The organism is Faecalimonas umbilicata, assembly GCF_004346095.1.
Taxonomy (GTDB): Bacteria; Bacillota; Clostridia; order Lachnospirales; family Lachnospiraceae; genus Faecalimonas; species Faecalimonas umbilicata.
Map to the genome: position 1 here is coordinate 1 of NZ_SLZV01000027.1, position 43,379 is coordinate 43,379.

The 43,379-nt window shown below is 41.5% G+C and carries 37 protein-coding genes; 4 read left to right on the forward strand and 33 right to left on the reverse strand.

Translation table 11 applies throughout. The features are described 5' to 3' along the window. Positions 1 to 32: 32 nt before the first annotated feature. The 10 genes from EDD74_RS11805 to EDD74_RS11850 form a co-directional block, all read right to left on the reverse strand. Entirely contained in the window at positions 33 to 554 is a 522-nt protein-coding gene (locus tag EDD74_RS11805; protein ID WP_116442167.1) for a hypothetical protein, read from the reverse strand. A gap of 17 nt (positions 555 to 571) precedes the next feature. Then, positions 572 to 1,108 carry a hypothetical protein gene (locus tag EDD74_RS11810; RefSeq protein ID WP_242990184.1) on the reverse strand — a complete coding sequence of 179 codons (537 nt, stop codon included), beginning with the start codon at positions 1,106 to 1,108 and terminating at the stop codon, positions 572 to 574. Beyond that, positions 1,086 to 1,436 (reverse strand): DUF5592 family protein, encoded by a 351-nt coding sequence (locus EDD74_RS11815; RefSeq protein WP_116442166.1) that lies wholly within the window; start codon positions 1,434 to 1,436, stop codon positions 1,086 to 1,088. The genes EDD74_RS11810 and EDD74_RS11815 overlap by 23 nt, the downstream gene beginning before the upstream one ends. Before the next feature lie 27 nt (positions 1,437 to 1,463). Further along, on the reverse strand, positions 1,464 to 3,404 hold the full coding sequence (locus EDD74_RS11820) for a pLS20_p028 family conjugation system transmembrane protein (protein ID WP_116442165.1): 1,941 nt from the start codon (positions 3,402 to 3,404) through the stop codon (positions 1,464 to 1,466). Further along, positions 3,367 to 5,679: a VirD4-like conjugal transfer protein, CD1115 family gene (locus EDD74_RS11825; RefSeq protein WP_116442164.1), complete on the reverse strand. Its 2,313-nt coding sequence runs from the start codon at positions 5,677 to 5,679 to the stop codon at positions 3,367 to 3,369. The genes EDD74_RS11820 and EDD74_RS11825 overlap by 38 nt, the downstream gene beginning before the upstream one ends. Positions 5,680 to 5,707: 28 nt before the next feature. Then, positions 5,708 to 5,938 carry a hypothetical protein gene (locus EDD74_RS11830; protein ID WP_116442163.1) on the reverse strand — a complete coding sequence of 77 codons (231 nt, stop codon included), beginning with the start codon at positions 5,936 to 5,938 and terminating at the stop codon, positions 5,708 to 5,710. A 1-nt stretch (position 5,939) separates the two neighbouring features. Beyond that, complete coding sequence (locus tag EDD74_RS11835) at positions 5,940 to 6,947, reverse strand: hypothetical protein (RefSeq protein WP_132038456.1); 1,008 nt, start codon at positions 6,945 to 6,947, stop codon at positions 5,940 to 5,942. Continuing rightward, positions 6,937 to 11,907, reverse strand: a complete 4,971-nt coding sequence (locus EDD74_RS11840) for a VaFE repeat-containing surface-anchored protein (RefSeq protein WP_116442161.1) — start codon at positions 11,905 to 11,907, stop codon at positions 6,937 to 6,939. Before EDD74_RS11840 ends, EDD74_RS11835 begins: the two co-directional genes overlap by 11 nt. Continuing rightward, positions 11,904 to 12,299: a helix-turn-helix domain-containing protein gene (locus tag EDD74_RS11845; protein ID WP_132038457.1), complete on the reverse strand. Its 396-nt coding sequence runs from the start codon at positions 12,297 to 12,299 to the stop codon at positions 11,904 to 11,906. The genes EDD74_RS11840 and EDD74_RS11845 overlap by 4 nt, the downstream gene beginning before the upstream one ends. A 140-nt stretch (positions 12,300 to 12,439) precedes the next feature. Further along, positions 12,440 to 14,722 (reverse strand): glycoside hydrolase family 3 protein, encoded by a 2,283-nt coding sequence (locus tag EDD74_RS11850; RefSeq protein ID WP_116442159.1) that lies wholly within the window; start codon positions 14,720 to 14,722, stop codon positions 12,440 to 12,442. Positions 14,723 to 15,046: 324 nt separating this feature from the next. On the opposite strand from EDD74_RS11850, the gene EDD74_RS11855 reads away from it, so the two are divergent. Next, positions 15,047 to 16,540 carry an MFS transporter gene (locus EDD74_RS11855; protein WP_008975748.1) on the forward strand — a complete coding sequence of 498 codons (1,494 nt, stop codon included), beginning with the start codon at positions 15,047 to 15,049 and terminating at the stop codon, positions 16,538 to 16,540. 48 nt (positions 16,541 to 16,588) lie between these two features. On the opposite strand, the gene EDD74_RS11860 is transcribed toward EDD74_RS11855, so the two are convergent. Continuing rightward, positions 16,589 to 17,125: a GNAT family N-acetyltransferase gene (locus EDD74_RS11860; RefSeq protein ID WP_016440489.1), complete on the reverse strand. Its 537-nt coding sequence runs from the start codon at positions 17,123 to 17,125 to the stop codon at positions 16,589 to 16,591. 85 nt (positions 17,126 to 17,210) lie between these two features. On the opposite strand from EDD74_RS11860, the gene EDD74_RS11865 reads away from it, so the two are divergent. Next, positions 17,211 to 18,020, forward strand: a complete 810-nt coding sequence (locus EDD74_RS11865; protein WP_116442158.1) for a MerR family transcriptional regulator — start codon at positions 17,211 to 17,213, stop codon at positions 18,018 to 18,020. Between the two features lie 34 nt (positions 18,021 to 18,054). Here the strand turns inward: EDD74_RS11865 and EDD74_RS11870 are convergent, their stop codons facing one another. Then, complete coding sequence (locus tag EDD74_RS11870) at positions 18,055 to 19,428, reverse strand: MATE family efflux transporter (protein ID WP_165851634.1); 1,374 nt, start codon at positions 19,426 to 19,428, stop codon at positions 18,055 to 18,057. Between the two features lie 213 nt (positions 19,429 to 19,641). Continuing rightward, positions 19,642 to 20,328 (reverse strand): GTP pyrophosphokinase, encoded by a 687-nt coding sequence (locus tag EDD74_RS11875; RefSeq protein WP_016440486.1) that lies wholly within the window; start codon positions 20,326 to 20,328, stop codon positions 19,642 to 19,644. Between the two features lie 177 nt (positions 20,329 to 20,505). On the opposite strand from EDD74_RS11875, the gene EDD74_RS11880 reads away from it, so the two are divergent. Next, positions 20,506 to 21,822, forward strand: coding sequence for a hypothetical protein (locus tag EDD74_RS11880; protein WP_116442156.1), 1,317 nt, complete (start codon positions 20,506 to 20,508; stop codon positions 21,820 to 21,822). Here EDD74_RS11880 and EDD74_RS11885 read toward each other — a convergent pair. The 19 genes from EDD74_RS11885 to EDD74_RS11975 form a co-directional block, all read right to left on the reverse strand. Next, the gene (locus EDD74_RS11885; protein ID WP_116442155.1) at positions 21,819 to 22,367 is read right to left on the reverse strand and encodes a GNAT family N-acetyltransferase; all 549 of its coding nucleotides are present in this window, start codon (positions 22,365 to 22,367) and stop codon (positions 21,819 to 21,821) included. The two genes, EDD74_RS11880 and EDD74_RS11885, sit on opposite strands and share 4 nt — an antisense overlap. Positions 22,368 to 22,420: 53 nt before the next feature. Next, positions 22,421 to 22,603, reverse strand: a complete 183-nt coding sequence (locus EDD74_RS11890; RefSeq protein WP_116442154.1) for a DUF4250 domain-containing protein — start codon at positions 22,601 to 22,603, stop codon at positions 22,421 to 22,423. A 15-nt stretch (positions 22,604 to 22,618) separates the two neighbouring features. Next, the gene (locus EDD74_RS11895) at positions 22,619 to 23,194 is read right to left on the reverse strand and encodes a 5-formyltetrahydrofolate cyclo-ligase (RefSeq protein ID WP_009261791.1); all 576 of its coding nucleotides are present in this window, start codon (positions 23,192 to 23,194) and stop codon (positions 22,619 to 22,621) included. Beyond that, positions 23,160 to 23,393 carry a DUF896 domain-containing protein gene (locus EDD74_RS11900; protein WP_008975758.1) on the reverse strand — a complete coding sequence of 78 codons (234 nt, stop codon included), beginning with the start codon at positions 23,391 to 23,393 and terminating at the stop codon, positions 23,160 to 23,162. Before EDD74_RS11900 ends, EDD74_RS11895 begins: the two co-directional genes overlap by 35 nt. 168 nt (positions 23,394 to 23,561) lie before the next feature. After that, complete coding sequence (locus tag EDD74_RS11905; RefSeq protein WP_009261790.1) at positions 23,562 to 23,936, reverse strand: hypothetical protein; 375 nt, start codon at positions 23,934 to 23,936, stop codon at positions 23,562 to 23,564. A 46-nt stretch (positions 23,937 to 23,982) separates the two neighbouring features. Beyond that, complete coding sequence (locus EDD74_RS11910; protein ID WP_116442153.1) at positions 23,983 to 24,804, reverse strand: pyridoxamine kinase; 822 nt, start codon at positions 24,802 to 24,804, stop codon at positions 23,983 to 23,985. Between the two features lie 6 nt (positions 24,805 to 24,810). Next, complete coding sequence (locus tag EDD74_RS11915) at positions 24,811 to 26,469, reverse strand: putative polysaccharide biosynthesis protein (RefSeq protein WP_008975761.1); 1,659 nt, start codon at positions 26,467 to 26,469, stop codon at positions 24,811 to 24,813. Between the two features lie 15 nt (positions 26,470 to 26,484). Next, on the reverse strand, positions 26,485 to 26,979 hold the full coding sequence (gene ybeY / locus EDD74_RS11920) for an rRNA maturation RNase YbeY (RefSeq protein ID WP_008975762.1): 495 nt from the start codon (positions 26,977 to 26,979) through the stop codon (positions 26,485 to 26,487). Next, a complete protein-coding gene (locus tag EDD74_RS11925) occupies positions 26,980 to 27,978 on the reverse strand; it encodes a PhoH family protein (protein ID WP_008975763.1) in 999 nt (332 codons plus the stop codon). After that, the gene (locus EDD74_RS11930) at positions 27,979 to 29,211 is read right to left on the reverse strand and encodes a sporulation protein YqfD (RefSeq protein WP_116442152.1); all 1,233 of its coding nucleotides are present in this window, start codon (positions 29,209 to 29,211) and stop codon (positions 27,979 to 27,981) included. A gap of 57 nt (positions 29,212 to 29,268) precedes the next feature. After that, positions 29,269 to 29,562, reverse strand: coding sequence for a YabP/YqfC family sporulation protein (locus EDD74_RS11935; protein WP_008975765.1), 294 nt, complete (start codon positions 29,560 to 29,562; stop codon positions 29,269 to 29,271). Between the two features lie 48 nt (positions 29,563 to 29,610). Continuing rightward, the gene (locus EDD74_RS11940; RefSeq protein WP_116442151.1) at positions 29,611 to 30,852 is read right to left on the reverse strand and encodes a serine hydroxymethyltransferase; all 1,242 of its coding nucleotides are present in this window, start codon (positions 30,850 to 30,852) and stop codon (positions 29,611 to 29,613) included. A 158-nt stretch (positions 30,853 to 31,010) separates the two neighbouring features. Next, positions 31,011 to 31,727, reverse strand: a complete 717-nt coding sequence (locus EDD74_RS11945; protein ID WP_008975767.1) for a 3'-5' exonuclease — start codon at positions 31,725 to 31,727, stop codon at positions 31,011 to 31,013. Beyond that, positions 31,720 to 32,226, reverse strand: a complete 507-nt coding sequence (locus tag EDD74_RS11950) for a GNAT family N-acetyltransferase (protein WP_116442150.1) — start codon at positions 32,224 to 32,226, stop codon at positions 31,720 to 31,722. The genes EDD74_RS11945 and EDD74_RS11950 overlap by 8 nt, the downstream gene beginning before the upstream one ends. A 56-nt stretch (positions 32,227 to 32,282) precedes the next feature. Further along, on the reverse strand, positions 32,283 to 32,945 hold the full coding sequence (locus EDD74_RS11955) for a YkgJ family cysteine cluster protein (protein WP_116442149.1): 663 nt from the start codon (positions 32,943 to 32,945) through the stop codon (positions 32,283 to 32,285). Positions 32,946 to 33,007: 62 nt separating this feature from the next. After that, on the reverse strand, positions 33,008 to 35,116 hold the full coding sequence (locus EDD74_RS11960; protein WP_116442148.1) for a HelD family protein: 2,109 nt from the start codon (positions 35,114 to 35,116) through the stop codon (positions 33,008 to 33,010). Continuing rightward, positions 35,117 to 35,914, reverse strand: coding sequence for a class I SAM-dependent methyltransferase (locus EDD74_RS11965; RefSeq protein ID WP_116442147.1), 798 nt, complete (start codon positions 35,912 to 35,914; stop codon positions 35,117 to 35,119). Positions 35,915 to 36,215: 301 nt separating this feature from the next. Beyond that, complete coding sequence (locus EDD74_RS11970; RefSeq protein ID WP_116442146.1) at positions 36,216 to 38,921, reverse strand: hypothetical protein; 2,706 nt, start codon at positions 38,919 to 38,921, stop codon at positions 36,216 to 36,218. Between the two features lie 2 nt (positions 38,922 to 38,923). Beyond that, positions 38,924 to 41,011, reverse strand: coding sequence for an efflux RND transporter permease subunit (locus EDD74_RS11975; protein WP_039861328.1), 2,088 nt, complete (start codon positions 41,009 to 41,011; stop codon positions 38,924 to 38,926). Between the two features lie 160 nt (positions 41,012 to 41,171). Here EDD74_RS11975 and EDD74_RS11980 point away from each other — a divergent pair, with 160 nt between their 5' ends. Next, positions 41,172 to 41,801 carry a TetR/AcrR family transcriptional regulator gene (locus EDD74_RS11980; protein WP_116442145.1) on the forward strand — a complete coding sequence of 210 codons (630 nt, stop codon included), beginning with the start codon at positions 41,172 to 41,174 and terminating at the stop codon, positions 41,799 to 41,801. Positions 41,802 to 41,879: 78 nt separating this feature from the next. Here the strand turns inward: EDD74_RS11980 and EDD74_RS11985 are convergent, their stop codons facing one another. Next, positions 41,880 to 43,208 (reverse strand): MATE family efflux transporter, encoded by a 1,329-nt coding sequence (locus EDD74_RS11985; RefSeq protein ID WP_116442518.1) that lies wholly within the window; start codon positions 43,206 to 43,208, stop codon positions 41,880 to 41,882. Between the last annotated feature and the right edge of the window lie 171 nt (positions 43,209 to 43,379).

The window sequence follows — 43,379 nt, forward strand, 5'->3', positions numbered from 1 at the left end:
CACTGTGTAAGACATTGAAATACCGCATGGTATTATCTCCAATGCAGTAGTGGTTGAAGCAAGAATCCCCCTGCTTTAGCTGTGGGGAGTGTCAAAATTCCTGCCACAGAGTTTTCCAGTTCCATCCTTGTTTTTGCAACTGCGAAGATCCGAATTTCAATGGATTTTATAACTTCTCCAAGCGAATTGATTTCATCATAGAGTTTTTTCATCTCTTCTTCTCGGACAGCCGCATCATAGAAATCCTTATATTCTTTTGCAAATCGTTTCCTAGAATCCTGTTCCTGGATAGATTTATTCAGATTTTTCTTTACGACTGTCTGATCTTTTGTTAAAATACTAATAGTTGTAATGGTATTTGGCTGGTTACATGCTTTCGTCAGCCAGTAATCATTTAATCCGGCTGGAAAATCCCATATATGGATACACGCCTCATACCCGGTTCCTGTCCGGGTATAAGTTTCATGGTGGGAAATCCTCCCTACCGGAGAGATCTTTTTCAGGAGTTCCTGATCCTGTATAATCTCTCTGGTCTTTTTTGTCTTTTTTCTCATTTGTTTTCCCCATTTTCTTAAAAAATCTTAGAGTTTTTATTTGCTAGTTTGAATAAAATCTGTAGTTTTTTCTCTTCTGGTATTTCTTTTACTAATCCCATTTTTGCCTGTCTGATTTTTGCAAGTCCAAGTGTACTGTTTATAAGATGTTCCATTTCCGCCAGTTCTGCTTTCGATTCCGCAAAAAGAAATAAATAAAATTCTTTCCGGTTTGTATGTTTTTCTCGAAAAATCAATTCTTCGATATTCCGGTTTAACATATCTATAAAGAGCGGATTCTGATTCTGTCGTAACCGTTCTTTCCAATACTCCTGTTGTTTTGATGTGTTACATGGAAACATCATAGAAACAATCTCCATATCCCTCCAATACGTTTTATAAAATTTTGCCCACTGAAAACAGTCCATCTCAATTTCATCTGCATCTGAATTGATCAGATCTTTTGAAATAATCTGATACATCTGAAGATAATCGCCATCTGCAAGTTGAAAACTACTTGTTTCTCTGTCATAGCCGGAGATGGGAAACTCTTTATTCCACTCCACTTTCTTCATTTTCTTTTCCCTCCATATTTTTTTGTAGTTGCCCATATCCATGCACTGTCCGTATTTCTGCATAACTATATATGTTTTTCGGTCGCATAAAATATAAAACAATACTTTGGTAATTACGCCGTTTTGGATTTCTGCCACAGGGGAGGACTAAAATCACTCCCATCACAACAGAATAAACCCAAAAGAAAAATGTCAGGGAAGTGTGTACCTGTTTTTGCAGGATCATCGTCATGACAACCCATGCTGTCAGAAACACCATATCTTGAAAATATAAAAACCATACTACCTGCGTTTCACTTTCTATCTCTTTTGTGACCATATAGCGCATAATCATATCCCTCCTTTCGTCCAATATTTATTTTTTATTTTTCGGATGCAGGTCTTTCTCACTCCAATTTCCTGTATGGATTCCCTGATGGCCTGGATATTTCTGCTGTCTGTATGGTGCTCTCTCCTGAACTCTTCCCATCTCTGTTGTTCTTTCTTTTTTCTGATCTTCCATTTGGCTTCGAAGTAAAGCTGAGTGTCCCTGATTTCCCTGCAGAACATTTTTATCCAAAGTTCCTCTTAGACGGTCAGTAGAAATATCTCCCTGAACTTTTTGTTCCCAACGATCAAACATATTTTTCCCATTTTCATCCCAGCCCCTATTCTCATATCTTCCTATTCCATCTGTCTGCTGTTCCATTCTATCCAGCTCCTGATTCATTGCATCCTGTTGTCCCTCTAACACATTCTCTGCACCTATATCTGCTCTGTTGCCTTCCAAAGTCTCTGCTGTTTGGAAAGGTAATGTTTGTTGCATCTCTGCACCTTTTTCCATACCTTCCATCTTCATTTCTGCATGATCTTCTCCCATTTCTGATACAGTGCTTTCTTCCTGCAAGGTTGTCTGCTGTTCCATATTATCCTGTGATTCACTTGTATGATTCTGATAGCTTTCCATTTCATTTTCAGAAGGCATTTGCTGCTCGCTTCCATCTTTTTCTCCTTGCGACAACATCTGATCCATATCGTTCATTCCGTATTCTGATATCCCATTTCCAGCACCATAAATATTTCCAGATCCGGCATGTTCTTTCATCGCTTTCGTCTGTTCTTTCATCATTTGAAATTGTTTCATTTGCATAGCTGTGTTCATTCCGCTTCGCACCATGTTTGCTCCTCCACGTGCCATATGGTAAGCTGCCAACATCTTCCCCATGCCTCCGGAGATTCCCGCATCCACTCCAGTAATTTTTTCCATGACATCTGCTCCATCGATGACACACCATGCAACAAACAGTAAAATCACAGCTCTTAAAATGGCATTGATACTGGTCTGTGCATTTAGATAGGAAGTAAACATAAAATAAGATTTCAAGGTAATCGCAGTAAAGCACAACGCATAATAGCCATCCCGGATACATTCCAGCACCCGGACTGTTTTTTTGCTACTTGACATATCAATCGACTTTAGTGTAACAAGGATTCGGCTGATAAACAGTTCATAGATAATCCTCGTATTTTTATATGACAGTCCAATCAACACCAGCAGAAGTGCGATTGCACTCAGATAATATGTTCCAAACCGGAAATGGTACCGGTAATAAAAGTCATTTCCATAGTCTGTCCATGCTACACCATTGCTAACCTCTTCCAGTTCACACTGCCCGGAACGGAAATCTAGTTTTTTCTTCAGGATCTTTTTCGCATCCTTGCTCAGACCTTTTTTGTCATAGGGAAGTGTTTCCCCTAGGTCGATAAAATCCATTTCTTTTTCCGTCAATGCTGCATACTGTGGGGGATTCTTGTCTGACTTCATGTTCTGCAGTCCGCCCAATTCTTTGTCGATATAAATTAAATCATACAAATACGTCCTTACCAGCTCTGTTCCGTTCGTCTGACCATTGCCAGATAATATGGCATCCTTAAATGTGATTGTCCACATATTAACCTGTGAAAATAAATAGGTGGACGAGGTAGTAACCACTGCAAAAACTAACATACTAGTCAAAAGATGATTCTGCTTTTGCTTTCCGAGAATAATCATAAAGGCAAGTAATACGATAGAACCAAATAAGAATGCCTCCATGAGCGGTTTGAAATCTTCCAAAAAGGTTTCTAATCCCGTCCACTTGGTAATGTCTACCAGACCAAATGTTGTATCATATAAGGTCTGACAAATATCTATTGCCGTGGTAAACAGTTTTACTAGCATCCATCCGATTGACCGTAGAATCCCAGCGACCATACTATTGGATGTGAAAAATTCCGAGTTATCCTGCAGAAACTCGATAATCTGTGTATCGGTCATTTTCTCCTCCTTCCCTTTTCTGAATCAGTTCGATGCAAACTTCTTTTTCTACTGTTTCCAGTTCCTCAATCCTATTAATTGCATCCACTAATTCTGGAACTGTCATCGACTCAGAGAAATGATACCTCTGTGCTGCGTTTTTCCCTAGCTGTCGTTCCAAAATCTGTATCAGTTCCTCATACGCTCTATGTCCCAGAATCCTCCATGATTCCTTTTTTCGATCAAAAAGTTTCCAGCTTTTTTGCAGATCCCAGATCCGCTCTTCCGGGTGTATGTGTTCCCTGCTTTCGGTACATATAGTAAGAAAATCTACTTCATTTGGGTGTGGATACTTTTCTTTCGGCATATATTCATAGGCATACCAGAGTTCTCTTCCTTCTTCGATAGAATTAAAGATTGGTCTTGGTTTTACTTTATTGCCATGCAGATCACGGCGTTTTGATCGGCGGAAGATCACCACTTCTCCTTCCCTAAGTTCCATCAATTTATTTTTGTCTAGCAATGGCTCCTGCCCGATGGATTCCGTATAATACTTCTGCAGGGAAAGTTTAGCTCCTGCCCGCTGTACATCGACCACAGAACGGTTTCCTAACATACCGGAAAAGCTCTCTGCAGTATCTTGGGAATTGGTCTGCAAGTAAAAGTGATTTGCACAGTTTCCACGGATCGTCTGTGCAATTTCCTTTCCATACTGCTCCTCAAGCTGCTCATAATTCTGAAGATAAATATCAAAACTGATATTCTGGCCAAGTCCCATTGTCGTCATGACTTTCATAAGTTCAATAGACGGCATATTTCCTGCCTCATCCAGGATCACTTTGACCTGCCTGTCACATTTTCCTTTCCCATCATCACATCTTTTTCCCAACACATAATACATCTGCCGGATGAAAATAGTTGGCAGTTTATAAAGCGATGCATCATAAGACGGAGTGGACAGAAACACCGCAATCGGCTTTTCGCCAAAACCAATCTCTGTAAAATCAAGGGTGCTTTCTGCTGTCATTTTAGCCACGTTATTTAATGTGAAAATATCAATTTCCCGAAGCATTTCTGAAAAAACACCCGATTTTGTTTTTCCCGGTGCTACTTGTACACCTAGATACTTTAAGCGTGCACGGTCTGTCGCTGGACGAGATTCAAAGTAAACATCTAATAACGTCCTATTTCCATTCTTATCCACCGGAGTGGTCACCATTTGTCCAAAGTTGATCACCATACTGTACAGATTGATCGTCTTTTCATTGTCATCCCGGTTTCGGAATGGATGTGCATTCTGCTCTTCCTGTGGTAAGTTGCACCATTTTCGATAACGCTCTGCATTTTCTATTTGATCGGCAAGAATCGCATCTTCCATACTAGCAAGGATCATCGCCGCAAACAGGGCTGCAGCGGCACTTACAAAGTAGACCATATCCCCTTTTGCTTTTTCCACATCAAAGTAAGAGTATGCGAGAGAATTGACCACCTGTTCTGCCGTATCATAATCTCGCTGTTTATAAAATTTTAATGCCACTGATACCGGGTTAAATCCCATCGACAACTTGGGATTAGATGCATTTAAAAGATGTACTTCATACTCTCTTTGTTCCAAAATCTTGGCAAACACTTTGTAAAGCTCCAGCTTTGGATCATTGATGATCAGACTTGGCTGTTTTTCTGCTCTGGAATAAATTTCCAGGGAAGTTTTTACAAACACCTCACCTTTTCCAGAACGGGTAATTCCAAGGATCAAGTTACTCACAACGCTGTCATCAATATAAAAGTTCTGTCCATGCCTTGCGATCAAAATGCCTGGGTTCCCCGGATATCCCGTTTCTAACGGCTCTATCGCTTTATACTGTTCTTTAATTTCTTCTGTCGTGGTAAAACGTGCTGTTCCCTTCTGTCCCAGATTAAAATGTTCTTCTGACCATGACACTTTCACTTTGTAAAGGAAAATCCCATCTACAAGAAGCATAACAATCAACAAGATAGGAATATACACCAGCCTTGGCAACAGATAAACCAAAGAAAACAACGGTTTCTCTCTCAGCAAAATCAGCGGAAGATTCCAGACCAGATGTAATACATATGCCCCTCCAAAAAAGATCAAAAGATTCATAACAAGTAGGAGCTTCTTTAGAACCCTGTCACTGGACAAGATCCTTTCTGTACTCATTGTCTTTTTCTGGTACTCTGCGAATGTTTCCGGCTGTTTCAGATCCACATCTTTTTCTTCTTTTTTACCAGGTGTCCATTTGGACACCCAGTTATTTTCTATAATGTTCTTCATGATCTTCTATCTTCTTTTACAACTACTTTTAAAACTTGAAAGCAGCCGCAAAATCCTTCGCCCACTGGGTTGCCGTATATAAAAGAGCTCCCCCGATGATAATTTCAAAAATGTGCCCTTTTGCCCATTCTTTCATTCGTTGTGTTCCTAAAATCAATGCAAAGGCAACCATAATCAGTGCGATACCAATCACCGTCACACCAAGCGGCATGATATTATTATTTATAAAATCTGTAATATATGTTTTTAGTAATGTCATATTATTCCTCCTTTCGTTTCTTGGCCAAAATTCTAAGTGTGATTACAACTGCCAAAATTACAAGCAGTAACCCAATTCCAGTCGCAATCATAATTTCCGGCATACGGCTTTTTCCCTGTATTTTTTCATAAGTTCCTTTTGCTTCCATCTGATACAGAATTTTCCCATCTGGATCTGGCGCCTCATAAATCCCATGATACATCGTTTTCTTAACCGCCTCTTTGCGATACGTTCCTTTATAGTCTGCACGGTAAGTTTTTGTCAACTGTTCCACAGTGGCAGTTGCTTCTCGGTATAAAATTCCGTCCTTTTCATAAGGTTCTCCAGCCCAGTGTATTTCTGTGATCCGGCTTCCTTCTGAAGCACCTGCCTGTGCAAGCAGTTCTGCTTCACACCCTGCAATCGGTGGCTGTTCCTCATTCTTTGGAATTAGGTGTCCCTGATATTCATAATAGGCAGCGTCATAGTCTTCATAAGTCACAGTCATCTGTGTCTGATTCACTGCAGTCCCCGTTTCTGTCAGTCCGGTCAATTCAGCTACAACTTCCATTTTTTCTCCGGTTTCCGAATCCGTAACCGTCACATTTTTTATCTTCGGAACCATCTCTGCCGTCACTGCTGATGGATAATCTTCAAAAGCGGTGACCGTTTCTACCTGTGCCGGACTGATGATTTCTTCTTTCGTTTCTGTCCGTACCAGTTCATATTTCACACCGTTTTCTTCTACTGTTTTTTTCAGTTCTTTTTCGCTGTCGATCACTTTTTCTTTTTTATCGAGGCATTCTTTTCCAATCACTTGATACTCAGTGCGAATTAATCGATATTTGTGACCTTTTTCTATGATTTCTTCTGCGAAATCATTTCGTTCCTCTTTCGCAGACTCTGAAACATAAGTCTGTGTTTTTATCAGAGTCCCCTCCGCAGCCAAAACTGGCTGCGGAAAGAAAAGTGTCCATAAAAAAGAAAAAAGGGCTGTTTTCTGAATCACTTTTTCCCATCTATTTTCCAATCTCTTCTCCATTTTTCTTTTCTCGATTACCTTTCCTTATATTTTTTCTGAAAACGAACACAACAACAATCGTAATACTTGCAACAGTTAGCAGAAGCACTGTAAGCAGTATTGATGTCTGATCTCCTGTTTTTACTCCACCGCTTGGTCTCTTTCCCGGCATACTCGGTTTTAGAGTTCCCAGCTTATATTTCACGGTCTGTCCTTTGTCATTCAAATCTGTATGAGTCGCTACTTCTGTTTCCTGCACATATAAATGTTCAAAAACAACGACCTCCTGATTTTTTAAGGCAGATGAGTCAAAGGTAAAGGAAACTTCCACACTGCCATCCGGTTTTTCTGGACGGAATTTTTTCTCTGCAAGAATCTCTTTTCCATTTACAAGAAGCGGTTTCCCGGTCTGCTTAGACATCAGTACACCTTTCACGGTATACTCCTGTCCCACAATCAGGTTTTTGTAGGATACGGTGTCAATAATCGTGGATTTCTTTTGTACGATTCCTTCCTGCTTTCCACTGTCTTGATCCGTTGCTTTGGTTCCAATTTCATGTTTTGGAAATGTAACCGTCTGTCCTTCATCGTTCAAATCCGTGTGAACTGCTATTTCTATTCCCTGCACATACAAATGTTCATAAACCACAACACTCTCACCAGATAAAGAAGAAGCATCAAACGTAAATGCAATTTCCTCATTTCCATCCGGTTTTTCTGGACGGAATTTTTTCTCTACACGAATCTCTTTTCCATTTACAAGAAGCGGTTTCCCGGTCTGCTTAGACATCAATACACCTTTAACTGTATACTCCTGTCCCACAATCAAGTTCTGATAAGAAACTTTGTCCAAAATTGTGGCTTCTTTCTTCGGTACGGCTTCCTGCGTTCCGGTATCCTGATCCGTTGCTTTGGTTCCAATTTCATGTTTTGGAAATGTAACCGTCTGTTTTTTATCATTCAGATCTGTGTGTACGGAAATCTCTTTCTCGCCCAAGAACAGCCGTTCATAAACAACGATTGTTTTTCCTGCACATGCGGACGCATCAAAATGAATTTCCATGGAAACTTCCATGCTGTCTTTTTCTGCCGTAAATGTTTTCTCTAATGTTATCTCTTTTCCAGAAATCTGCAGTGGAAGCTGTGTTTCTGCATCCATCAGAACGCCTTTTAAAAGATACGTTTCCCCTTTCTGCAGGTTCTTCACACATACTTTGTCTTGAATAACTGCTTCTTTTTTTGGCAGTCCCTGTTGAGTATTCGTATCTACAGAAATCGCATTTGTTTCTGTAATCTCTGTCTTCGCATTCTCCACTGTAAGTGTAATGCTGTCTTTTCCTTCAATCTTTCCGTCCGGATCCACCTTTACTTCAAAAATCTGGTCGTCAATCGCATAGCCGTCAATTCCTTCCATTTCCTGGATACAGTAGGTCATATCCGGCTTCAGTCCTTCGATGACTGCCTGACCATTTTTATTAGTTTTTACAGTTTCTTTTGCCGCGATCCCATCATCCAGTCCGTCTGTCATCTGCTTGTTCCAGAATGCAAACTGTACCCCGCTGAGTTTTTCATCAGAATCCTTTACTGTTTTTTCAATCACAACTTTTGTAAGAACGTTGGTAATGTCCAGTGTCTCGTATACCAGTTCCGTTGATTCATCTTTATATTTCAGTTCTACGTCCCACGTCTTGTCCGTCAGTACATAACCCTCCGGCTGGCATACCTCTTTGACCTGGTAGCTTCCAAGATATAATTTTTTGGATGTTGCAGTTCCATCCTTTTCAGTTGTAATGGTATCTACCACTTCTCCTTTTTTTACCCGGATGGTTCCGTCTGGTGTCACGATATCCTTCTTTGCTTTAATTTCAAAGGAAGCGCCTTCAAGCACCTCTCCATTTGTTTCATCACTCTTTCGGATACGAATCTGTCCTTTTGCCGGCAGATCTTTTACTTGTACTAAAATAGGCTCTGCCCAGTCATGTCCTTCCTTGATCTCAAAGCGGATTTCTTGTCCATTTAACAGGTATCCCTCTGGTGCATGGATTTCTTTAAAATAATATGTTCCTGCCGGAAGTTTTTCTGGAAGTGTAAAGGTTCCACTCTCGTCTGTTTTAAATGTTTTATGTACCTCTTCTGTCGGATAATGTGTTGTCATTTCAATTGGTTTTTTATTTTTATCGAGAAGCTGGAACTCGGCATTTGCCAAAGGAATAATCTTTCCGGTTTCTGCATCCAGTTTGGCCAACCGCACTGGACTGACAATCAGCTTGTCCTCCAGAATGTAATACAAGGTTTCCCCTTCATTTTGGATTGTGACTTGAAAATCTTTTACCGGCTTTGTCCCCTCTGGAGGATTCTTTTCATGTACGATGTAAGTATCATACGCAAGGTTTCCTCTTTTGCTGACATTTAACTGTGTTGTGGAAGCATAACCATGTTTGTCTGTTACAATCTCAACAGTCTTTTTTGTTGTTTTAGAAGTAATTTCAAAGATAATTCCTTCCAGTGGTGTCTTTTGGTCTTCGTCTTCATCAGAAGATTCCTTAAATTTCACCAACTGCAGGTCTCCACGGATCACATCATTTTTAATAGCGGTGTCTGTGGTATTCAACTTTACAATCTTTCCGTGTTCCTGAATGGAAAAAGTACGCTTGATTTCTCCGGTTGGATTATATCCCTCTGGCGCTTTTACCTCTTTTGCCTGGTATTTTCCATATGGAAGTAAATCCTTTGTCGTAGAAACTTTTCCGGACTTGTCTGTCGTAAGTGTTTTTACAACCTCACCTTTTTTATAAAGTTTTCCTTCTACTTTTACCGGGTGATCATTCAGGCTACTGATCTCAAAAACTGCACCCTCCAGTGTTGCTCCGCCCTGTGCCTCTTTCTTGTTCAGTTCATTGTCCCACTTTTCAATCTCCACACCACCACGAATTACCTCATTTTTAATGGCAGTATCCGCAGTATTCAATTTTACAAGGGTTTGATCTTTTTCAACTTTGAACGTCCGCTCAATCGTCCCTGCATTCTGATATCCAGTCGGCGGAGTTTTCTCTTTGATCTTATAAGTTCCAAAAGGAAGCAGATCTTTTTCTGTCTGTGCTTTTCCATCCTGATCGGTTGTCAGCGTTGTGATAATTTCACCCTTCTGATAAGTCTTTCCTTTGACAACTACTGCATTAGCATTTTCAGAGATCAGATCAAGCTCTGTGCCTTTCAAACTTGCTCCTCCTTGCGGCTCCTTTTTATTCAGTTCACTATCCCACTTTTCAATTAAAACACCTCCATGAATAATCGTTTCTGGAATTGTAGGTACATTATAGGTTTCTACTATTTCAGCATTTCCTTGTGATTCAATTTTTCTTACAAAAATCTCCGGATTGATAATATATCCTTTCGGTGCCTTTGTTTCTTGAATAGTTATTGTTCCTAATGGTATTGTAGGATTTCCATTGGTTTGATAGTAAAGAGTATCTCCTGCAACCTTAAAATCATCACTTAAGTAACATCTTCCTTTTTCATTCGTTTTTAAAACCCATGTTCTCTCTGCCTTTACTCCTTTAATTGCCGGATCAGTACCATAGAATCCTTTATAATATTTCACTGTAAATTCTGCTCCTGCTAAAGTAGCACTTCCCTGAGGTTTATCTTTATTTGTTTCTCTGTCTATTTTCCCTAATACAACTGCAACTGGATCAGACTGTGGATAATCGGTCACCTCTAAAGTTGTAACATTCGATGTAATCTTGACATTGTAACTCTGCATGTCTAATGCAAACCCTTTAGGTGGTGTTAATTCTTTAATCGTATAATCCCCACTCGGAAGTTTTTCAGATTTTGCATATCCATTTGCATCTGTCCGCAAGGTGGTTACTTGTTTTTCCTCTTGAAATACTCCATACTCAGCACCTTCCAAAGAATAGCAGGAGTTATTTAATGTAAGTTCTGGATTTGCTGATTTTTTCTGTAGTTCCAGATATCCTCCAAAATCCACTCGCATACGGGCTTTTGCTCCAATATGTTGATATCCGATCAGTCCATTTTCATTACTACTTCCATCAGTGACTCCATCAGGTGTAACCAGCAAATTTAACTCTACTATTCCCGAATTAAAATCTACCGATGTAACAGTTCCGTCCACCTGTATAACCGGATACCCTGCTGGTGGCTCTGCCGCTGTATGATCTGCACACCATCCATAACCAATCATCTCAGCTCCTGAAAGTTCTCCAGAAAAATTTCCTAACTCAAAGTAGGACTGTCCTTCCTCTGGCACAAACCATGCATTTGTAATTTCACAATGTCCAGTATGTACGCTTCCCACTGCCCATTGTTCTTCCAGGCTTCTGTTCTGATAAAGTTTTATTTCTTCAGAAAATCTTTTTTCCAGTTTTGCTCCATAGTTTTCATCAAAAACATTAATCCCTTTTTCTTCTAATACTTTCTTGGTAGATGGGTCTGTGATACCACCTCCACCATACATAGACCAGTCGATTTCTCCATACGGTTTCCGCTGGATCTGGGAATAATCTGTATCTTCTGCGAAAAAAATCTTCTCTTTTTCATTTTCTTCTAGTTCTATTTCCTCTGTAACTTCTTCTTTCTGCTTTTCTTCCTCTGAAAATTCAACATGAATTATAACGTCCTGATCTGGCATTATATATTCTGCTTTTTCCTCGTTTACCTCCAATTCTTCTCCATTGATTACAAGATTTTTCAGTTGATATCCTTTATCTGGTCTGGCAATAATTGAAAGTTTCTCCCCTTCCACAACTTTTATTATGCTATCCGCTTCTACAAGTTGTTTGCCTGTTCCATCATAAATCTCAAGTGTTCCATGCTCGCCTTCAACAGTCAAACGATAAAGCTCCTGAGATTCTGATTCTTCTACTGCCATTGCCGGAAGTGTGCTTCCTATCAATAGCAAAAGTATTGTGAATAACGCCACTACTTTCTTTAAAATTCTTCTCACGCTTTCTCCTCCTCTTCTTTCAAACGAATTTGTTTCATGTAATTGGCTACGGTACTTCTACTGCAACCTATTATTTCTGCAATTTCCTTTTGCTTTATCGTAGGAGATAACACTAATAACTCTTCTACTCTTTGTACATTTTTGTTCCTCTTTTCTTTTTTAATCTGTACTCGCTTGTTTTGTTCTTCCAAAAACCTCTTCTGAGCCTTTCTTGCATCATAAAGTTCCATACCATTATTCGTATTCTTCATAATTTCCCGGTAGACAGTGACTCTATTTCGGTTTAATATACCTGCAAGAGCATTCATCTCTGAAAGGTTCATATTATTTTTGTATAATTTTTCAATTACCAGCCGTTCTTGAAAGGACATTCTCTTATAGCCTCCTCCCACCTTGTTCCTTTTCCTCCTCTCTTCCCTTTGTCTTAGGATAGTTTTTTCAATCAAAAAAAGCACTCAGACTAAAAAATTTTAGTCCTCGTGCTTTGAATTATAGACTTTTCAAAAAGCTGCCAGTCTTCAACGTCTCCTCGCTAGTTTTCTTTCGGCAAATGATGTCCATACGTTCTGACACGCTCATCTGCAATGACACCCTGCCAGTTCATTCCATAACCAAAATCATAGATATGCCCCTCGGTATCTCTGTGGCATTCCATATCAAACGGAACATCTTCCTGCTGTTCTTCCACGGTGCGCATATCTGCCGGAAGTTGCATTGGAAGGAGTCCTTCCGGTTCAAAGTTACCACTGAGCACCTCCAGCAGTGCATTTGACAGATCACCAAACATCGCAACGATCGCATCTGCCGCCGCTTCAAACTCCTTTACTACCATTGGACCAAGCATATTCACACAAACGATCACCGGTTTTTCGCCCATGAGCTCTCTTGTATGTAAAACAAGATCCAAATCATCTTCGTTATTGACTGTTACGGTCTTTCCACGGTAAGTTCTATCCGGGAACTCATCATTTGGATCTTGGGCAATGCTATGTTCCCGCGCGTAAACGGCAGTGTATGGACGATATTGCAGACTGATTGGAAGATACCCATTTCCGCCGGCTTCTTTATCACTGACATCATATCCACCTGCAAGTCCAAATGCAGCGCCATCAGGCTGACGGATGATACAAATTGCTGCATCCGCCTCTTCCGGATGATCCGTCACTGTGAAATATTTCTCCAGCAGTTCTTTGGAAATTGGACTATCCCAGTGCTCCTCCATTTTCTGGCACATCCAGTCTACACTTTCCGGCCAGTGGATTTTCGGGATATAGACTTTCATTTTCTTTTGCAACGGAAGTACATTTTCTTTGTTTTTCAACATGACAATCGATTTTTTCTGTGCGGCAAATCCTTCTTTCATATACTCTGCACAACCAACTGTTCTTGCGGATACTTCCGGGTCTAAATATGGATTCTCAAACAGTCCCACACGGAATATATTTTTCAGAAGCCGGACAGCAGACTGTTCCAAACGTTTTCTCATAAAGGTTTCTCCATGTTCTTTTACACCGATACGGTATGCATCAAGAACTGGCTCTTTTTCATTTAATCCGCCAAACTGATCGACACCCGCCATCAAAATACGATAGCACCTCTCTCCTCTCGTCAGTTTTTCTGCTCCCCAGCATTTTCCTCCGTACAGATTTTCCAACGTAGATGCATCTTCTGTGATAGACCAGTCTGTACATACCACTTCATCATACTGATAGGTGTTTCTTAGCAGATCTGTAATTAGATATTTGCTGTAACCAGATCCTGCATTCTCATAATTACCTGCTTTTCCATATACCGCTGTATAATATGGCATGACCGAACTTGCCTTTCCTGTTTTGCCATGGAGTTTAAAAGCGCCTTCTGTAAATGGAAGCAGATGCTCTTCAAAATTATCACCTGGATATACGGAATATTTCCCGGAACCAAAATGAGCATCCCTTCCGCCTTCTACCGCGCCTCCGCCTGGCCAGTGTTTTACCATGGTATTCACACTTTCATATCCCCATCCATCCGTGATCTCGCTGTCTCCTTCTGATGTCTGGAAGCCATCACAGTACGCCCGCGCGAGATCTGCTCCAAGCTTGGAACTCTCTCCGATGCTTCCGGCAAACCGTTTCCAGCGAGGTTCCGTGCAGAGATCGATCTGAGGAGATAATGCCGTCGTAATTCCAAGTCCCCGGTACTCTTTGGATGCTATCTTTCCAAATTTCTCCATCAAAGCCGGATCAAAAGTCGCAGCAAGTCCCAATGGTTCCGGCCAATGTGAAATATCTCCCCCGGCTCCGGCATCAAACTCAAATGTGACCGTTGTTCCATGCCTTGGATCTGAGCTGATTGCAACTGGAATTCCCCAAGGCAGTTCTTCTGCCAACGACTGGATATTATTATTCCACTTTGCAGCATCTGCCGCAGACTGAACCGAAATGATCAGAAGATGACGGATAAAGTCTTCTCTGAGAAAAATCTTCTGCTGGTCTGAAATTGCCGACACCGGAAGCCCGCTTTCCTGAATAGATTTCCCATTATAAGTCACTTCTCCGAAATACGGCATAGAAACTCCAGGGATAAATTGATGTCTGCTATAAAGCATCAGACCTGCAATCTGTTCTACGGACATGCGAGATGCCAGATCACTTGCTCTTTGCTCTGCCGGAAGTCTCCAATCCTCATAGGGATATAACTCTCCTGCCCCTGCAAGATCCTTAAAATACAGCCCATCTTTCTCGATCACTTTCATACCGGACTGTTCAGACCAGCAAAGTTTTGGACCTCCTGGATTCTGAATGCTCTTTACTGTTGTTTCGTAATTCTGTTTCATAGCAAATTCCTTTCATTCTCTCAAAAATTAGCAGTACTTACCAATAAGTTTACCTTTTTTATACGGATTTGCAATGCCTTTTACAAATTTTTATTTGAAATATGGTGATTTTTATTGTATTCAACGATAAACTTATACTATATTTGTGTATTTTTTCGTTGAATTTTTTTCGTCAAAATGTTTTATTGTATATTTTACATATATTTTGTTCTTTTTAAATTATTTTTATATATATTTTACTATAAATCCTATATTTTTTTCTATTGTCATTTGGTTTTCAATGATACAATAAGGAAAAATCGTCGTTCGCAAAGGAGGAACATTATGACAAAAGCAAATTCAAAGTATTACGGAGAAAATGGAATCCACCGGGTTCCGCTATGGCGTATTGCCGGATTCGCCGCAAATAATCTGGCAACAAATATGTATCTATTCTTAATGGGCTATGTCGCCTACTATCTGACAGGATTTGTAGGTGTTGCCGTCGTAACAGCATCTAGTTTTTCTATGGCAATGAGAGTCTGGGATGGTGTCACAGATCCGTTTATTGGATATTTTGTAGACAAGACCAATGGTAAATTTGGGAAGAACCGCCCATTTATGATTATCGGACAGATAATCCTCTGTGCGATGAGCTTCATTCTCTTCCACGTTACACATCGGCTTCCGGAAAACACAACAATTCGATTTGGGTTTTTCATTGTAATTTCCGCAATTTACTATATCGGATACACCTTCCAGTGTGTCGTGACAAAATCAGCACAGACTTGTCTTACAAACGATCCGAAACAGAGACCTCTGTTTTCCATTTTTGATGGTGTTTACAACTCTTTGTTATGGACACTCATGGCGGTTGTAGCGGCAAAGCTCAGTACAAAATATGGTTCTTTCTACAGCATCGATCTCTTTCACGATCTGTGGCTGATCACAGCGATCGGAAGTGCAATTGCAACCGTGATCGCAGTCATTTCCATCGCTCCAAAAGATCGCACAGAATTTTTCGGAACTGGAAAAGCTGAGCGAATCCGTGCAAAGGATTACTGGGATATCTTAAAACACAACAGAGCGATCCAAATGCTTGTCGTGGCAGCTTCCACAGACAAACTTGCAGGAAATGCCCGCACAACAACTGTTCAGATTGTCATGTTCGGAATTGTTGCCGGCAATTTTGCAATCAGCGGAACGGTCATGGGCTATATCACAATTCCTGCTATGATTCTGATGATGTTCGGTATCGGTACACTCGCCACCCGCTTAGGACAGCGCAAAGGAATGCTGATCGGAAGTATCGGTGGAATTGTCATGAACGTACTGCTTGCACTCCTCTGGCTCTTTGGAGATGCTACAACAATGGTAAACGCAAAAGGCGGTCTTGCATTTGGAGTCTTCACGATTTTACATATCGTTCTTTCCATTGCTGCAACGGGATTTACCGGACTTTCTGGAAATATCGTAATTCCAATGACAGCAGATTGTGCCGATTACGAAGTATACCGCTCCGGCCGTTACGTTCCGGGACTGATGGGAACTCTGTTCAGCTTTGTTGACAAATTGATTTCCTCCCTTGCTCCATTGATCGCAGGATTGTTATTTGCAATGATAGGATTTAAAGATACCCTTCCAGACGTAAATACACCGTATACACCTTCTTTGCATTATGTAGGAGTATTCTTATGCTATGGAATCGTAATTCTCGGATTGATTTGTAATCTGATTGCAATGAAATACTATCCTTTAACAAAAGAGAAAATGGAAGAAATCCAAACAGAGATCGCACGGATCAAAGCACAAAATCTTCAAAATACTGAAACTGCTTAAAAAAGAAACAGGGTTGCTGCACTACTGTCGCAACCCTGTTTGTATCTTCTATTTTACAATCTTGATTTTAGATAATTTAAAAAGCAATTTTCCAAGCGCATATTTTTGCAGACAAATATAATCTTCCTGTGAAACTTTGCCTCTATAATTTAATACTTCCAACTCTCCACTCACTCCTTCAATAAAAATATCAGAAGAAGTGAATCCATTTTTGAGATAAAATCTTCTTCGTGCAACTCTTTGCTCTCTGTTTTGTGCCTGGTCATCTAACCGCTCGATCAAAAGAATGATTTTCTTTCCGGCATAATGCCTACATACATTTTGCATAATATAACTTCCAGTACCTTTGCTCCGTATTTTTGAAGATACTGCCAGATAATCAACCATAACCATATCTTTGTACGGAATCAGTACGGTAAATCCTAAAAGTTCTCCTCCCTCTGTCGCTGTCATCACAACTGCTTTTCCCTTTTTCACAGACCTTCTCAGTATAAAATACGGTTTTCTCTCCTGCTTTGGAAATGCTTCCAAGTAAATCTCCTTTATATTTGCCCATTGCTGTTCATTTGCAAGTGTAAATTCCATCATATCCTCCTTCTTGTGATTGCTTTCTCTTTTCCTCTCGTGTATTATAGAATGTACAGTAACTGTACAGTCAAGAGGTGTTTTTATGAATCATAAAAAATATTTATATTCTTCCGGAGAATTCGCAAAATTCACTGGTATCAACAAGCGAACTTTGCATTATTATAATGAAATTGGATTATTTTGTCCGGAAGTCATTGGAGAAAATGGATACCATTACTACACTTGTTTCCAATTTGCACAATTGGAACTCATTCTTACTTTGCGAAAAATAGGACTTTCCCTGGATGAAATCCGGGAATATGTGACAACACCATCGGATGAATCGTTCTCCCAGATGATGATCAAAAAGAAAAAGCTGATCGATGAATCCATCAATCAGCTCTTATCCGTACAATCTTTTTTAGAACAAAAAGCAGAACGGTTAAAAATCGGCATGCAATCCAAACACGGTAAGATTGAGCGATGCACGCTTCCCGAACGGAAGCTTGTGCTCTCTGCACCAATCTCCGGAGATTATGATGAAGAAGATTTCTCTGTTGCGGCAGAGTTTTCTCTCCGCCTCAAAACTCTTTTTCATCTTTATGACAATTTTGGAAGTCGAATCTCGATGGAACAGATTGAAAAAAATTGTTTTCACCGTTACGATTCTTTTTTCGCTTACTGCCCACATGGTTCAAAGACATATGACGTAGTCCTTCCGGCTGGAAGCTATCTGAGAGCATATTGTATCGGCAGGTGGGAGCAGCTTCCGGCTATTTACCAATCCATTCTTTCATATGCACGCGCGCATCAACTCACACTCACCGGTTATGCTTACGAAGAAGGATTAAATGAAATGTCCATCAAAGATAAAAACGATTACATTACTATGATCACAGTGAAATGTGATTAGATTTTATGGTGTCCTTCCATAGGTATTCTGACTCCTATGAGACTGCGACACCATTTTTTTCGATTTTCTTAAACAGCCTTGTAAGGACGAATATCGCCGCACCTGCAAGTACAAATTCTGCAATGAACTGTGCGTAAGCAAGTCCATAAAGCGGAAATACTTTGTTTAAGATATACAATGCCGGAATTTCCAGCACGATTTTTCTCATAATGCAGAAAATCAATGATTCTTTTCCCATTCCTACAGACTGGAAAACTCCAACTGCGAGGAAATCGATACACATAAATGGGAGACTCAGACAGAATCCTCTTAAAAAGCTTGCTCCATACGCAATGATCGCCTCATTTCCGATGAACAGACTTGTCAGTGGTCCAGAGAACAAATAATAAAGGGTCGCAACCGGAATCATAAATCCAACCGAAAGCGCCGCGCTAAAAAGGACCGTATGTTTCATTCTCTTATGATTTCCACTGGCATAATTGTAACTGATCAGCGGCATAATTCCCTGTGAAAGTCCCATCGCAATATACATCGGAACCATGTTGACTTTCTGTGTAATTCCCATCGCCGCAACAGCCTCAGATCCGAAAGCAGAAGTAAAATTGTTTAGAATCGTCATTCCGGTTACATTTAAGAGATTCTGTATCGCAGCAGGAATTCCGACTCCGCATACACCAAATACGATTGCTTTCTGGAATCCAAACTGTGACGGATGGATGCAGACAAGTGTCTTTCCGCGTCTTTTATACATCAGCACAAAGAAGTAGAGACATGCCACACAGTTTGAGATAAATGTCGCAAGTCCGGCACCTTCCGCCCCCATATCCAGTCCCCATGGAAGGATAAAGATCGGATCTAACACAATGTTTAAAAGACATCCGCTCATTGTTCCGATACTGGCATGAAGAGAAGCACCCTCCGCACGGAACAAATATGCCATCACAACATTTAAAATTGCAGGAACTGCACCGAATGTAACCGTCCATCGCATATAAGCCCCCGTTGCTGCCGCTGTTTTCGCATCTGCTCCAAGCATTACAAGCAGCGGATCTTTGAACACGGTACATAACAGTGCAAAAATTGCACCACAGATCAATGCACAGTAAAATCCAAATGCAGAACTTTTTTTCAATGTGTTATAATCCTTTTTCCCAAGCGAGCGGCTCATCATACTGGAACTTCCAACGCCAAATAAGTTATTTGCCGCATTAAATGCCAAAAGCACCGGTCCTGCCAGTGTAACTGCTGCATTCTGTGTTGAATTGTTCAACATCCCGACAAAATAAGTATCTGCAAGGTTATAGATCACCATGACAAGCGAACTTAAGATCGTCGGAACCGCCAGCTGTGCCACCGCCTTCGGGATCGCTGTTTCTTCAAATAATTTTGTTTTCTGGGTATCTTGCATAATTTTTCCTTTCTCTTTTGTTTTCTTTTTATGCTGCTTCCTCTGCAGTTTTATCATTCTCTTGCATTCCTTTAAGCAGACACCCGACTATTATAACTCTTTTTTTTTCATACATACAAGAACAATTTTTTCTTTTCACCGGAACAATTTTTCAAAGTTTTCACAAAATCGCAAGCAAAATTGTTCCAACTATCATGCAGACATAGATTCTTCCTATATCTTGTTTCGAATTTTTTGCATTTTCATATCCAATTCTGCACTTTGATTTGCACAATACAATAATTCCTCTGCCAACTCCTTCTGCAAGTCCTCGGAAAGATTTTTCTTATATCTGATCTTGTGTTCAAGACTCGCCCAAAAATCCATGGCAATTGTCCGCAATTGTACTTCTACTTTCATATCTCTTTTCTCATCTTTTAAGAAAATAGGTACAGAGATGATCAGGTGCAGGGAGCGATATCCATTCGGCTTAGGTTTTTTAATATAGTCTTTGATTTCAATCAATGTAATATCATCCTGCTTCAGCAGACAATTTGCCAGCATATAAATATCTTCACAAAACGAACAGATCACTCTGACTCCTGCAATATCATTGATATTTTCCTCAATGGCTTCCAAAGAGCTCGGAATGTTCCGATCCCTTATTTTTTTTGCAAGACTTTCCATCGATTTTGTTCTAGACTTTATCGATTCAATTGGATTTCGGTCATATTCCAGTGAAAATTGTTCATTTAGCACTTTGAATTTTGTTTCTACTTCCATAATCGCGCAGCGATAATAGGCCATGATGGTATCTCTCGGTTTCATATTTTCATGGATCAAATTCATAATTTCATCTGACATCAGCTGTTTCATAGCAGCCTGAGATTCTTGATTTTGTAGTATTTCTTTAATCTCCATTACAATTCTCCGTTCTTCTAGTGTATAGTTTTCTTTCATGCACATAGTATAACATACTTCTCATATGAGATTAAATGTTCTTTTTGCTTTTTGCCGTCTTTTCGCCGCTTGTAAAGATTTTTCGCTCATGATACAATCAATCTAAAATAACTACTATACATATGGAGGAGATCTCTCATGACAAAACCGATCAAAACCCGAAAAAAATTACTTCTGTTTCTCGCAATTTTATATCTGTTGCTCGGACTTTTTTTCACACTGGCAGGATGTGTTTCGGGGAATCTCATCTGTTTTCTTCTTTCATGTATTATCTTCTTTCCCGCCAGTATCCTTCTTTTTGTACAGCTGTTCCTATTGGGCAAAAAAATTTTGTATACCGAAGAAGGGATCTGTATCCATGCTCCATTTCAGCGAATATATACAATTTTCTGGACAGAAATCGAATGTCTGATGCGTGTCGATCTGCGGGATCTTTCAAATTCTGATTCTGGCAAGACCTCTTTGGCACGCACACAAAAAACAGAACCGTCACACTACATTCTGATTTCCAAAAGTAGAAAACGGATTTGTGAAATCAAGGAAGATGATAAAGACTTTGAAAAAGTGCGAATGCTGTTGGAGACCTATGCAATTCCTATTCTGGATATCACTGCTCTGCTTACAGATGGTGATGATGTTTTCCGGTATCTTCCAGCACTTCCATTTTTGACGAAGTGCAGTTGTCTTTTCGAGCTCCATGCACAGACAACTTTGGAACAATTCCGGGAAAGTGTCTCTCTGGATACGATTAAAAAAGTAAGAAAACGGCTGCGGATCCTTGGGTGGCTTTTCATTCCCGCCGGGATCTTCAGCTCATTTTTAGAGGGAAAATTATATTTTCTCGCACCAGTTTTGATCCTTGTCACTTTATGGTTTGTGTATATCCATTTTTATCCGTATATTTATCTTCTTCAGGGACACTTGTTGCCTTACGAGAAACCGGACAGTGAATTAGATTACTACATCCTCCCTCTCCCTGTCATGGGCGGATTTTTCACACTGTTTTTCTCTATCAACTATATATATTACCTTTTTATGTGCAGTGACTGGCAACTGTATCTGTATGCATGTTTCTTTGCAGTCCTCCTCTTGCTTCCATTTGCTGTTCATCAGTATAAGAAAAAATTGAAGCAGCACTGGATGCGTACAGTTTCTGTCGTGCTCTCTGCGCTTATTCTTGGGATCGTACTTGTGCTTCCGGTCAACCGAATCCTGACATTTACACCTGCGAACACGGAACATTTGATTGTTTTGGAAAAAGAATCTGGGAAATCTGGTTATAGAGTTGTATATGATTATTATTACGTCTATGCCGAACGGCAAGGGAAAACAGAGCGGCTTCAAGTAAGCAAATCTACCTATCAGAACATAAAAATCGGCGGAACTGTTGAAGTCCGCCGATGGGAAAGTATCCTTGGATTTGACTACTGGGCAGCAGTCGCAGGAGATTCTTAAAGAATTTTACTCATTAGAATTTCATCTCGGTATGTACCATCTTTTAATTTGAACGCATTCTTCCAGATTCCGCACTGCTCAAATCCATACTTCTGGTACAGATGGATCGCCCGTTCATTATCTGCATAAACACCAAGTTCCATTTGCTCAAGCCCATTCTCTTTTGCCTGATGCAGCGCAAGTTTCATCAGGCTGCTTCCAATTCCCATCCCCCAGTGATCTCTGTCAATAGAAATTCCTATATTCGCCCGATGCTTATATTTCAAATGGTTCTTGACTACACGCACTTCTGCCTGACCAACAATCTTCCCATCGTTAATTGCAACAATCTGAAAATGGACTGGATGGCTCTGAATTTCCTTGATTCTTTCCACTTTCCTTTCGATATTGTAGAGAAGCTCCTCAGGATAGAGGGATGTAAAATACGTTTCCTGCGCAATCGTACACTGATGCTGATAAAGTGCTTCTGCATCTTCTTTTTTCACTCCTCGATATATTACCTGATCTCCGGATTTACAAGAAATCACACACTCGCATACATTCATATTTCTACCTCCTAAGGTTCTTTTCTCGTAAAATTGCCAACATCGTTTTGTTTCTATATAAACTGATTCTGCGCGGCATCGTATAGATAATCGATTGCCTTTAAGGTTTCTGTCAATTTTTCCTTCTCCACAGAAAGATCTTCACAGAGTGCATCTAGATTCTTGTATTCATCTCGTAATTTTGTATTGACCACACTCAATAATAATATCGGGTCTTTTGGAAGTCCTGTAAGCATACCTCCACCTCTTTTCTATCTTTGATAAATCTCTCTTTCTGTGACCAGTACCTCTGGACACAGATCATGACTTTCAAATGGTAACTCTCCTAAGATACACTGACATTCATATGCAACTGCCATTGTATGAAATGGTGCGTCACCGGCAAGATACCGGTCATAAAACCCACCGCCATATCCAATCCGGTGCAGCCTGCGGTCAAATACTATTCCCGGAATGATCATCAAAGCCTTTTCGCTGTGCTCCTTTCGCACGGGATTTTCAGGCAATGGCTCCTCAATCCCATAGGCACCTTCCTCCAGACGATCCGGCTCTCTTACTTCATAAAATGTCATCTCTCTTCCTTCCACACGCGGAAGCGCAAGCCGTTTTCCATCTGCAAGAATCTGATCCATCAGTTCTCTTGTCCGGACTTCTCCGTCATGACTTGCATAGCAGAAAACAGTATCTGCCTCTATGTACCATGGATGTGCAGTTACTTTCTGAAAGATTTCTCTGCTCTTTTCTTTTGCCTCCTCCACAGGGAGTGTCCGCCTCACTGCAAGGATCTGTCTTCTAATGTCCTTTTTTGTTCGCGGCTTTTTTTCCATATTTCTCTCCAAGATTCGTAATGCTTCCATCTGGTTCTTTGATGGAAATGTTATCAAGCTGTCCCCGTAAGTTTCGCTTGAAAGCCTCAATATATTCTGCGCGAAGGATCTTCTGCTCTTTTAGTTCAGCTTCTGTCAATCCTTCTGCCTTAGATTTTCGATATAATTCATTGATTCTCTGAATCTTCTCTTCTAACATCTCTTTACCTCACTGTTCTTTCTCATTTGCCTGAAACGGCATGCCACAAAACTGAGAGGTTCGCCAAGAGTTTGCCGCATGCCATTCTATATCATACACCATATCTGATACAAAGTCCAGCCGGAAGGGGCTGTTTTTGCTGTTTTCCTACTGTTTTTCTACTGGAATCTAACTGGAATAATTTTCCAAAAAACCATAAAGTTCTTTTGTAGTTTCGATATATTTTCCCTGTCGAATCTCCTCTAGAAGTTTTTCGGGAAGACTCTCTGTTCGGATCCCAGTACTCTCATAGAATGTCTCTCCGTCCGCGAGATAAACTACAAGGTATCCATTCTTTTCTTTCAGGAAATATCCATTCTCTTTTTTTGCCGTTCCATCTGCACTGATGCTTTTTTCTTTCTGTCTCTGCGCTTCTGCCAACTGTGCCTCCAGCCGTTCCACTTCCTCATAAGCCTTTCGGTAACGAATTTGATAGACGGCAGTCAGCAAAAGGAGCGCACAACAGGCAAAACAAAAAAAGCCGATACTGTATCTCTTCTTCATTTCCATGCCACTCCTTTTTTATACAGTATCCGCTCTTTCTTTTATTTTATACAAGCATGTACAGATTCTTCTCGATCATCAGCCCTTCTCTTTCTTCATATTCCATTTTCAGGCTCTCCTCCATGCAGGCATAGACGAAGCGGTGTGCTTCGATCATACTCTCTTTAAGAGAATAGCCTTTTAAAATACTGGCGATCAGGACTCCATCAAATGCATCTCCGGTTCCGTGAAATTCTGCCGAAAGCTGTGTGGTCTCCAACATTGTCATCATTCCTTGCTCAAAAAGTAGGATGGACTTCTCACTTCTGCCATCCGGGACACTGGTGATGATTAGTTGCTTCGCCCCCAGCTCGTGCAGTGTTTCACAGATTTTTTTCAAATCCTTTCGGGACAGTTCTGTCGTATATGGATATCCCGCAAGCAGACAACTCTCTGTCAGATTAGGGAGCAACAGGTCTGCACAGGGGATTAATTTCTTTAATGCTTCCCCATAGCTGGCATCAAAATTGCTGTAATATTTTCCATGATCTCCCATGATCGGATCAAAAACGACCATCGCCTCTGGAAAACAAGAAACGAAATATAATACCGACTCTGCCAGTTCCTCATTTCCGAGATAACCGATGAAGATCATATCGAACTTCACATTCTGTTCGCAGTAATGATCAGCGCAACCTTTGATATATTCCGGAGAGATGCGGGCAACCGCAGGTTGTCCATATCCTCCTGTGTGGGTGGATAATAACATCGTCGGAATCGGACATGCCTCAATTCCCATCACACTTAATACTGGAAGCATATTTGTCATCGCAGCTTTTCCTACTCCGCACAGATCATGGAGCAGTGCAACTTTTTTTACTGGTTTCACTCTTCTCTACCCTTTCATCAAATGTAATTTTCGAAAAATCTTGACAAGCATATCTCCTTTTGGCATCGCATACAATTCTTCTTCTGTAAGTCCTCCGATCAGAATGAGTGCCACTGCGTAAACACCGACTGCCGCCACAAGCGCAAACAAGATTGGGAAAACTCTTCCACCGATCAAAACATCAAACAATTTGAATACCAGATAAGATACCACTCCCATCAAAAATGCTGCCATTGTAGGAAGCAGAAATGTTCGCTTCACTTCTTGATGGTATCCGACTGCCGTCTGGATCGAATGTGCATTCAAAATACACATGCAGAGTGAAAACACAATATTTCCGACAACAATCGAATAGATATTCCATTTCAACATCACAAGCATCACAAAGACTGCCACTAGATGGATTCCAAGAGAAATCAGAGCATTTCGAATCGGCACTGTCATCTTATCAAGACCCTGCAAGATGGAATTCTGTACCGTGGACAGACAGTAAAGCACAACGGTAATCGATCCGAGGCTTAACATCGCCGCAGGAGTTTTTCTTTGATCTCCATAGAGCAGATTCATAAGCGGAGATGACAACATCAGAAATCCGACAAAGCTTGGAATTGCGATCAACATCGTGAAGCGGATGGAATGATGGATCTTCCCATAAATCTGTTTTCGATCACCGACTGCGATCGCTCCAGCGAGACTTGGGATTGCAGACACACCGAGTGCACTTGCCATAGCAAGCGGAACATTGATCAGCGTATTATATTTTCCGGTATAAATTCCGAGCAGTGCCATGTAATCCTTCACAGCATGTCCCTGCGCCGCCATAATCTTACTAAACATTACCTGATCTAAAATCTGGTTGATGTTATAAACCGATGTACTGATAATAACCGGAGCAATCGTAAATAATAATACCTTATAGATATTTCCATAGCTTTCCACAGAGGTACCGTGATCTCTTTTTAACTGCCGTTTCATCACTCCCTTGTAAGCATACAACACAAACAGAACAAACAGGAGGCTTACAAATGCCCCGGCGACTGCACCGAGCGTTCCTCCTGCCGCACCATAGGCAGGTTCTAACAGTGGACTGTTCTTGCTTTTTGCTGCTTCTGCCCCTACCTTCAGCAGATAGCTTGCTCCTAAAATACTCACGATCGCATTGACGATCTGCTCGATCACCTGAGAAATCGCTGTCGGAATCATCGAACCGAGTCCCTGGAAATATCCTCGTACGACTCCCATAACTGCCACGATAAACAGTCCTGGCGCCAATACTCTAAGTGCATAGGCACTTGGCGCTGATGCCATTACCTTATCTGCAAAGAAATCTGCTCCAAAAAAAACGACCAGTGCAGCAAGGAGCCCTACACCGATTGCAAATAGAATAGATCCTTTAAAAATCGCCATCGCATTTTTATATTCCTTTTTTGCCACACGGGCAGACACAAGCTTTGAGACTGCAAGCGGCAGACTAAAGGAGGAAAGGATCAGCGCAATTGCATAGACCTCAAACGCATAGCCATAAAACCCCATTCCTTCATCCCCGAGAATATTTGTCAGAGGAATCTTGTAGGCTGCTCCAATAATCTTTGCAATGACGGCTGCTGCTGCAAGGATCGCACCCTGCAGTAGAAAACCGCTGTTTTTATTAATTTGTTTCGTCATATTATCCCTCTTTTGTTATCTTAATATATTGAGCCGCTCAAGGATCTCCCTCTGCTTTTGCTCCATCACAGCACGTTCATCCTCTTCCATGTGGTCATAACCAAACAGATGCAGCATACTGTGTGCCACAAGAAAGGCAAATTCCCTCTCTTCCGTATGTCCATACTCTTCAGCCTGTGCAGTTACCTTCTCCTTGGAAATCACAATATCCCCAAGCATCAGTTCTCCTGATTCTGGATGAAAATAAGAGTCATCTTCCTCAAGGAACTCAAAATCTCCTGGAGTTCCATAGTCAACCATCGGGAAGGATAACACATCCGTCGCACGGTCGATTTCCCGAAATTGCCGATTCATTTCACGAATTTCTTCATTCATCGTCAAAAGCAAGTTCACTTCTGTTTCATAGGGACACTGCTCGTAGTCCACTGCCTCGGCGATAACTTTTTCAGCCAGTTTTCTGCAGTCAAACGGGAGCTGATACGCTCCCTCTTCCTCAAAATAAACGGTCATTTATTTCTTTCTCCTTCGTTCTTTTCCTATATTTTTCGCGCTGCTTTTCTTCTCATATTCTTCGTATGCCTTGACGATTTTTTGAACAAGCGGGTGTCTGACAACATCTTTACTCGTCAATCTGCAGATACTGATATCCTCCAGATTTTTTACAACATTGACTGCCACATCAAGCCCGGAGGTTGTTCCCGCCGGGAGATCCTTCTGTGTAGAATCTCCGGTGATCACTACTTTTGATCCAAACCCAATCCTTGTCAGAAACATCTTCATCTGCGCTGGAGTTGTATTCTGCGCCTCATCAAGAATAATAAATGCATTATCTAATGTACGTCCTCGCATGTAGGCGAGGGGAGCCACTTCAATCAACCCTTTTTCCGAATTTTTCAAAAAGCTCTCCGCCCCCATGATCTGATACAGTGCATCGTAGAGCGGTCTTAAATAGGGATCGATCTTGCTCTGCAGATCTCCCGGCAAAAATCCAAGTTTTTCTCCTGCCTCGATGGCAGGTCTCGTCAAGATGATCCTGCCCACCTCATTGTTCTTAAATGCAGTGATCGCCATTGCCATCGCAAGGTATGTCTTTCCAGTTCCTGCAGGTCCAAGTCCGAATACGATCATCTGATCACGAATTGCATCTACATATTTTTTCTGTCCGAGTGTCTTTGGTTTGATTGGTTTTCCCTGAAGTGTATGACAGATGATATCCTTATCAATCTCCACAATCCCCGCTTCCTGATCTTCCAATACGAGCGACAGCGCATAATCTACATTCTGCTCTGTGATTGTATTCCCTCTCTCTGAGAGAGCTGTCAGCTGCGTCAATGTCCTCTTTGCCTGACTTACACGCGCTGCATCTCCAAGAATCTTTACCTTTCCATCTCTTGCGATCAATGTCACATGAAGTGTCCGCTCGATCTTCTTTGCAAATGCATCAAACTGTCCGAAGACATTCTGCTCATGTTCCACTGGTATTTCTATGATTTCTTCCAGAATACTCATTTACTGTTCCCCTTCTGTTTTTTGTTCTACTTCTATAATTTCGGTTTCTCTCTGTTCCCCCGCCGGTTCGATCAGGGTCAATGTTCCCTTTGCGGTGGCGAGATTTTGACCTATGTGTATTTTAACATTATTTTCAAGAATTTGAACCCCCTTTTTCTCTAATTCCCCACAGAATCTGTGAAAATTTTCACTGAGCATCGTCTGGACCTCTTCTTTTCCATATAGTTTCTTATTCAGACGATACTCTCGTTCCCTCTCCATTCCATGAGAAACCGGAAGTACAAAATGTTCTCCTAATGTCCACCGATACTCCTCTGTCAGCCGCTCTGCGTGTTGATACTGATTTTTTGTCGTCCCAACAGAAACCTTTATATCGTTCCATTTGAGATAGTATTTCCGACGCTCCTTCTCTGTATAGATCTTTTTCTCGTAAGCGCGCTCCATCTTCTCTTCATATGGACAGACCGTCTGTACAAAAATATCTGCATCCGCAGTCTGATATTGATAACCAATCACTTCTTTACTGTCATTTAATACTTCCACCCTCCCCGAAACAAGGAGATCTCCCTTTTTCACCGCATCCCCGGCGTGGACAAGCGGTACCCCTTTGCGCGTGATCATCTCAGTTACAACCCCGTCTTTGTCCGCAACAATATCAGAAGGCTTCTCCATCTCTGTGGCAGGCATTGTAATCGTATCACTGTTTTCCTTCACCTGAATCATCAGTCTTGTTCCTTTCACGTACGCAGATACCCAGATAATATCGTCAAACTGCTGCCGGATATCCTTTACGATCTGCTCACAGTCCACATCTTTTCGAAGCATCCCGTGTACCGTATTTTTTTCTTCCAGAAAAGCAAGAATCGTCTCATCTGTTCTCGTCTGATTGCCATCTATATGGATATTCCAGATAAAAAGAGAAAGAAGATAAACAATCATCACACACCCGACCGCCCCGCAGAAAAACATTTTTCGTTTTCGATATTTATGGAAAAAGAACGGCAGTCCAAACCGTTCCTCAATGGTAACCTTTGTCTTTGTCTTTTTTAAAACTGGCTTTAACTTCCGAAATCCACGAATGCTGATATACATTTCATAATCTCTCCCGTGCGGGGACAGCCCCCACAGAAGAATCCCCCGGTTTCGGCATAAGTTTAAAAACCGTTCAGGGGAAGTGCTGGTTACACAAATCCGAAGGTAACCTTTCAAATAACGCATGAGTAAAACAAACATAGGATCCTCCTGGAACTATTTTCCGATTGCTTCAGAAACCAATGTGAAACATCCCGATCACACGTATTCCATAGCCGTAATTCTCCCGGTGATCTTCATCTCATCGTTCATATAATATTCAATTTGCAGATGTTTCCCGGTAAAGCGGATCTGCCCACACTTTGTCTGCACCCGCACAAGCGAATCGGTATATTCTAAAATCCCTCTGTAATTTTCCACGCACGCTTCGGATCTCCCAGTTACATGCACAACCGGAAGTCCCAGTGCCAGATCTTTCGGAAGATTTGCCGCTTCCGCCATTTTATGTTTAAATGTCCCTTTTTCATACTCTCGACTCATAGGAAATGCCATACACATACTTTTTATCTTAAGTATATGTATGGCACAGCAAATTATTCATTATTCATAGATTGGATAACGGCTGCAGATCTCATTGACAGCTGCACGGATCTCATCCGCCTTCGTATCAAAATCTGTCACTGTCAGTTTGATCAGATGGCTAATGGTCTTCATATCCTCTTCCTTAAGTCCCCTTGTGGTAACTGCAGGTGTACCAATTCGGATACCGCTTGTCACAAATGGACTGGCCGGATCATTTGGAACTGCATTTTTATTGACAGTAATATATACATTGTCCAGTCGATTCTGAAGTTCTTTTCCTGTAATGTTCATATTTTGCAGATCTACAAGCATCAGATGATTGTCTGTTCCGTTGCTCACAAGATGAAATCCCTCTTCCATCAATGCAGAGGACAATGCTTTTGCATTTTTTACCACCTGTTCCTGATACGTCCGAAACTCCGGCTTTAATGCCTCCCCGAAGCAGACAGCCTTCGCTGCGATCACATGCATCAGAGGACCTCCCTGTGTTCCCGGGAAAATTGCTTTATCAATCTGTTTTGCATACTCCTTTTTACAGAGGATCATACCGCCACGCGGTCCTCGCAATGTTTTATGCGTCGTCGTCGATACCACATCTGCGTAGAGTACCGGATTCTGATGAAGTCCTGCCGCAACAAGCCCTGCGATATGTGCCATATCCACGAAAAGATAAGCTCCGACTTCCTTTGCAATCTCTGCAAACAGATCAAACCGGATTTCCCTCGGATATGCTGAAGCGCCCGCGACGATCATCTTCGGTTGATGTTTCAGGGCAAGGCGCCTGATCTCTTCGTAATCCAGCACTCCATCGGCATTGACATTATACGGAATAAAATGATACAGACGTCCCGAAATGTTGACCGGAGATCCATGGGTCAGGTGCCCACCGTGTGCAAGGTTCATTCCCATTACCGTATCTCCCGGCTCCAAAAACGCCTGATATACAGCAAGATTTGCGCTTGCACCGGAATGCGGCTGCACACATGCATGTTCTGCACCAAACAGCTCCTTTGCCCGCTCAATTGCCAGATCTTCCAATACGTCAACTTCCTCGCAGCCGCCATAATATCGTTTCTCCGGATACCCTTCTGCATACTTGTTTGTCGGAACCGTTCCCATTGCCAGCATCACTGCCGGGGATACAATATTTTCAGACGCGATCAGTTCCAGATTCCGCTGCTGTCTGTGATACTCTGCATACAAAGCTTTTCCCACTGCTTCATCACAAGATGAAATGTAATCCATGATTTCACGAACCATATGTTTTCCTCCTTTTCTACACGTACTTCCCATCTAAAGGGAATATTGTAGGTTTTTGTCAGAAAAATAACAGTTTTTTTGATTATTTTTCTGCAATGATCATCTGCCTTCATTGTATAAAATCATGTCCGAAAAATCAATATCCAATACAGGTTTTCTTATTCGAGATCCATCCGCCCGCTTTTTGCGATCACTCGGTCAATAAATCTGGATGCCTCACTTCTTGTCATAGCTTCCAGATCCTCCGGGACCGCAATCCGATGCCAGCCGCACAACTTTTCCAAATACCGTTTTTGCTTCTCTGTCGCCGGCTGTTCTTTTCTCGGTTGATAGAAAAGTGGTTCCGGCACAAATAGATTTGGTTCCTTTTCCTCAAAATAATGCCCCAGGCAGTGATATAGTTTTGCCGTTGCAAGGGCGTCGTGATATGCCCGGTGTGCCGCATCATTTTTGATCTGATAGTGTACACACAATGCTTCGAGACTCCTTGATTCCAGATCCTTATGCACTTTTCTGGCAATCTTTAACGTATCTATCCCTCTTCGCTCAAAAGAATGCTGATACTTACAAGCATATCGTTTCATAAACTTATAATCAAACAGAATATTGTGTCCGAGCAGCACTTCTTCCCCACAAAAACCCATAAAATCATCAATGACCTCTTTTGTATTTCTCGCATGTGCCACCATTTCATTTGTGATCCCGGTAATTTGTGTGATCATCGGAGAAATCTCTTCTGCCGGCTTCAAAAACTCCATGAAACGATCCGTCACTTTTCCATCTGTCACTTTCACAGCGCCAATCTCAATAATACTGTCTCTCTCTTCGCTGAGTCCGGTCGTCTCAAGGTCAAACGCTACATAGGTTTTAATCAATCGCTTCACCTCTTTCTAGGAGCATATCATACCAGATAGCTCCCCCGTGGACAGACTGTGACTTTCCAAGATTTCGGTATCCAAACCGTTCGTAATACGGAATCAGCCGTTCCTTGCAAGTAAGGATCATTCCTTTCTTTCCCCGCTTCCATGCATCTGCAATCAGATGTTCCATAAGATCTGCTGCAATCCCTCTTCGCTGGTACTGTGGGAGTACATCCAGTCCAAACACAGACTGATACGCCCCTTCTGGACTGTGATATGTCACATCTGCAAACATTTCATCACAGATGGTAGTCCGGTCTGTTACACAACCATTGATGAAACCAATCACCTCCCCATGCGGCATCTCTGCCACAAAGAAACAGTCTCCAAATGTCTCCAGGCGCTTCTGGATCGCCTCCTTGGAAGCTGCCTCACTCACCGGAAAACAGCATGCCTCCACGTCGGCAAGTGCAGCAAGATCTGACTGCTTTGCCTTTCTAATCTGATATTCCATTTCCTTCGTATCTCCTTCCTATCATCGTTCCGTAAAGTTCTCTGTCAAAAAACCTGCTATCGGAAAACCTTCTTTGCTCTTGCAAGCCTTTCTGCAAACTGCTCATAAAATGTACGCTCTTTCTCATACGGTGTCAGAAAAAATTCCTGCAAAAGGTATAGATTGCTCTCACGGCTTGTCTTTTCATCTCCCAGTTTTAAAAGTCTGTCCTGCATCTCCAATATAAAATCATGCCATGCGTTGATAAACTGTTCATTCTTTTTTAATTCCGGGGTATCGATCCACTTCTTTACTTTCACTTTCGTCTTTGGTTCCTTCGGACATTCGTGTATTTGCAGAAAATACTGAAAACGATGGTTCTCATAATATCTTCCAAGCGGGAACAGACGACAAATACCCGGACGATGCGGATGAATGGAACATCTCCCCTCTGCATTGAGAAAAGCACATGCTTCCTCCGCTCCGGTCATTTTTAAGTTTGGTAAGATTACACTATCTACTACATTAAGCTCTACATACTTTTGCAGTAATTGCTCAAAAGTCATCTCTAACTGCGTTGTCAGCCGAAAAATATCAAGCGGATCCAGCACAATCGATGTTCCCATCCCCCGGCAGCAGGCAGAACAGCCCTGGCAATCCCCGCATCCTGCTTTCACCAAGTCATTTTCTGTATAAAGCCTACCGTCCGATATTTCTTTCAGATCTATTTCTCTTCTCATGTTTCTCTCCCGTTCTTCTTACAGATTGTTCGCTATAGGAAGCCCACTTCCCGACATCTGTCTTATTTTTCTTCCAAGTAATACAGATAAAGTTCATGCAGCGCCCTTGTCGCACAGATATAGTCCGCCTGCCGTTCAAAAGCACTTTCTGTCTGTTCACGCAATACAAATACTTGATCGAACTCCAATCCCTTTGCAAGATAGAAAGTTGTGACCGTCACTCCCTTTTCAAAATGACTGCTGTCCCGATCAATATAATGAATATCTTCCCGCTGCTCCTTCAGATATTCGTAGACCATCCTCGCCTCCGCTTCCGTCCGCAGAAGGATTGCCGCCGTCTCGAAAGCATCCTCTGTGTGCTCCAATCTGTCCACTGCTATTTCAGAAAAAGCTTCTTTGATCTGCACTCCATCCTTTCTTAAGTGCAGATGTCCCTCGATGTCCCGGAGCGCTCCAACGATACCTGAAACCGTTTTTTCCTCCACTGCCTTCCCGTGGCGCTCAAGAAATTCCAATCCGGTCACATTTGTAATCTGTTCTGCATAACGTGCAATTTCAATCGTATTTCGGTAGCTCTTGTTCATAATGATCGTACGGATTTCTTTTCCGAAAATCTTCGGAAGAAATGTAAGCACATCCTGGATCTTGCCATCCATCGTCTGAGCCCGGTCTCCCAAAATCGTCATCCTGCAGGAGAACAATGTCTCTAAAATAGCATACTGGAGATAAGAGTAATCCTGCATTTCATCGATGACCAGATGCTTGATCTGCTTATGCTTTGCCTTGCCACTTAACCGGTATTTCAAATACAGCACCGGAAATACATCTTCATAGGAGAGCATACGGCTCTCATAAGGTACATCCGGCAACTGCTCCCATCCATTTTCTTCTAAGAACCAGTTATAGATCCGGTACACATCCCTCGTCACATACATCTGGTCAAATTTCTCTCGCACAGCTGCCAGCTCTTCTTCACTTAAGTCTCTGTCATACAGTGTTTCAAACTCATCTACCACATAATCCATAACTGCATACATCCGCTCCAAAAGCGGAATTTCCTGAAATTTAAAGTAAAATAGCTCGATCAGTTCTTCCTCTGTTTTTTTCATCTGGCGCCACTCGAACTCCTTTAGTTCTACAAGATCTTCCTCCAGTCCTGCGAGGAATCCTTCCACTGTTCCGATATATGCCTGAGACTGCTTCAGCTCATAACGCGCCTGTGCCTCTTTGCTCATTCCTTCCATCTGCCGTTCTATCTGATGGTAGCGATCCTCACAATCTGGAACGATTCCTTTTAATTCCTGATAAGCAAACAGATCAAAACTCATCTCACGGATATTTTCTTCCCCAAGTTCCGGCAAAATATGAGAAATATAGTCTGAAAACACACCGCTTGGCGACAGTACAAGAATATTAGATGATTTTAAGTGTTCTCTGTCATGATACAGCAGATAGGCAATCCGATGCAATGCCACCGAAGTTTTTCCGCTTCCTGCTGCTCCCTGAATAACTAAAATCTTATCTTTTGTATTGCGGATAATATCATTTTGCTCCTTCTGGATCGTACGGACAATGTTTTTTAACTGTACGTCCCCATTCTGCCCAAGTTCCTTCTTTAAAATATCATCATCGATTTTTACATCGCTCTCAAATCCATAGATCATCTTTCCACCCTGGATCTTGTACTGCCATTTTGCCTCAATAGCTCCTTCCATCGTCCCGCCTGGCGCTTCATAAGAAGCAGGACCTTTATCATAGTCATAGAACAGTCCGCTCACCGGGGCTCTCCAGTCATAGATCAGCGGAATCGCTCCTGTGCGCTCCGCAAAATTTCCAATGCCGATATAAAAAATCTCCGCTTCCTCATCCCCGTCATACAAAAAATCCACTCTGCCAAAAAATGGGGCATCTGCCATCTTCTGAAAGCGCTGATATAAAAGCTGTGATTCGTTGTTTGCATTGATCTGATGCAGCAGTGCCTGTTGATTGTCAAAATCTTCATACCCATACTGGTCCATCTCTGTGTAATTCTCCCAGTAATATGCATGCATGTTTTCAATTTCCTGCTGCCCCGCAAGAAGTGTCTCTGCAAGCTTTGCAAGTCTGTCACGCAGCTTGTCTGACACTTCCGCCAAAAATAATTTTCCGTCTTTCTTTACATCTGCCTTCATCTATTTTATGAAATCCCCTTCTTCCTCTATCTGCAAAATATCAAGTGTATGCGCGCTCGCACCAAGCAATTCCGGGCGCTCACACGTCTTTAGATGATATTCAATAAACGTCTGGTAAGTCTCATCGTCCATCGCATTTAAAATCTGCCGCATATAATTTGCCGGACCATCTGCAGCAATAATCTCAATCCGTTTCATGCCTGCCCCTGCATTGATCGCAGCAATATCCTCCAGACGTACATAATCATATAGATCCTCCGGCTCTGCCTGTACATGAAACTCTTCGCTGACCTTCCCGGAGGCAATGCTTTCCCGGATATGTCCTTCTTTAAACCCATAAGTCAGAATGCTGTATTCATTCATACAATAAGAGACAAGTACCACCCCGTCCGGTTTCACTACGCGCTTTGCCTCGGCAAGCGCTTCGACCTTATCCTCCATCGTATACAGATGATACATTGGCCCAAATACAAGCACCATATCAAAAGAATCGGAAGCAAACCGGGACAGATTCAATGCAGTCCCCTGATAAGCTTTCACACTGCTTCCCTTTGATTTTAAAATTCCAAGATTGTATTTGACAAGCTCTACTGCCGTCACATCATACCCTTCCTCTGCAAGCTGCACCGAATACCTTCCGGTCCCGGCGCCCACATCCAGAATCCTTGCTCCTTCTTTTCCTTCCAGATATTTATGGATATATTTCATCGAGGTAATATATTCTACCTTTCCGTGTCTTCTCGTCAGACGTTTTTCTTCACAAAATTTATTATAATACTTTTCTAATTCCGTTGACATTTCATTTTCCCTTCTGTTTCCAGACAGCCCTGTCCGAACTGTCTTTCTTTATTATGTCCTGTGAACAGTATCTCTATTGTAACAACGTAAAAAGCAAATTTCAACATTCCATTTATTTTATATTATATTTTTCAGATCCAATATTTAAGAGAAAAATATACAATACTGTCCGTTTCACAAGAGAACTTCTTAGAAACTGCGGAATGCCTCAATAGAATCCCAGCACGCAAAAAGAAAAGGAACTCCACTTTATTTTATAAAGTTTTGTCCCTTTTCTTTGCCCTAACAGAACCTGCTTGCTTTATTCAATTGCATCTGTCTCAATAATAAATTTCACATTTCCATCCATATTATCTGCTTTTCCACTGTAAGTGTCATAAGAGCAGTCTTCGGATGTCAGTGCATCCACTTTATCGAGGATCTTCTCCAATGCATCTTCCACTGTTTTCTGCAGTTTCTTAATTCCTTCTTCATTGAATTTTTCTGCACCATCTTTTAACTGAGAAGCTCCATCAGAAAGTTGTGCAATTCCGCTCTTGACTTCTCCGCTTGCAGAAGCAAGTGTGTTACCACCATCGGAAAGCTGGCCAGCTCCTTGTACAAGTGTGCTTACTCCATCTCTCAGTGCCTGACTATTTCCTGCGAGAAGTGCACCTCCGGAAGAAAGCTGTGTTCCAAGCTGATGCAAACCACCGCTCAACTCTGTTGTGCCACCTGCCAATGTCTGTACTCCTTCTACGAGTACCGGTGTATTCTGCTGAAGTTTCGCTGCACCTTGAAGCAGTGCATCATTGGCTGCGCCCAGTTGTGCAAATCCTGCATTGAGCTGATCGATACCCTGAGAAGCCTCAGGCACAGTCACTGCCATTCCATCATTTAATTTCTTCATATTCGCAGCATACCCTCCGATTGCTGCGTTGAGTCCCTGCATGCCTGTATTCAGTTCAGACACACTGGCTTTTAACGGATCTGCCATTCCTGCCGGAATCTGTTTTTTCAAATTTGTGATGTCTTCCATCTTTTTCTGCATTTCTGCCAACTTTGGAGTCAGTCCGTTTACCGTTCCTTCTATTTCACCGAAAGAATTCTGCATACTTTCTAACAATTCTTTGATCTGTGTCGTGTCAACTGATCCAACTTTTACCGGCACATCCTGCACTGTAACCGGAGCAATTTCGGAAACTCCTGCATCTACAGAAATTCCAGAAACTGCCGCAAGTGCACTCTGCAGAGAAGCAGCCAGTTCTGTATTTCCATTTGCTTCAGCTTCTGCGATCTGAGCGCTAATCTGAGCTTTTGCAGCTTCCACCTGCTCATTGGCTGCCGCCGCTGCCTGATTTGCCGCCTGGATCTGGCCATTTCGCTCTGCAATCTGTGCATTTACTTCACTGGCAGCAGCTTCTTTTGCCTGTGAAACGGCAGCCTCACTATCTGCGCTGATCGTCTCCAATTGAGTGGTAACAGCACTTAAAATCTTCATCAATTCCTGGCCGTTTTTCATCATTTCCTGCACTGGAACTGCAATCTGATTCTGCATCACCTCAGAAAGTCCTTCTGTCTGTGTGATCAAGTCTTTTCCTGTGGCTGTCATCGTATCTACATTGGAAAGCAGGTTATTCATACCGCTTACTGCATCATTTAATTTTTTTGTTCCTTCTGCAAGTTTTTGAGAAGCCACCTGGATATCCTTGTCACCGGTTCCATCAATCGCCGCATAAAGCTGTCCGACTGCATCTTTTGTCTGTGACAGACCATCTTTTAATGCAGTCAGCTTATCTGCTCCTGCTGCAAGTTGCTTCTCACCGCCAATGTAGGAAGTGATTCCGGCAGAGAGCTGAGAAGCGCCCGTTGTATAATCTTCTACCCCTTTTACAACCTTATTCACGCCATTTACATATTCTGTAACTTTTACATTCAGCTCCCCATTTTCTCCGAGGTATTGCTGGATTCCCGCATTTAACTGATCTGCTCCCGCTGTGTAACTGTCCACACCACTCTTTAATTCTCCAGCGCCGCTTTGAAGTGTATGGATTCCATCTTTCAATGTCTGCACACCTTGATCAAACTCCGCATAGCTGGATCCAAGTGTCTGTGTACCTTCCGATAACTGGGCAGAACCGTCTACCAGCTGAAGTGCCGCATCTTCCAAGTCATTTAAAGAATTTTTCAGCGTATCGAAATCTGTCACGTTTTTCCAGTCAACATCGTCAAGGAGATCTGACAATGCAATTGTAAACGTCGATCCCATTGTAAAGTTTGTTACATCAGCCGTGATTTCTACACTTTCCGGCAATTGGATATCCTCAGATACTTCCTTAAAATCTTCACTGTTTAAACCAAGGCTCTCTTTTAATCCAGGCATTGCAATTCCCATGACCATGCTTTTCTGTCCATCAGAGATTACTTTTCCGTTATCGATCATAACATTGGAAAACGTCTCATCCGGCAGAATCAGCCCTGTCACCATCACAAACGGACTGTACACTTCCTGCTTCTTTCCATCAATGTTCACTGTCTTTTTTGCATTATTTGTATAGTCAATTTTTATCTTTAAATGCCCGCTCTGTCCCTTCAACTCTTCCGGTGTTATTTCTTTGCCGTCAAGATAGTAAGTCATTTTCATGGATACCGGCAACTGTTTATCTGTAGTTCCCTGATAATAAATATCTACTCCGTTTGTCTGCCATGTAATCGCATCCCCGTTTTCTTCAAATGTCTCATCTCCCTTGACATTTTTGACATTTTCAAGTTCGGTCTCATCTTTTAAGTTTTTTTCTGCTCCGGCATTTTTTAACCAGTTGGAAACTGTGATTTCCTGTTCTGTTCCCTGTGCATCTGCATTCACGTACACGGTCTCATCTTTTGAGACTTTCTTATCTGCTGGCTCCGCTGCAAAAACTGGAGTTGTTCCCATCAATCCTGCCATGCCGACCGCAAGTCCTGCTGTCATTTTCTTTTTCAGATCCATTTTCCGGTTTGTATTACTTCTTACTTTATTTCTATTCATATCTAATTACTCCTTTCGGCAGTTTTTTTGCCAAGAAATCCTGCGGATGTTTTACAAATTACTTTATCAAAGATCATAAACATCGCCGGCAAGATCAAAATAACTACAAACATGCTGATCAATGCACCTCTCGCAAGCAGTGTACAGATGGATCCGATCATATCTACCTTTGAATAAAGCGCCACACCGAAGGTCGCGGCAAAGAAGCTGAATCCACTGCTAATAATAGAAAGCATGCTTGCTCTGTGTGCGATTGAAATCGCTGTCTTCTTATCTTTTCCTTTTCCACGTTCTTTCTGATAACGGCTCGTCATCAGGATCGCATAGTCCACAGTTGCTCCAAGCTGAATAGTACCGATGACAATACTTGCCACAAACGGAAGGCTCGTTCCCTGATAATATGGAATTGCCATATTGACAAAGATTGCGAACTCAATAACCGCCACAAGGATGACCGGAAGGGAGATCGACTTAAACACGATCATAATAATGATAAAGATTGCAAGGATTGAAATGGCATTGACTGTTTTCAGATCGACATCGGTCGTATCCTGAAGGTCCTTCATCAGAGGAGCCTCTCCGATGACCATTGCATGTTTGGAATAAGATTTTACAATCTTGTCAATTTCTGAAATCTGTTTGTTGACCTCATCTGTTGCAGATTCATATTCCGAACAAATAAATGCCAATTCATAATTGTCACTCTGAAGCATCTTCTTCATATCATCCGGGATCATAGATTCCGGAATGGTCGGTCCGAACAATGTGTTCATTCCAAGGCTCCATTTGACTCCGTCGACTTCGTCAATCTCTTCCAGCATCTTTCTTTTATCCTTTGCATCCATATCCTTCTGCATCAGGATCATATGCATATTGCTCATCTTGAAGTCGTCTACCAGTTTCTTGTTCGCCACGTTTGCCGGAAGTGTATCCGGGAGTGACTGTGCAATATTATAGTAAATTTTCGTATGATTATTTCCGTAAATTGCCGGGAACAGCAACACTGCAAACAGAATGAGCCACAGACGGTAGTGTTTTGTAATAAACGCAGATGGCTTATCAATACTTTTAATCAATGGTCTATGTTTTGTCTTTTCAATCGCTTTATCGAAGATCAATATCAAAGATGGTAATAACGTTACACAGCATAAGACACCGATCACTACACCTTTTGCCATAACAATACCTAAGTCTTTTCCAAGTGCAAATGTCATAAAGCAAAGTGCCATAAATCCTGCAACTGTTGTGACGGAACTTCCCACAACGGACTTAAATGTATTTGCGATCGCATGCCCCATCGCACGTTCTTTTTCTCCTGGAAATCTTAATTTATTTTCCTCATAGCTGTTCAGCAGGAAAATCGAATAATCCATCGTCACTCCAAGCTGTAGTACTGCTGTTAATGCTTCTGTAATATAAGAAATCTCTCCGAGAAAAATATTACTTCCCAAGTTATATAAAACTGCTGCACCAATACTGATCAAGAAAAATATTGGTACGAGAAATGATGTTCCCGTCAGCTCCAACACAAAGAAAGAAAGCAGCGTTGCAATCACAACATAGATTGGAAGTTCTTGTAATGAGATATTTTTAATATCTGTGACAATCCCTGTCATACCACTGATAAAGCATTGCTTATCTGCAATTTTTCTCATGTTTGTAACAGCTTCCATAGCTTCATCTGAAGAAGTTGTATTATCAAACAATGCCAGCATCATTGTCGCATCTCCGTTAAAAAATGCTTTCCGCAAATCTTTCGGAATCATTTCTACCGGAAGGCTGATATCCGCCACATCGTCATACCACATCACATCTTTCACATGATCCACTTCGCTGAATTTTTCTTCCAGTTTTTGTACATCTTTTAATTCCATTCCTTCGACGACAACCATGGAAAATGCACCCATACCATATTCGTCTACAAGGATGTCCTGCCCTTTTACTGTTTCCAGATCACCCGGAAGGTAACTGAGCAGGTCATAATTAATCTTTGTCTCTGCTTTCCCGATTGCCGCAGGAATAAGCAGTAAGATACTTACTAATAAAATAAATATCCGGTGTTTGGCGATCCACTTACCAACTTTGACCACTCTAATCATCTCCTGACTTTTTCTTTTTTCTTTACAGCTTTATTATATTCAAAAATGACTAATAGTCAATACTAAAAATGAAATTTGGTCATTTTTATAGCTTGACTTTCTTTTTGGAATCGTAAATAATACATATGAGCAAAAAATTGGAGGGATTCGAGTGGGAAAATTAGAAACAAATAAAAAGGTGAAAAAAAATGCACTCCTTCAGAATGCATTTGAATTATTTACAGACAAAGGCTTCGCAAAGACAACGATCTCTGACATCGTCAGTCGGGCAGGTCTTGCGAAAGGTACTTTCTATTTATATTTTAAAGACAAATATGACTTGCGTGATAAACTGATCGTCTATAAGGCGGGACAGCTCTTTTGCGATGCTTACAAAGCTCTTGTCAGTCAACCGATGAATGGATTCGAGCAGGAACTCCTCTTTGTGGCAGACTATATCATCGAGCGCCTGAAGAAGGATCATTCGCTTCTTCAGTTTCTCGCAAAAAATCTATCCTGGGGAATTTTTCGCACTGCTTTTTCAAGCAATGTCCCAAAAGAGTCTGAAGAATTTTACGATTACTATCTGAGAATGCTGAAGAAAAATCATATTGGCTGTAAAGATCCTGAGTTGATGCTGTTTACCATCATTGAACTGATCAACGCAACCTGCTACAACTGTATCCTATTTGAGGAACCGGTGACCATCGATGAATATCTGCCATATCTGCACCTGTCGATCATCCAGATTTTCCGTGCATTTACAGTAGAAGCATCAGCTATTCCCGCAAATACTATCTAACAAAAAAACCTTCTGCCTGCAGAAAATCTCTGATTTGTTTCCAAAAGATTTTTCTGCAGGACAGAAGGTTTTTCCTCTTTACAGATAATGGTATATCTTTCTCTTCGCACAAAAATATCTGCAGGATAAAAACAATGTCATACACTCTGCAACCGGAACTGCAAGCCAGATTCCATTGACTCCAATAATATAGGGCAGTAAAACAATATTTACTACGATCATGACAAATGTACGAACAAAGGAAATAATTGCAGACACCTTTCCGTCAGAAAATGCAGTAAACATTGCCGATGCGAAAATATTGATCCCTGCAAAAACATAGTTGACTGAGAAGAGAAAAAATCCCGTCTTTGCAATCTCATATGTCTCGCTTCCTTTTGGTGTAAAGATTTCTACAATGAGCGGAGATGCCGCAAGCGCTATCATCGTGATCAAAACAGAAGAAACACCTACAAAACTGATACAAATCTTAAAAATACGCTGCAGAAGACTTCGATTATCTCTTCCATAATTGTAACTGATAACCGGGGCAACTCCCATAGAAAATCCCATATACAGTGCGTTAAATAAAAACTGTCCATATAAGACAATCGTAATTGCGGCCACGCCAGGCTCTCCGAGATATTTCAACATCATAAAATTGTACAAAAATGTCACAACTGCTCCTGATAGATTAGTAACCATCTCTGATGCCCCATTCAGACAGCTTTCTCTGAGCACCGAAAAATTCCCGCGCGGTCTTACCAGATAAAGTGTTTTTCGGTTACACAGAAAATAAAGAATGCCTGCCAGAGCAGGAATCAACTGTCCAATTCCGGTCGCAAGCGCTGCTCCGTGAATTCCCATTTTCAAAGGACCCATGAACACATAGTCTAAGACCATATTTGCAATTCCTCCGCCAACAGTCAGTATTAAGCCTAGCGCAGGTTGCCCCGCAGTTACAAAAAATGTCTGAAAGATTAGTTGAAGTATACAGGCAGGCGCCAAAAAGAGCGACACCCGCAGATAGTCTTCACAATACGGCAACAGTCTGTCCGTTGCGCCGAGAATTCTAAGAAGCGGATCTAAAAATAAATTTCCTGCGATCATAAAGAAAATACCGATTCCAACTCCATTCAAAATCAGAAAGGAGAAATTCTCATTTGCTTCCACCCCTTTTCCTTCTCCCAATTTCTTCCCGATCAGGGCACTTCCTCCTGTCGCGATCATGACACCGGCTGCAATAACAAGACTGATCACCGGATATACGATGTTGGCTCCAGATAGTGCATCCGTGCCTAGCAGTCTCGAAATAAAAATCCCATCTACAATAGTATACAGAGACATAAACATCATCATAATCATTGTGGGAAATGCAAACTGAATTAATGAAAAAAACTTAAACTCTTTTGCGATTGAATTTGACACCATAATTCCTCCCTAATAAATCAAGTCTTTTTTCCTTTAAAATAAAGGTTTTTTAAAGTTTCTATCTCAGATGAACGAACAAGAATCATGGATATTTCTCTGTATCTGGTACGAAAATAGCTAGTTTAGGGTATACGAAATAAAACGTCTTTTTTATTCGTTTTAAATGGC

What these genes read in the sequence shown, in the direction of transcription:
- EDD74_RS11965 (WP_116442147.1), bottom strand. Translation starts at nt 35,914, where the DNA reads ATGTCAACGGAATTAGAAAAGTATTATAATAAATTTTGTGAAGAAAAA.
- EDD74_RS11940 (WP_116442151.1), bottom strand. Translation starts at nt 30,852, where the DNA reads ATGGTTCGTGAAATCATGGATTACATTTCATCTTGTGATGAAGCAGTG.
- EDD74_RS11970 (WP_116442146.1), bottom strand. Translation starts at nt 38,921, where the DNA reads ATGAATAGAAATAAAGTAAGAAGTAATACAAACCGGAAAATGGATCTG.
- EDD74_RS11915 (WP_008975761.1), bottom strand. Translation starts at nt 26,469, where the DNA reads ATGACGAAACAAATTAATAAAAACAGCGGTTTTCTACTGCAGGGTGCG.
- EDD74_RS11820 (WP_116442165.1), bottom strand. Translation starts at nt 3,404, where the DNA reads ATGACCGATACACAGATTATCGAGTTTCTGCAGGATAACTCGGAATTT.
- EDD74_RS11805 (WP_116442167.1), bottom strand. Translation starts at nt 554, where the DNA reads ATGAGAAAAAAGACAAAAAAGACCAGAGAGATTATACAGGATCAGGAA.
- EDD74_RS11930 (WP_116442152.1), bottom strand. Translation starts at nt 29,211, where the DNA reads ATGTTTGTTTTACTCATGCGTTATTTGAAAGGTTACCTTCGGATTTGT.
- EDD74_RS11815 (WP_116442166.1), bottom strand. Translation starts at nt 1,436, where the DNA reads ATGCGCTATATGGTCACAAAAGAGATAGAAAGTGAAACGCAGGTAGTA.
- EDD74_RS11895 (WP_009261791.1), bottom strand. Translation starts at nt 23,194, where the DNA reads ATGGAAAAAAAGCCGCGAACAAAAAAGGACATTAGAAGACAGATCCTT.
- EDD74_RS11960 (WP_116442148.1), bottom strand. Translation starts at nt 35,116, where the DNA reads ATGAAGGCAGATGTAAAGAAAGACGGAAAATTATTTTTGGCGGAAGTG.
- EDD74_RS11925 (WP_008975763.1), bottom strand. Translation starts at nt 27,978, where the DNA reads ATGAGTATTCTGGAAGAAATCATAGAAATACCAGTGGAACATGAGCAG.
- EDD74_RS11955 (WP_116442149.1), bottom strand. Translation starts at nt 32,945, where the DNA reads ATGAGAAGAGAAATAGATCTGAAAGAAATATCGGACGGTAGGCTTTAT.
- EDD74_RS11905 (WP_009261790.1), bottom strand. Translation starts at nt 23,936, where the DNA reads ATGAAGAAGAGATACAGTATCGGCTTTTTTTGTTTTGCCTGTTGTGCG.
- EDD74_RS11885 (WP_116442155.1), bottom strand. Translation starts at nt 22,367, where the DNA reads ATGAATGTATGCGAGTGTGTGATTTCTTGTAAATCCGGAGATCAGGTA.
- EDD74_RS11935 (WP_008975765.1), bottom strand. Translation starts at nt 29,562, where the DNA reads ATGGCATTTCCTATGAGTCGAGAGTATGAAAAAGGGACATTTAAACAT.
- EDD74_RS11860 (WP_016440489.1), bottom strand. Translation starts at nt 17,125, where the DNA reads ATGGAATTTACACTTGCAAATGAACAGCAATGGGCAAATATAAAGGAG.
- EDD74_RS11830 (WP_116442163.1), bottom strand. Translation starts at nt 5,938, where the DNA reads ATGACATTACTAAAAACATATATTACAGATTTTATAAATAATAATATC.
- EDD74_RS11850 (WP_116442159.1), bottom strand. Translation starts at nt 14,722, where the DNA reads ATGAAACAGAATTACGAAACAACAGTAAAGAGCATTCAGAATCCAGGA.
- EDD74_RS11855 (WP_008975748.1), top strand. Translation starts at nt 15,047, where the DNA reads ATGACAAAAGCAAATTCAAAGTATTACGGAGAAAATGGAATCCACCGG.
- EDD74_RS11825 (WP_116442164.1), bottom strand. Translation starts at nt 5,679, where the DNA reads ATGAAGAACATTATAGAAAATAACTGGGTGTCCAAATGGACACCTGGT.
- EDD74_RS11880 (WP_116442156.1), top strand. Translation starts at nt 20,506, where the DNA reads ATGACAAAACCGATCAAAACCCGAAAAAAATTACTTCTGTTTCTCGCA.
- EDD74_RS11810 (WP_242990184.1), bottom strand. Translation starts at nt 1,108, where the DNA reads ATGAAGAAAGTGGAGTGGAATAAAGAGTTTCCCATCTCCGGCTATGAC.
- EDD74_RS11870 (WP_165851634.1), bottom strand. Translation starts at nt 19,428, where the DNA reads ATGCAAGATACCCAGAAAACAAAATTATTTGAAGAAACAGCGATCCCG.
- EDD74_RS11890 (WP_116442154.1), bottom strand. Translation starts at nt 22,603, where the DNA reads ATGCTTACAGGACTTCCAAAAGACCCGATATTATTATTGAGTGTGGTC.
- ybeY (WP_008975762.1), bottom strand. Translation starts at nt 26,979, where the DNA reads ATGACCGTTTATTTTGAGGAAGAGGGAGCGTATCAGCTCCCGTTTGAC.
- EDD74_RS11875 (WP_016440486.1), bottom strand. Translation starts at nt 20,328, where the DNA reads ATGGAGATTAAAGAAATACTACAAAATCAAGAATCTCAGGCTGCTATG.
- EDD74_RS11865 (WP_116442158.1), top strand. Translation starts at nt 17,211, where the DNA reads ATGAATCATAAAAAATATTTATATTCTTCCGGAGAATTCGCAAAATTC.
- EDD74_RS11950 (WP_116442150.1), bottom strand. Translation starts at nt 32,226, where the DNA reads ATGGAATATCAGATTAGAAAGGCAAAGCAGTCAGATCTTGCTGCACTT.
- EDD74_RS11900 (WP_008975758.1), bottom strand. Translation starts at nt 23,393, where the DNA reads ATGTTAGAAGAGAAGATTCAGAGAATCAATGAATTATATCGAAAATCT.